Source organism: Acidovorax sp. NN32 (assembly GCF_057597245.1).
On sequence record NZ_CP199679.1, the window covers coordinates 4,554,491 to 4,610,195 of the forward strand.

Below are 55,705 nucleotides of genomic sequence, written 5' to 3' on the forward strand. Positions count from 1 at the left end.
GGAAGCCGTTGTGCCGCTGTGCGCCCACGGGGTGGCCGGGGAACAGGTCCAGCGTGGCAATCACAGGCTTCTTGCCTGCAGCGGCGGCCTTGGCGTACTGGCCGATCAGCTCGCCCGCCTTGTAGTTGTCGGTGGCAAACAGCGCGTCCGTCGCATCCATGGGCTCGGTGGGGCTGTCGAGTGCAATCACCATCACGCCGCGTGCCTGCGCCTTCTTGATGGCGGGCACGATGGCCTTGGCGTCGCTGGGGGTGATGAGGATGGTCTTGGCACCTGCGGCGATCAGGTTCTCCATGGCCGTGACCTGGCCCGCGTTGTCGCCATCGGTCTTGCCTGCGGCCGACACCAGCTTGGCACCCAGCTTCTTGGCCTCGGCCGTGGCGCCCTCTTTCATCTTCACAAAGAAGGGGTTGGTCTCGGTCTTGGTGATGAGGCCGATGACGGGCTCGGATGTCTGCGCCTGGGCCAGGCCACAGGCCAGGGCGCCGGTGAGGGCAAGGGCAGAAAGCGCAAAGGCGGGGGTGCGTTGCATGGTGTTGTCTCCGGGTGTTGGGATGGCAGATTCCTGTCGGCCCCGTGCTGCGCGGCTGGCAGGTGAACCACTCTTGTCGGGTGGATGGGATCGAACTATAGTGGCCGACGAGTTAATAAATCAAGTGGATTTACTTATGGTTTTCCCTATCCAGTCCGCCGACTCTAGCCCCGCCCACACCGCGCCGCCGCTGCGCGTGGCCACGGCGGGCGAGGCCTTGTTTGACCTGATCGAAGAGCCCGATGGCCGCCTAAAACCCTGCGCCGGCGGCGCGGTCTACAACCTCACGCGCGCGCTGGGTTTGCAAGGGGTGGGCACGCTGTACCTCAACCCGCTTTCGGGCGACCTGCTGGGGCGACAACTGGCGCGCGGCCTGCACGATGCTGGCGTGGCCCTGGCAGCGCCCACGCCGGTGCGTGCGCCCAGCGCGCTGGCACTGGCCGCACTGGATGCCGAGGGCAAGGCCAGCTACAGCTTCTACCGCGACGGCGTGGCCGACCGCCAGGTGACGGCCGCCGCGCTGACGGCTGCTTGCGCCGCATTGCCTGAGCTGCAGGTGGTGGCCACGGGCTGCCTGGCGCTGGTGGCAAAGGACGCTGCCATCTACCAGCCCTGGCTGGCAGCGCAGCGCGCAGCAGGCCGCATGGTGGTGGTGGATGCCAACCTGCGCCTGTCGGCCGTGGACGATGCGGAGGCCTACCGCGCCAACGTGATGGCCGCCCTGCAGCACGCCCACCTCATCAAGGTGAGTGACGATGACCTGGAGGCGCTGGCTGTTCCGGGCGCCAACGCATTGGAACGCGCCCACTATTTGCAGCAGCAAACACAGGCGCAATGGCTCGCCCTGACCCTGGGGCCGGAAGGTGCCTGGCTGCTGCAACGCGACGGCCTGGCCGTGCATGCGCGCGAAGAAGCGCCGATCACGGTGGTGGACACCGTGGGCGCAGGCGACTGTTTTCTGGCGGGTTTGATCACCGCCTGGCTGGCAGGGCCTGAGCGTGGGGAGGAAGCGCGGGCCCGTGGTGCGGAGGGCTTGACGGCTCCGGTCACCGAAGCCCGGTTGCGCGCCATGCTGCTCCACGCGCTGGCCAGTGCCGGCCACTGCGTGGAGCGCGCGGGCTGCACGCCGCCGCGTTACGAGGAAGTGCGCGAAAGGCTGGCGTTGCGGCGCTGAGCGACCGCAGCGGGCCGATATCCCTTACTCAGCCGGCTTGGCTGCCGGTTTACGGGCTCGGCTGCGAGGACGGGCAGCGGGTGCCTTGGCGGGTGTGGCGCCTTCTGCCTCGGCGGCGGAGGCCTCGGGAGCGGCAGTAGAGGACTCGGCACTTACCTCCCTCCCTCCAGCACGCGCGCTGCGCGCAAGGGGCGTGGCGGCCTTGCGGGGGCTGGCGCCGGGCTTTGCGCCGTCTCCACTGCGCGCGCGGCTGCGGCGAGGGGTGGCGGCTTCGGGGCCATCGTCCTCGGTGGATGCACCGCCTTCCGGCGTGTCCGCACCCTCTTCCACTTCGGAGCGCATTTCTTGCAGCGGGGTGGAGTCGATCACCGGCTCTGGTGGCGCAGCCTCGGGGGCAACGGACTGGCTGAAGTAGCGGCTGGCCGGACGCTCTGCAGGGATATCGGCCTGTTCGGCCTCAAGGTGTTCGTGGCGCTGCGGGGAGCGCGCGTCTGCCCGGTCCGGGCCCTCACCGCGACGCCCTCGGCTGCGGCCCGATGGGCCCTGCTCTTCGCCGCCGTCCGAACGCAGGTCAGGCGCCGTCGCCACCGCATGGAAGTCGTGCCGTGTGGCGCCGCCCTGGCTGGCGCGCTCGCCCGCGCCCTCTGACCTGGCGGGCGCCGCTGTTGCGCTGGGCTGACCATGGCTGCGGAACACATACGCACCCGATTTTTCATCGCGCCCAAACTCCAGCAGCCCACGCGCCTGCGCTTCCTCCAGCAGGTTGCCAAAGGTGCGGAAGCCATACCGGCCTTCGCTGAAATCGGGCTTGCGACGCTTGATGGCCTCCTTGAGCACCGAGGCCCAGATCTTGCCGGTGTCGCCGCGCTCGGACAGCAGGGCTTCAAACGTTTCGGCCGCCAGCTCCACGCCCTGGGTCCGGCGTGCGTCCTGACCTTCCTTGCGGCTGCGCTCCTCCTCGGGGCTGCGGCGGGGCGCGGGCGGTGGGTTGCTGCCTGGGGCCTGGCGGCGGGCCTGCGCGCGCTGGTTCTCGCGGACCAGGTCGTCGTAAAAGATGAACTCGTCGCAGTTGGCGATGAGCAGGTCCGACGTGGACTGCTTGACGCCCACACCGATCACCTGCTTGTTGTTCTCGCGCAGCTTGGACACCAGCGGCGAGAAGTCCGAGTCGCCGCTGATGATGACGAAGGTGTTGACGTGCGACTTGGTGTAGCAGAGGTCCAGCGCGTCCACCACCAGGCGGATGTCGGCTGAGTTTTTGCCCGACTGGCGCACATGCGGGATTTCGATCAGCTCGAAATTCGCCTCATGCATGGTGGCCTTGAAGCCCTTGTAGCGCTCCCAGTCGCAATAGGCCTTCTTGACCACGATGGAGCCCTTGAGCAGCAGGCGCTCCAGGATGGGCTTGATGTCGAACTTTTCGTACTGCGCATCGCGCACGCCCAGAGCGACGTTTTCAAAGTCGCAGAACAGGGCCATGCTGATGCTGTCGGAGGGGGATGCCATATCGTGTGTGAGTTCCGTTCAATGCTGCGGATCATCACACGGAACGCATTGCACCCTCCGAAGGGAGTGGCCTCAGGTGGGTTTGGCCAAGCCCAGTTTCTCTACCAGCGCCTTCTCGCGCGTGAACGTGTCCTGCGCAAACTTCTTGTACGCCGCCGTGCTCATGTACATCGGCACCATGTCATAGCGCGCCAGGGCCGTGCGATAGCTCTCCTGCTCCATGGCCTGCTTGAAGGCATCGTGCAGGCGCTTGACCACCGCATCGGGCGTGCCCTTGGGTGCACCGATTCCAAAGGGCGAGTTCTGCACCAGGTTCAGCCCCAGCTCCTTGAGCGTGGGCGCATCGGGGAACTTGGCCAGGCGCTCGGCGCCCCAGGTGTTGAGCACGCGCAGCTTGCCGGCCTCGACCTGCGGTGCAAAACCGGTGGAGTCGGCCGCCGCCATGATCTGCCCGCCCAGGATGGACTGCATGAGGTCGGCGCTGCCCTTGTAGGGCACATGGAGCAACTCCAAGCCCAGCTGCTGGGCGATGAGCTCCATGGTCAGGTGCGGGCTGGTCATGGTGCCGGTGGAGCCGTAGCTGAGCTTGCCGGGGTTGGCCTTGGCCCAGGCCACGAAGTGCGTCCAGGTCTTGAGGGGCGAGTCAGCGGGCACCACCAGGCCAAACGCGTAGCCGGTGACGTTGAGCACGTAGCTGATGTCTTTGACCGGGTCCCAGTTGATCTTGGTGGTGTAGGGCAGGCGGAACACGCCCAGCGGAATCTGCGCCACCGTGTAGCCGTCGGCAGGCACGGTTTGCAGCGCCTGCGCAGGCAAGGTGCCGCCCGCGCCGGGCTTGTTTTCGACAATGACGGTCTGCCCGAGGATCTTGCTGGCGTTGTCGGCCAGCGCGCGCATGGTGATGTCGGTGGGGCCGCCCGCCGGGAAGGCGATGATCAGCTTGATGGGTTTGTTGGGAAAGCTCTGGGCCTGCGCCAGGAACGCGGGGGCGGCGAGGCTGGCGGCTCCCCATTGGATGATCTGGCGACGTTGCATGGCGAGGCTCCTCAAAACGAAAGACAAAAGATTCGCTCATTGGACTGCAGCCCCTCGCGCGGGGCATGCAGGAAACCCCCTAGCCTCTGTCACCAAGGCGGCAGCGCGGCTGGGGCAGGATGGTTCCCGCAACGCGCCGGTAGCGCGCAACACCGCAGGCGTTTGTCACACTTTGTACGTGGACAGCAGCAGGCTGGTTTCCGTGTTGGCAATGCCCGGCGTGAGGCGGATGCGGCCCAGCGCCGCATCGAATGCCTCCAGGCTTTCGGCGCGCACCTCGGCCACGATGTCCCAGCGGCCGTTGGTGGTGTGCAGGGTGCCCACCGTGGGCTCACCGCGCAGCGCATGGATGACAGCGGGCGCCGCATTGCCCTCGACCGCGATGCTCATCCACGCACGGATGCGCTGGGGCTCCGAATCGGGCCGCAGCCGCACGGTATAGCCGACGATGACACCGCCCTCCTCCATCTTGTGCAAGCGGTTCTGAACGGTGCCGCGCGATACACGCAGCTTCTGCGCCAGCGTGGCCACGGGGGTGCGTGCGTCGGCGCGCAGGATGCTGAGGATTTCGCGGTCGGTGTCGTCCAGTTTGGTCATGGCAGGCTCTGTAGCTGGCAGTTCGGCAATTTTCTGTGCATTGTGGCCCTGCAAGCTGGCACGGGCATTTCTTCCGCCCGGCGCAACGCGGACAACTTCTCACGCTGAATCTGGATCAAGAAGGCCTGCAGCGCCCATCTAAAAAGCATTAAACGCTATCAAAATCATAGTGCCTGCATCACGACGAATCGGTGGGGTGCGGGGCCTGCACATCCAGCCGCGCATCGCAACCCACGCCCGATGCGATCCAGCGCCGGGCCAGCGCAGACAGTCCGCGCACAGCCCAGGGATGGGACAGGCCGGTGACACCACCGGGGTCGGCCACCATGCCACACCAATAGCGCTGGTCGGCATCGCTCCAGCGCAGGGCCGTGCAGGCCCCCTTGCGGCGCCGTGAAACCAGTATCCCCAGCGGGCAGGGCTCCGCCAGGCAGCACAGCCCACAGCCGTTGCAGGGTGCGCCTTCTGCGGGCTTGGCGGGTGCTGCGGGATGCAACCACACCACGGTGGGGTGAGCAGGCAGTTGTTCGGGCATGGGGGTGCAAAGGGAACATGCGCGAGCGGCAAATGCCCCCGCGCTCCACGGTGCATTGTGCGGCCCTATTACCGCCGCGCGACTGGCTGCACGACCGCAGGCCCCAACAAAAAAGCCCCCGCTGCGATCACAGCGGGGGCCAAACCGGTCGAAGGGACCGGGGAGGGAGACAAGTAAAGAGGGAATGAAACTGCCGCCGGATCAGCAGCCCAGCGGCCGGTTCGGGCGCATGGGCACGATGCCGGTGACGCGCAAGGTGGCGTTCGAGCCATCCGTGGCTGTCAGCGTTTTTCCGCTGAAGCGCACCTGGTCGCTCTCGCGTACGACCGCCGTGTCAGTCGGCTCGCCGCTGGCGTATTCCTTGCCATCAAAGGTCAGGAAGACCTGGTGCAGGCCTGTCGCATCGGGGCGATACCGGATGTCGCCAAAGGCGGTGGCCGAAGAACCCACCTTGTTGGCCCCGTCAAAACGGAAAGCACACAACTCGGGCACCGAGCCGATGGGGTTTTCCTTGTCCACGCCGGTGAGGTTCAACGTGCCGTTGCCGTACACACCGTTAAGACCGTCCACCGTAGCGCTGGTCACGGTCAGCACACCGGGTTCGTTGCTGGGTGTTGGGTCATCGTCATTGCCGCCGCCGCAGGCGACCAGCAGCACAGAAGCAGCCGCGAGGGCAGTACAGGTCTTGAGGAAATGAAAAGCGTTCATGGTGATGGGCGTCCGTAGATGTGGATGGAAGGTGGGGAGCCGATCCCCTGCAACCCATCGTAGGAAGCCCACCCCGCGCAGCGCGTGCGCCATGTTCCGCGTTGTGCGTAGGACATGGGCCGACAGGGGTGTGCGCCAAACCAATGGCTGGCATGGAGCCACCCCGCCTCTGCCGCCCGCACCGCTCACGTATCTCAGCGCGCCAACACCGCCGCCAGCGCCTTTCCAGTATGTGTGCCCGCCGCCACCACGTCCTCAGGTGTTGCTGCAGCCACAATGCGCCCGCCCGCGTTGCCGCCCTCCGGCCCCAGGTCCAGAATCCAGTCGGCCTCAGCGATCACATCCAGGTCGTGCTCGATCACGATCACACTGTGGCCGCCATCCACCAGGCGGTGCAGCACGCGGATGAGCTTGTCCACATCGGCCATGTGCAGGCCTACCGTGGGCTCGTCCAACACATACAACGTGTGCGGCGCCTTCTGGCCCCGACGGCCCACCTCGTCGCGCACCTTGGTCAGCTCGGTCACCAGCTTGATGCGCTGCGCTTCTCCGCCGGAGAGCGTGGGCGACGGCTGCCCCAGCGTGAGGTAGCCCAGGCCCACGTCCTGCAAGAGCTGCAGCGGGTGCGCAATGCTGGGCATGGTGGCGAAGAAGCCCACGGCCTCGTCCACCTCCATCTGCAGTACGTCGCCAATGCTCTTGCCGCGCCAGGTCACGGCCAGCGTTTCGGGGTTGAAGCGCGCGCCGTGGCAGGTCTCGCAGGGTACCTTCACATCGGGCAAGAAGCTCATCTCAATGGTGCGCACGCCCGCGCCTTCGCAGCCGGGGCAGCGACCTTCGCCGGTGTTGAAAGAAAAGCGCCCAGCCGCATAGCCACGTGCCTTGGCCTCCAGCGTCTCGGCAAACAGCTTGCGGATGGTGTCCCAGAAGCCGATGTAGGTGGCGGGGCATGAACGCGGCGTTTTGCCGATCGGCGTCTGGTCCACTTCAAGCACGCGGTCGATGCTCTCGAAGCCCGACAGGCCCGTGCAACCGACCAGCGGCGGCGCCTTGCCTGCATCCATGGCATCGCGCCCAGCCTTGGTACTGCGCTGCTGCACCCAGGCCTGCACATTGGCCAGCAGCACGTCACGCGCCAGGGTCGACTTGCCCGAACCGCTCACGCCCGTCACGGCCACCAGGCGGTGCAGTGGCACGGTGGCCGTCACGTTCTGCAAGTTGTGCAACTGCGCGCCATGCACCGTAAGCCAGCGCATGGCGGCACGTTCCTTGGCCTCGGTCAGCGCGTATGCAGCCAGCGATGCGGCCTGGGCCGCGCGCTTCTTGACGGCAGCGCTCTGTCGGCCGGTAGGCGCCGCAGCTTCGGCACGGGCAAAGGCGGCCGTGGCCTCGGCACTGACCTCGCTGGCCGACATGCTGCGGCGCAGCTGCAGCGGATGCTTCATGGCGTGCAGCAGGTAGCGGCCGGTTTGCGAATCTTCGGCGCCCGTGATGTCGGCCACGCTGCCTTGCGCCACCAGGCGCCCGCCGCGTTTGCCCGCGCTGGGGCCAATGTCGATGATGTGGTCGGCGCGGCGGATGGTGTCTTCGTCGTGCTCCACCACCACCAGCGTGTTGCCCTTGTCACCCAGCTTGTGCAGGGCGTTGAGCAGGATCTGGTTGTCGCGCGCATGCAGGCCAATGGTGGGCTCGTCGAGCACGTAGCACACGCCCTGCAGGTTGCTGCCCAGCTGCGCGGCCAGGCGGATGCGCTGGGCCTCGCCACCGCTGAGCGTGGGCGCGCCCCGGTCGAGCGTGAGGTAGCCCAGGCCCACTTCTTCGAGGAATTCGAGGCGGCTCTGGATCTCGGGCACCAAGTCGCGGGCGATGTCGCCTTCACGCTGGGTCATGCCGCCTTCGATGCGCAGGGTCTCGATCCAGCGGCGCACATCCGTCACCGACAGCGCGGCGATTTCGGTGATGCCCACGCCTGCAAACTTCACAGCGCGGGCTGTGGCGTTCAGACGCGTGCCGTGGCATGTGGGGCAAGCGGTGTCCTGCAAATCTTCCACCTCGGGCTCGGCAAAGGTCTGCTCGCGGCCCTTTTCCTTGTCGTCTTGTACCGAGTCGTCAAACACCTTGCGCTGGTCCTTGGTGAGCTTGACGCCGGTGCCCACGCAATCGGGGCACCAGCCATGCTTGCTGTTGTACGAGAACAGGCGCGGGTCCAGCTCGGCATAGCTGGTGGCGCACACCGGGCAGGCACGCTTGGTCGAAAAGGCTTGCAGATGGCCAATACCGGCCGTGGGCAAGCCGCCCTCCATGGCCGCAGCCAGCGTGTCGATGCTGCTCAGCACATGCACCACGCCCTTGCCGTGCGTGAGCGCGTCGGCCAGCGCCTTGCGGAGCTGGGCTTCGTTCTCGGGCAACACATCCAGGCTGGCAACAGGCAGCTCAATGGTGTGCTCCTTGAAGCGGTCGATGCGCGGGAAGTTGGTGGTGGGCAGGAAGTTGCCATCCACGCGCAGATGCGTAAAGCCGCGCGGGCGCGCCCAGTCGGCCAGCTCGGTGTAGACGCCCTTGCGGTTCATCACCAGCGGCGCGAGCAGTCCGATGTGCTGGCCACGGAACTGCGTGAGCAACTGCGCGGCGATGCTCTCGGGCGTTTGCGGCTGCACGGCTGCGCCGTCTTTGGTGCAGTGCTGGGTGCCCAGCTTGACGTACAGCAGGCGCAGAAAGTGCCACACCTCGGTGGTGGTGCCCACGGTGGACTTGCGACCGCCGCGCGAGAGGCGCTGCTCGATGGCGACAGTGGGCGGGATGCCGTACACGGCATCCACCTCGGGCCGACCGGCTGGCTGCACGATGCTGCGGGCATAGGCGTTGAGCGATTCGAGGTAACGCCGCTGGCCTTCGTTGAACAAAATGTCAAACGCGAGCGTGGACTTGCCCGAGCCGCTCACGCCCGTCACCACGTTGAACTTGCCACGCGGAATGTCCACGCTCAGGTTCTTGAGGTTGTGCTCCTTGGCATTGACGATTTGTATAGCGTTTTTGGCCGCTGGCGCTTGATTCATATGCGCGAGGCGCTCTGATTTTCGTAGCACAGCAGCTTTTTCGTGCACCGAGTGGCCGCCCACGCCCAGCGCCAGTTCGTAGTCGCGCAGCGCCTGCCCGGTGTGTGAGGTGGCATGGGCACGCACGTCCTCGGGCGTGCCCTCGGCCACGATGAGGCCGCCCGCGTAGCCGCCTTCGGGGCCCAGGTCGATGAGCCAGTCGCTGGCGCGGATCACGTCCAGGTTGTGTTCGATGACGATGAGCGAGTGCCCCGCATCGATGAGCTTGCGCAGCGCGCGCATCAACTTGGCAATGTCGTCAAAGTGCAGGCCAGTGGTGGGCTCGTCAAACAAGAACAGCGTGCCTTTGCGGGCGACGGATTGGCGCGATTTGGATGCGCTGCGCGCAGCCTCCGCCAGAAAGCCTGCAAGCTTGAGGCGCTGCGCCTCGCCGCCTGACAAGGTCGGCACGGGCTGGCCCAACGCCACGTATTCGAGCCCTACATCCACGATGGGCTGCAGCGCGCGGATCACATCACGGTCATTGGCAAACAGGTCGGCCGCCTCGGCCACCGTGAGGGCCAGCACATCAGCCACGTTCATCGTGCGCCCACCGCGCTCGATGGTGATCTCCAGGATCTCGGGCCGGTAGCGCTTGCCGTCGCAATCGGGGCAGCGCAAGTACACGTCTGACAGGAACTGCATCTCCACATGCTCGAAGCCCGAGCCGCCACAGGTCGGGCAGCGCCCATCGCCGCTGTTGAAGCTGAACTTGCTGGCCGTGTAGCTGCGCTGCTTCGACAGCGGCGCCACGGCAAACAGTTCGCGGATGCTGTCCCACGCGCCCACGTAGCTCACGGGGTTGGATCGGGCGGTTTTTCCGATGGGGGATTGATCGACAAACACAACATCCGACAAATGGTCGGCGCCCAGCATGCGGTCGTGCGCGCCCGGCGTGTCGGTGGCCTTGCCAAAGTGGCGCAGCAGCGCGGGGGCCAGCACGTCCTGGATCAGGCTCGACTTGCCCGAGCCACTGACGCCGGTCACGGTGACCAGGCGCTGCAGCGGGAACTCCACCGTCACATCCTGCAGGTTGTGCTCGCGCGCGCCTTCGAGGATGAGGCGCGGCGTGGATTCGGTGACCATGCGCTTGAAGCCAAAACCCACGTGCTTGCGCCCACCCAGGTAGGCGCCGGTCAGCGTGTCGGCGTTGCGCAAATCGGCCGTGGTGCCGTCAAACACGATCTGCCCCCCCAGGCGGCCGGGGCCAGGGCCCATGTCGATCATGCGGTCAGCCGCCAGCATCACGGCCGGGTCGTGCTCCACCACCACCAGGGTGTTGCCCGCGTCGCGCAGGCGCAGCATGGCCTCGGTGATGCGGTGCATGTCGCGCGGGTGCAGGCCGATGCTGGGCTCGTCCAGCACGAACAGCGTGTTGACCAGGCTGGTACCCAGCGCCGTGGTGAGGTTGATGCGCTGCACCTCGCCGCCACTCAGTGTGCGGCTTTGCCGGTCGAGCGTGAGGTAGCCAATGCCCACGTCGCACAGGTATCTGAGGCGGGTGGTGATTTCTTCGTGCAGCAGCTTGAGCGCTTGGGCGTCGCCGCCCTTTGCGTCGTCGCCCACCGGTAGCTGCATGCGATCAAAGAACTGGCGCAGTCGGTCGATGGGCAGCAGCATCAGATCGTGCAGGCACAGGCCGGGCAAGGCCTCCAGTTGCTCGCGCGACCATTGCACGCCTTCGGGCATGAAGCGTTTGCCAGGCTCCAGCACCGCATCGGCATCCTCCTTGCGGCCGATGCGCCAGAGCAGGCTTTCGGTCTTGAGCCGCGCACCCGCGCAGGTGGGGCATGGCGTGTAACTGCGGTACTTGGACAAGAGCACGCGGATGTGCATCTTGTAGGCCTTGCTCTCCAGGTACTCAAAAAAGCGCTTGATGCCGTACCACTGCTTGCTCCATTGCCCGTCCTTGTAGCCGGGGGCGCCGCCGATCACCCACTTTTTCTGGTCGTCAGTCAGCTTGTACCAGGGCGTGTCGCGTGGGATGCCCGCTGTTTCGGCATGGCGCATCAGGTCGTCCTGCGCTTCTTTCCACGCGGGGGTCTGGATGGTCTTGATGGCGCCCGCGCGCAGCGTGAGCTTGTCGTTGGGAATGACGAGGCCGTAGTCCACGCCGATCACGCGGCCAAAGCCCCGGCAGCTGTCGCACGCACCCACGGCGGAGTTGAACGAAAAGGCGGACGGAATGGGGTCGCTGTAGCGCAGGTCGCTGTCGGGGCAGTGCAGGCCCGTCGAAAACCTCCACAGCTCTGGTTCGCGCTCGTCCACGAGCCGATAGACATTCAAGCGCCCCGTGCCGCGCTTGAGCGCGACCTCGATGGCCTCGATCACCCGCGCCTTCTCGGCATTGCCCAGACGGAACCGGTCGGCCACCACATCCAGCACCTTGCGCGGGCCGGTGGGCGTGGCCACCTCGCGCTCGGCCTGCACCTTGGTGAAGCCACTGGCGGACAGCCATTGCTCGACCTGCTCGGCCGATGTATTGGCGGGGAGTTCGACCGGGAAGGTCAGCACGATGCGTGGATCACTGGCGGCAGCGCAGCGCGCGGCCAGCTCGGCGTAGATGGTCTCGGGCGAGTCATGGCGCACTGGCTGCGCCGTCTGCTTGTCGAACAACTGGCCTGCGCGCGCGAACAGCAGCTTCAGGTGGTCGTTCAGCTCCGTCATCGTGCCCACGGTGGAGCGGCTGGAGCGCACGGGGTTGGTCTGGTCGATGGCAATGGCCGGCGGCACGCCCTCGACCTTGTCCACGGCAGGCTTGTCCATGCGGTCGAGGAACTGGCGGGCGTAGGCGCTGAAGGTCTCCACGTAGCGGCGCTGGCCCTCGGCATAGAGCGTGTCAAACACCAGGCTGGATTTGCCCGAGCCGCTGGGCCCCGTGACCACCGTGAGTTCGCCGGTGCGGATGTCCAGATCCAGGTTCTTGAGGTTGTGCTGGCGTGCGCCGCGGATACGGATCAGTCCCTGGGTCATGGAGGCAGTCTTTTTCGAGGGTGAGGCGGAACATTCTAGGCACCGCAGTGGCGCCCGTCCGGCCTTGCCGCAATACCCTTTGATTGCGGGTCTGCTGACAAGTCCTGTCACCACATCGGGTTATGCCGGTTCGCAAACAGAGCATATTTGTCTAGAGTAGCCCGACAATCCAAGGAGACGACGATGTACAAATGGACAAAATGGGGAGCCACAGTCGCCCTGGCCGCCGCGCTGTGCGGCGCTGGCCATGCCCAGATCCTGATCGGGCAAACCGCCGGCTTCTCCGGGCAGGTGGCGGCAGGCGTGAAGGAAACCACCGACGGCGCCCTGCTCTATATCGATGCGGTCAATGCCAAGGGCGGCGTCAACGGCCAGAAAATCGAATTGACCTCGCTGGACGACAAGTTCGACCCCAAGCTGGCCGCAGAAAACGCGCGCAAGCTGATCGAAGAAAACAATGTGTCAGCGCTGTTCCTCACACGCGGCACGCCCCACACCGAGGCCATCGTTCCCCTGCTGGAAAAGCACGGCGTGGCACTGGTCGGCCCTTCCACGGGCGCCATGGTGCTGCACCAGCCCGTGCGCAAATACATCTTCAACGTGCGCGCCACCTACCAGCGCGAGGCAGAAAAGGCCATGACCCACCTGGCCTCCATGGGCATTACCCGCATTGCCGTGGTGTATGCCGACGACAGCTTTGGCGCCGATGGCGTGGCGGGGGCACAAAAAGGCCTGGCGGCGGCCAAGCTCACACCCGTGGTGCTGGAGAAGTTTGACCGTGCCAAGCCTGATTTCGCCCCAGTTGCGGCCAAGGTGGCCAAGGCAGACACCCAGGCCGTGCTGATGATCGCCTCCGGCTCTGCCGTGGTCGATGGCAGCAATGCGCTGCGCGCCGCAGGCTCTGCCGCACAGATCGTGACGCTGTCCAACAATGCCTCCGGCGGCTTCATCAAGAGCCTGGGCAACAACGCGCGCGGCGTGATCGTGACCCAGGTGTACCCCAATGAGCGCGCGGTGACCTACGCCATGGTCAAGGAAGCCCAGGAGCTGGCCCGGGCCAAGGGCTTGCAGGAGATCAGCCCCGCCATGCTCGAAGGTTTTGCAGCCGCCAAGGTGCTGGTGGAAGGGCTCAAGCGCGCCGGCCCCAAGCCCAACCGCGACAAGATCCACGCGGCCCTGGAAGGCATCAAGAAATTCGACCTGGGCGGACTGGAGGTGAGCTACGGCCCAGACGACCACACGGGCCTGGACTTTGCCGACCTCTCCATCATCGGTACGGACGGCAGGTTCCGTCGCTAAGAGCCTGTTTACGATCTCGCAGGGGATCGCAAACAGGCTCTAGGAGCCATCTCCCGGATGGCCATAGGTTGCGCAGGCCCGGCTCCGTCCGGGCCTACGTATTTCTACAGTTTATTTGTCACCGTTTGTATCTATATTGACGCCTCCAACAAACAGGCATCTTGGGACAAACATGAGATTGACACACTGGCTTCGCGGGGGCGCTACCCTGGCCGCCATCTTCGCAATGGTGGGCGCAGCCCACGGACAGATTCTCATTGGACAGACGGTGGGCATCACGGGCTCGGCAGCGGCCACGGTGGCCGAATCCATGCAGGGCGCGGCGCTCTACATTGATCACATCAACGCCCGGGGCGGTATCGCGGGGCAGAAGGTGGAGGTCATATCTCTGGACGACAAATTCGACCCCAAGCTGACCCTCGAAAACACCCGCGTTCTGATTGAGGAAAAAGGCGTGATCGGGCTGTTCATGACACGGGGCACGCCCCACACCCAGGGCATCATGCCGCTGCTGGAGCAGCACGGCGTGCCGCTGGTCGGCCCCTCCACCGGCGCCATGGTGCTCCACCAGCCGGTACACAGGTTCATCTTCAACGTGCGCGCGCCCTACCAGCGCGAGGTGGAAAAGGCCATCACCCACCTCAACACCCTGGGCATCAAGCGCATTGGCGTGGTGCATGTGGACGACACCTTTGGCGCAGATGGCCTGGCAGGGGCACAGCTGGGCTTCAAGGCCAACCAGCTGGAAGCCCTCTTTGTCGAGAAATTTGACCGTGCCAAGCCCGACTACAGCGCGATTGCACCGCGTGTGGCGCAAAAGCAGCCCCAGGCCGTGGTCTTCATCGGCACGGGCGCGGCGGTGGTGGACGGCATCAAGGCGTTGCGCGCTGCAGGGGTCACGGGGCAGATCGTGACACTGTCCAACAATGCCTCGGGCGGCTTTGTCAAACTGCTGGGCGACCAGGCCCGGGGGGTTGTGGTCACGCAGGTCTTTCCCTCCGAGCGGTCGGTGAACTACCCGGTGGTCAAGGAAGCCATGGAGCTGGCCCGCGCCAAGAACATTTCCGATCTCACGCCCGCGATGGTGGAGGGCTTCGTCAGCGCCAAGGTGCTGCTGGAAGGCATCAAACGCGCGGGCCCCAAGCCGGACCGCGCCAAACTGCACGCAGGCCTGGAGAGCATCAAGAAGTGGGACCTGGGTGGCGTGGAGCTGAGCTACAGCCCCACGGACCACAGCGGTCTGGTGTTCGCCGACCTTTCCATCATCGGGAGTGACGGGCGCTTCAAGCGATGACACCCTAAGAAACTGAGGCGCTGTGCGGGCTCTTGCCCTGCGCCGCGCCAGGAGCGGTAGGGGCGTGGAGTGTGCGGCCCACCGTGACGCCCCCGCACAAAACAAAAGCCTGCGGCCTTTCGGCTGCAGGCTTTTTTTGATGACTTGGGATGGGACCCGGCGGCTTACTGCGCGCTGGCCGCAGATGCAGGTGCCGACGCAGGCGCCGCTGCGGGTGCACTGGCAGCGGGTTCGGGCGCATGCACGGCATCTGCGCCGTGTTTTTCACCACCCATGTCGGCCTTGTCGCCCGCCGTGATGATCACGTACATCGACAACGCAGCAAACAAGACGAAGCCAACAACAATCTTCCACATATCAATATCTCCTGGGATGGGTTTGTTCAATCAAGGGGCCTGGCTAGGGATGCTGTGCACGATTCGTCGCGCCGTATGCATCTGCGGATCGGGCGGTCTGCCGCGTTGCAAAACCTCGCAATAGCTACGGCTATTGCTGCGTTTTGCGCCTTGCGGCCCATCCCGATCCGCAGCGCACACTTACCGCTCAAATCATGCACAGCATCCCCAGGGTTATGGGTTGTACTGGTGCGCGGACAAGCCCCTTGATGGAACACAGGGCCCGACCCTTGCGGGGCGGGCCCTGTTCACCGGTCAGAACCAATCAGTCGTTGGCGTAGATGTCCACGTCCTTGGTTTCCTTGATGAACAAGCCACCGATCACCACCGTGGCACCGGCAATGATGATGGGGTACCACAGGCCGTTGTACATGTTGCCGGTCTGGGCCACGATGGCGAACGCCGTGGTGGGCAGCAGACCGCCGAACCAGCCGTTACCGATGTGGTACGGCAGGGACATCGACGTGTAGCGGATGCGGGTGGGGAACATTTCGACCAGCATGGCGGCAATAGGGCCGTACACCATGGTCACCAGCAGCACCAGGTAGGTCAGGATCACGGTGACCATGACCTTGTCGATGCGGGCAGGATCTGCCTTGGTGGGGTAGCCCGCAGCCTTCAGTGCATCGGCCACAGCCTTCTTGAACTCGCCATCTTTCTTCTTGGCTTCGTCAGCGGGCAGGCCCTTGCTGGTGTACGAGGCGATGACCGTGTCACCGATCTTGATCGTGGCGGGCGTACCAGCGGCAGCGACGGCGTTGTCATAGCTCACCGAAGCGCCAGCCAGCACCTGCTTGGCGATGTCGCACGAGCTGGTGAACTTGGAAGTGCCGGTGGGATTGAACTGGAACGAGCATTCCTTGGGGTCTGCCGTCACGATCACTTGGTTCTTGGCCTGGGCTTCAGCCAGGGCAGGGTTGGCCGCCTTGGTCAGTGCGCCGAACACAGGGAAGTACGTCAGCGCGGCCAGCAGACAGCCTGCCAGGATGATGGGCTTGCGGCCAATCTTGTCCGACAGCGAACCGAACACGATGAAGAACGGCGTGCCGATCAGCAGCGAGACGGCCACAAAGATGTTGGCGGTGGCGCCATCGACCTTCAGGGCTTGTGTCAGGAAGAACAGCGCATAGAACTGGCCCGAGTACCACACCACGGCCTGGCCGGCGGTCAAGCCTACCAGTGCCAGGATCACGATCTTCAGGTTCTTCCACTGGCCGAAAGACTCGGTCAATGGAGCCTTGGAGGTCTTGCCCTCGGCCTTCATCTTCTGGAAGGCAGGCGATTCATTCATCGACAGGCGGATCCAGACCGAGATGGCCAGCAGCAGGATCGACACGATGAACGGAACACGCCAGCCCCAGTCCGCAAAGGCTTCTTCGCCCAGCATGGTACGGGTGCCAAGAATCACCATCAGCGACAGAAACAGACCCAGCGTGGCCGTGGTCTGGATCCAGGCGGTGTAGGCGCCGCGTTTGCCGTGCGGAGCATGCTCAGCCACATAGGTGGCTGCGCCGCCGTACTCACCACCCAGCGCCAGGCCTTGCAGCAGGCGCAGGATGATCAGGATGACGGGGGCCGCCACACCGATGGAGGCATAGGTCGGCAAGATACCCACGATGAAGGTGGACAGACCCATGATCAGGATGGTGACCAGGAACGTGTACTTGCGGCCGATCATGTCGCCCAGGCGGCCGAAGAAAATCGCGCCGAACGGACGGACGATGAAGCCCGCTGCGAAGGCCAGCAGCGCGAAGATGAACGCCGATCCGGCATCCAGCCCGCTGAAGAACTGCTTGGCGATGATGGCTGCGAGCGAGCCGTACAGGTAAAAGTCGTACCACTCGAAAACGGTGCCGAGCGACGATGCGAAGATGACCTTGCGCTCTTCGGGCGACATCGGCCGCGGTGCGGGATGGATGGTTGCCATGGTGTCTATGTCTCCTGGTGATTTTTAAGACCGCACAGTGGCGGGCAAGGTCATTCTTCGGGAAGGCACTGACTCTGCTCTGACGCCAAACCAACAGAGGCTTGCGTTAAACTGAACCGATACTTACAAAGTGCCTGCCGTCCTTATGAGCGGGCTTTCAAGCGCACTGGAGCGACTGGACCTTGGGCAGGGAAAACCCCGATCAGGGCCTGTGCGCCCATGCAGTCCACCGGACTCCGTGCACACCAAGCGCCTGAGCGTGCGCTGCCAGCCCGCTTGTGGAGACAACCGTCAACTTTTGCAGGGGCCCCATGCACGCGCACACCGTCCTAAAAAAGACAGATCAAGGGATCGAGGCGATCAAGCACCGCGACCGGGCACTCCCTCCCCGTGAACGTACCACCCTGATCCTGGTGGACGGCAGCAAACGGCTGCAGGACCTGGCCCAGGCCTGTGGCAGCCTCGATGAGGCCTTGCGCATTGGCCAGGCGCTGGTCGACCTGGGGCTGGCATCGGTGGTTTCCGGGGCTGTGGCGCCGCCCTCGCCCACGCACGCCACAACGGGTAACACCCCGGCCACCGCAGCCGCACCGGTTCAGGATCTGCGCACCAGCGCCCGGCGCGCCACCAAGGTCCTTGAAGACCTGCTGGGCCCCGCATGCGAGCCCCTGGCCCTGCAGCTTGAAAAGTGCAAGTCGATGGCCGAGCTTCAGGCCAAGATCCTGGAGCTGCGCACCGTGGTGGCCTCCATGCGTTCGGAGAAAAAAGCCGAGGAATTCGTGACCGCCGCACTGGGCCGCTGACCACCCAAAACAAAAGCCCCTCCACTTGCGTGGCGGGGCTTTGTTGTTTGCGGGTTGTCAGGGCGCCCGCGGGCGCCCCGCCCTTTAATGCGCAGCGCTGGCGGCCGAAGTCTTGCCATCCAGGCTGGGGTAGCGCACATGCTCCACCAGTTCCTGGATTTCCTTGCCCGGGGCCTTGGTGAGTAGCGAGACGATGATGATCACCGCAAAGCCCAGCGGCACACCAAACAGGCCCGCCGAGATCGGGGCGATGTCCCACCAGGTGTTGGCTTTGACGATTTCCGGCGTGATGGCGGTGCCATGCGTGAGCTTGTACAGCCATGGCTGGGTAGTCACCATGTAATAGAAGGTGATGCCCAGGCCGGCCAGCATCCCCAGGGATGCGCCCCACTTGTTGGCGCGTTTCCAGAAGATGCCCAGCGTCAGCGCCGGGAAGAACGCCGCCGCCGCAAACGAGAAGGCCGCCGACACCAGGAACAGGATGTCCGCTGGTTTCTGCGCCGCCACGTAGGCTGCTGCCAGGGCCACCAGCAGCAGCAGCAGCTTGGACACCATCACGCGGCGTGCTGTGGAGGCATTGGGGTCCAGCACCTTGTAGTACAGGTCATGCGACAGCGCGTTGGCGATGGTCAGCAGCAGGCCGTCTGCGGTAGACAGCGCCGCTGCCAGCCCACCCGCCGCCACCATGCCCGACACCACGTACGGCAGGCCAGCAATTTCAGGCGTGGCCAGCACGATGATGTCGCCACCGATGGAGATCTCCGCCAGCTGCAGGATGCCGTCGTTGTTGATGTCCACCACCGACAGCAGCGATTTGTCGACCGCCGACCAGCGCGCGATCCACTCCGGAAGGCTGGCGAACGGTGTGTTCACCAGCACGGTGTAGACCTCGTACTTGGCCAGCACTGCCAGCGCAGGCGCCGTGAAGTACAGCAGGAAGATAAAGAACAGCGACCAGCTCACCGATTCCCGCGCCTCGCGCACCGAGGGCACGGTGTAGTAGCGCATGAGGATGTGCGGCAGCGCGGCCGTGCCGATCATCAGGCAGAACACCAGCGCGAGGAAGTTCTTGCGTGCAACGTTCTGCGCGGCCTCATCCTTGCCGGGGAACGGCTCGGCATGGCGGATGGGCGGCGCCGACTTGGCTGCATTCGAGGTGCGCGCCGCCGTGTACGCAGTGCGGGCGTCTGCTTCGTTCTTGGGCACTGCGGCCAGCGCGGCGGCAGCGGCGGCGATGTCGGGAGCGGGCGCATTGGCAGCCTTCAGGTCATCCAGCTTCTTCTGCGCTGCCGCCCGGTCGGCGGTCAGCGAAGCATTCACATCCTTGAGCTTTTCCACAGCCGCATCCGAACGGGCCTTGTAGATTCCACGCACCTCTATTTCTTTGGGGTCCTTGATCAGCTCGGCCTCTTTGGCAGTCACCTTTTCCAGGGTGTAGCCATACACCGCCTGCGGCACAGGCACGCCCGTGTGTTTGACCGACAGCCACACCACGGGCAGCATGTACGCAATGATCAGGATGATGTACTGCGCCACCTGCGTCCAGGTCACGGCACGCATGCCACCGAGGAACGAGCAGACCAGGATACCGGCCAGGCCGGCAAAGATACCGATCTCGAAAGCCAGCCCCGTGAGGCGCGAAGTGATCAGGCCCACACCATAGATCTGTGCCACCACATAGGTGAACGAGCACAGGATGGCGGCCCCCACCCCGATCAGCCGGGGAAGGTTGCCCTCAAACCGCGCCCCCAGAAAGTCGGGAATGGTGAACTGGCCGAACTTGCGCAGGTAAGGGGCGAGGAACAGCGCCACCAGGCAGTAACCGCCCGTCCACCCCAGAATGAACGCCAGCCCACCATAACCTGACAGGTACAAGGTGCCCGCCATGCCAATGAAGGAGGCCGCCGACATCCAGTCCGCCCCTGTGGCCATGCCGTTGTAGATGGCCGGCACGCGGCGCCCGGCCACGTAATACTCCGCCGCGTCGTTGGTGCGGCTCATGATGCCGATACCCGCATACAGCAACACGGTGGCCGCCAGAAAAAGGTAGCCGATCCAGTTCTTGGGCAGGCCCATCTGTTCGAGCACCGCCAGCACCAACACAAAGCCGATGAAGCCACCGGTGTACCAGGTGTAGACCTTGTTCAGGCCCTTCTTGAAGTCGCCTTGCGACTGTCCGTCTCCGCCGAAGAGTCCCATCATTCTTCTCCTTCGGCAACGCCGTATTCGATGTCGAGCTTGTTCATGTGGCGGGCGTAGTACCAGATGATCAGGCAGTACACCACCAGGGCGCCTTGGGCAGCCACCCAGAACGAGAACGGCCAGCCGAAGAAGCTGAACGTGAGGTCGCGGGCGAAAAACACCACGACAAAAGTGACAAAGAACCATATGCCCAATAAAAGGGCCGTTATCTGCAGATTTTTGCGCCAGTATTCCTGGTGCTTGGCCGTCAGTTTCATTGCTTGCTCCTCCATGTCGTTAAAAGAACACTCACTCGGACTTCAGCGCTAAAAATCTGCACGCAAACCGGTCTCCCGCTCCAGTTGCGCGGCCACCTTGGGCTCGAATCCTTTCAAATGCCGTATTACGGCGCGTGCCTCCTCGGGCTGGTGCAGATCGACGTGCACACGCGCCATCTGATACCAGCCAAAGGGGCTCATGGGCTGCAGGCGGGTGTTGCGATCCAGGGCCTGCAAGGCCTCCTGAAGCCGCCCCTGCCGCACCAGCACCAGACCCAGGCCATACCAGGCCCGGTCCATTTTTTCGTCGATCTGCAGGGCCGCCCGGAACCCCTCTTCGGCCAGTGCCAGCAGGTCCAGCTGCTCGGCCACATAGGCATGGTTGAAGTGGGCATTGCACACCTGGGGCTGCAAGGTCAATGCCTGGGCGTAGTACTGCAGAGCCTGTGTCTTGTGGTCGCTGAGCAGCGCGTCGTAGGCGAGGCTGTTGATCGCCAGAACGTCCTGGGGCCAGCGCTCCAGAATCCGCTCAAACACGGCCTTGGCCGCAGCCTTGCGACCCACAAACAGCAAGGCTTTGGCACGCCAGACCAGCGCCTGACGCTCCAGCCGCTGCGACCAGCGGACGGGGGGAAGGGGAAGGCTCTGGGTCACTGGCATGCCTGTGCTCCCAGCTCCAGACAGAGGTCGATCTTGAGCTTGACGACCAGCACCCAGGCCATGAGCAACCAGCTGGCGGTGGCCAGCGGGATGTGCTGGTCCAGCACCTGGCGCGGGCTGACCTTGCGCGTCAGCCACAGGCAGGGCTTGGCGGCCACGTCCAGCATCTGCCAGAACACATTGGTGTGCCGCTTCGCCCCCGCCAACAGTCCCAGCAGAAACCGTCCCACGATGAACATCAGGGACAACTCGATCAGGCTTTTCAGAATGACAACGGTCAGGAGCATGGTGAACTCGATGCCTCGCTGTAAGGAAAAGGAAAGGTGGACGCACTCTGCGCAGGGTGTCTGACCGCTGGCTGACACAGGGCTTATCGCTAACTTACAAATCCCGCAAAAACCCTGCATCTTTTTTTTGCGATGCGATAAATCGGCGGAATCTGAGACGCTCTTGCGGGAAAACACCAAGGGCTCCAAAACCCTTGATCGAGGTCAAGGCGATGCGCATGGAAGGACTTCCCGCGTCGCCGGGCCGGGCATAGACTGCCGCCATGGAAAAGCCGCCCAGTCCGCCACCAGCTGCCAGCGCACAGGCGCCGCTACAGCCATCGCACCACCTGCTGGCCAACTTCCGCCAGGACCTCCGGCAGCACGCCCCTTTTGCCCAGATGCTGGATGCCGAGGTGGATGATTTCCTGTCGCATTGCGAGCAGCAGTATTTCGCCCCCGGCGAGCTGGTGATTGGCCCGGAGAGCGGAACGGTGCAGTCGCTGTATTACGTGCGCCAGGGCGCCGTCACGGGCACCCGGGGGCTGGCCGAGGCGGTGGGCGCTTTCGAGTACGAGGCGGGCGACCTGTTCCCCGTCAGCGCCGCCTGGGCAGGCCGTGCTGTTACGGCCACGTACCGCGCCAACACCGACACCTTTGTGCTGGTGCTGGCCGTAGCCCACATGCACCGGCTGGCCAGCCGCAGCACGGCGTTTGCGCAGTACCTGGGCCAGCGCACGGTGCAGTTCCTCGCGCTTTCGCGCCAGGCACTGCAAGCCGCCTATGCCACCCACGCCGCGGCCGAGCAGTCGCTCGAAACCCCCTTGGGCACACTCATCGGCAAGAAGCTGGTGACCTGCGATGCCAGCACACCGCTGCACACCGCGCTGCAGACCATGCACCAGCAGCGCCTGGGCTCGATGCTGGTGGTGGATGGGGCCCAGCACCCTGTGGGCATCCTCACGCGGTATGACGTGCTGGGCCGCGTGGCGCTGGCCCAGCTGCCGCTGCACACGCCCATTGCGGAGGTCATGGTGCGGCCGGTGCGCACGCTCACCAGTGAACACTCGGCGCAAGACGCAGCCCTGCTGATGTCGCGCCACGGCATCCGCCACGTGCCGATCACCCGCGATGAAGTGGCGATTGGCATGGTGTCAGAGCGCGACCTGTTCGCCATGCAGCGGCAAAGCCTCAAAAGCGTGAGCACCGCGCTGCGCTCGGCCACCGACGTGGAGGCATTGCAGACCTCGGCCCAGGACATCCGCCGCCTGGCACGCAGCCTGCTCGCGCAGGGCGTGCATGCGCGGCAGCTCACATCGATGATCAGCCACCTCAACGATGTGCTGACCGAACGACTGGTGCAGCTCAAGGCCGAAGAATTCGGCATCGATCTGAAATGGTTGTGCTGGCTGTGCCTGGGCTCCGAGGGGCGGGCGGAGCAGACCATTGCCACCGACCAGGACAACGCGTTCATTCTGAACAACGACGTGTCCGACGAGTCGCGCGAAGCGATTCGCCACTTTGCGCATGCCGTCAACCTGGCGCTGGACGCCTGCGGCTACCCGCTGTGCCGGGGCGGCATCATGGCGGGCGAAAGCGCCTGCTGCCTCAAACTCGACGAGTGGCGCGAGCGCTTCGGGCACTGGGTGGCGCAGGGCTCGCCCCAGGACCTGCTCAACGCCTCCATCTACTTTGACTTCCGGCCCCTGTGTGGCGATGTGGCGCTGGCCCAGGCGCTGCGCGCCGACGTGACGCTGGCCGCGCGCAACAGCCCGCGCTTTCTCAAGATGCTGGCCCACAACGCCCTGGGCCGCAGCGTGCCGCTGAACTGGCGCGGCGCCATAGACACCGACGAGCATGGCGCGCTGGACCTGAAGCTGCAGGGCACGGCGCTGTTTGTGGACGCTGCGCGCATCTACAGCCTGGCACTGGGAGTGCACGAGACCAACACGCGGCTGCGCCTGGAGGCCGCTGGTGCGCAGTGGCGCCTGCCCGAGACGGAAACCGGCGCCTGGGTGGGCGGCTTCGAGTTCTTGCAGATCTTGCGCCTGCGGGTGCAGCTGGAGGCCGGAGAGGCTGAAGCCGCTCCACCCAACCGCATTGTGGTGGCCGGGCTCAACGACATCGACCGGCGCATCCTGCGCGAATCCTTTCGCGTGGCGCGGCAGCTCCAACAAAGGCTGCAGTTGGACTACGACCGGTAGCCGCCATGCGCTGGCTGGAGCCGATCCGGCGCGCCCTTGGGCATGCCCCCGCCTACACCGGCAGCCGCTGGGTGATGCTGGACGTGGAGACCAGTGGCCTGGACATGCGCCATGACCGCCTGCTGGCCATTGCAGCCATTGCGCTGCGGGTGGACTGGCAGCGCCGCACGCTGAGTGTGGCGCTGGGCGACAGCTTTGAGGTGGTGGTGCAGCAGGACGAGGCATCGAGCAAGGACAACATCCTGCTGCACGGCATTGGCGCGCAGATGCAGCGCAACGGCATGCCCGCCGCCCAGGCGCTGCAGGCCTTTGAAAACTATGTGCAAGACAGCCCGCTGCTGGCCTTCCACGCGGCCTTTGACCGCAGCATGATCAACCGCCATGCACGCCAGCACCTGGGGCATGGCCTGCCCAACCCCTGGGTGGATGTGGACCACCTGTGCGCCGTCACCCACGAGCAGGTGCGCGCCCGCGCGCTGGACGACTGGATGGCGCACTTCGGCATCCGCTGCGCCGTGCGGCACCAGGCCGCCGCCGACACCCTGGTGGAATGCGACCTGCTGCAGCGCATCTGGCCCCGCGTGGCTGCGCAGTGCAGCAGCTGGGCTGACGTGCAGCGCCTGGCCGCCCAGCACCGGTGGCTGGCCCGCCACCGGGATGGCAGCGGGTGAGGATGGCACGGCGTCGGGCCTCAGAGGCTGAGAGTTTTTTAGCCAAGCCCGAAAGGCGCGCGAAAACGCCGCGGATCTAGGCGCAAAGCACAGCCATAGCTCGGGCTATGGCGAGCATTTGCAACGACGAGCCGGGGCGTTTTCGCGTGCAAGGCGGGCATGGATAAAGAACTCTCAGCCTCTTAGCCCTGCTTGAGGCCTGAAGGAAGCAGCTCGGGCGCAGCCCAGCGTGCCTCGCCTTCAGCCCCGGCAAACCAGTCGTCACCTTCCAGGTAGGCGCGCAGCATGGGCAGGCCATCCAGCCCCCAGAAAACCTTGCCGTCCACCACAAACGCAGGCACGCCAAACACCCCCGCCGCCTGCGCGGCCTCGGTGTTGGCGCGCAGCAGCGCCTTGGGGCCTTCGCTGTGCATGTCCTGCCCCGGGCGGATTTGTTCGGCCAGATCGGCCGCCAGCGTGGCCAGGCGCTCGGCGTCCAGCGCGTCGTGCCCGCCCTGCCACACATGGCGCAGCACGGTACCCGCCACATAGCGGTTGATGCAACCGTCGTCGCTGCAGGCCAGCGCCTGGCGCAGCAAGGGCAGCGGGTTGAACGGGTGGCGTGCTGGCATCTGCAGCGGCGTGCCCTGCGCGTGGCCCAGCCAGGTCACGTGGCGGTAGGTCCAGGCGCGCTTGGGCGCTATGCCCGCGGGCCCCGGGTTGGCGTGCTGCTGCAGCAACGCGCCCAGCAGCACCGGGCGGTATTCGACGCTGTAGCTCAGGTCCACCAGCGCCTCGGGCAGGCGCTCAAAGGCCAGCCAGGCGTAGGGCGAAATGAAGTCGAGGTAGAACGTGATGTGTTTCATGGCTTAGCCTTCTGCGCTTTCTGGCTGCACCGGCACGGCAATGCCCGCCCGGTCCAGCAACTGGCGCCAGATGCCCCGCCGCAGGTGCGAGTCGGCACGCGACCAGATGCGGATCTCGTCGAGGGAGCGAAAGCAGCCCTCGCAGTGGCTGCGGTCGGGCGACATACGGCAGACCGAGATGCAGGGCGAGGGCACGGCCTCGGTGTTTTCAGCATCAAAATGGCCACCAGCGCTTATCTGCAAAGCGCGAACAGCTAGCAATTCAATAGCATTCATGCCGCAGACTCAGGTGCAACCACCTGCACCACATCCACCACGGGTGCACCCGTCAGCCGCTGAAGATCGCTGGGGTGCAGCGCAAACACACCATGCGGATGCCCCGCCGCCGCCCACACCACCTCAAAGCGCAGCAGGTCCTGGTCGATCAGCGTGACGGGCGGCGTGGCGTGTGCCACGGGCGACACACCGCCGATGGAAAAGCCCGTGCGGCTTTTCACGAAGTCGGCATCGGCGCGGCCGATCTTGCCGCCCACGTGGGCCTCCACCTTTTTCTCGTCCACCCGCCGGTCGCCCGAGGTGACCACCAGCACGGCCACATCATCGCTCTTGCGGCGAAAGATGATGCTCTTGGCAATCTGCCCCACGGCAATGCCCAGCGCATCGGCCGCCTGCTGCGCGGTGCGCGCTGCGTCGTCCAGCATCTGCGGCCGGTGGGGGTGGCCCAGGGATTCCAGCGCTGCAGCCACGCGCTGCACACCTTCAGGCAGATTTTTCAGTTCAGCTCCACACATCGTTTCTTACTCCGAAATCACAATCGTCGGGGCTATTTTGATCGCACAGGCGCGACCCCAGCCAGTGCACCCGTGGAACTGGCTTCGCTAGGCCACCGGGTGCGTCCCCCTCCCGCGCAGCGAGAGAGGGGTGAAGACGCGCAGCGTCTCAGGGGGTGCTTCATCCTTACCCTGCACGTTTGGTCAATAGCGCGTTGGCAGCGCGGGAGTTGGGCTTGCGGCCCAGAAAGTCGCTAATGTAGGCACCCGCGTCGATGAGCTTGTCGAGGTCGATGCCCGTCTCGATGCCCATGCCCTGCAGCATGTACACCACGTCTTCCGTCGCCACGTTGCCGGTGGCGCCCTTGGCGTAAGGGCAGCCGCCCAGGCCCGCCACGGAGGACTGGAAGTTCCACACGCCCAGCTCCAGCGCGGCCAGCGTGTTGGACAGCGCCTGCCCGTAGGTGTCATGAAAGTGGCCCGAAACGTCGTCGATGCCGAAGTGCTGCAACGTGGCCTCCAGCGCTTTCTGCACCTTGCGCGGTGTGCCCACGCCGATGGTGTCAGCCACGTCCACACGCTGCACGCCAATGCCCTTGAGCAGGCCCGCGAGGTACGCCACACGCTCAGGGGCAATGTCGCCTTCGTACGGGCAGCCCACGGTGCAGCTCATGGCGCCGCGCACACGGATGCCGGCGGCCAGCGCCGCCTGCACCACGGGGGCAAAACGCTCGATGCTCTCGGCAATGCTGCAGTTGATGTTGCGCTGGCTGAAGGCCTCGCTGGCCGAGCCGAAGACAACGATCTCGTCGGGTTTATCCAGCACGGCAGCCTCAAAGCCCTTGAGGTTGGGCGTGAGCACCGAATACGCGACGCCGCTCTGGCGGGTGATACCGGCCATCACCTCATGGTTGTCGGCCATCTGCGGCACCCACTTGGGACTGACGTAGCTGGTGACTTCGATCTCTTTCAGGCCCGCTTGCTGCAGGCGGTGCACCAGCTCGATCTTGACGGCGGCTGGGACTGGGGTCTTTTCGTTCTGCAGGCCGTCGCGGGGGCCAACGTCGATGAGGCGGACGCGGGAGGGAATGCTCATGGGGCTACCAAGGGTGGATCAAGGAATGCCGCCATTGTCTCGCCACCGCCTCCACAGGGCCACCCCATATCGTGCCAGACCATTCGCCGGACGCGCCATCAGCCCGTACGGGTGCCATCACCCGCCACCTCTTGCCGCAGCAGAGCCACCATGGCCTGCGCCGCCAGCGACAGCGGCCGCCCCCGGAGCGTGATCAGCCCGATGGGCCGGTGCAGCACGGGCGCCTTGAGCGCTCGCGTGACCACCTCGGGCCTGCGCACCACCTGGGCGGCCAGTTCGGGCAGCGCGCTCACGCCCAGCCCCGCAGCCACCATGGCCGCGATGGTGGCCAGGTGTTCCACCTCATAGCGCGGCGCAAAACGGATGCGGTGGGTCAGCAAGGCCTCTTCCGCATACTGCCGCACGCTGGTACCTGCGGGCATGGAGATGTGCGGCAGCTCGGCCACATCCGCCCAGGCAATGGCGCTGCGGCCCCGGGCCAGCGGGTGCGTGCGCCCCATCAGCAGCACAAAGCGGTCGGACACCAGCGGGGTGTAGTCCAGGTCGGCATAGGCGGGGTTGGCAGCCGTGAGGGCAAAGTCCACACGCCCGGCACGCACCATGTCAAACGCTGGGCCCGCCAGGCTGTCGATCAGCTCCATCTGCACGCCCGGGTGCTGCGCGGAGAACCGGGCAAAGGCCCGTGGCACAGCCCCGGCGGCCAGCGACGGCAGCGCCGCCAGCGCAACGCGGCCCACCTGCAGCTGCGCCACCTCCTGCACGCGGCGCACCGTCTCCTCCATCTGGTGGCGCAGGAACCGCGCCTGCTCGGCAAACACCTCGCCCGCCAGCGTGAGCTGCACGGTGCGCGTGGTGCGCTCGAACAGGCGCACATCCAGCATCTCCTCCAGCCGCGCCACCGTGCCCGACACCGCCGACTGCGACAGGTGCATCTGCAAGGCCGTGCGCCGAAAGCTCAGCGTCTCGGCCAGGGAGAGGAACACATCCACCTCGCGGGCGGACCAATTGATCTTCATAACCGATCAGTCTATCGAAAAAGACGTCTGGACCGCGCAATGTGGGGCCCCTAGACTGAATTCAACGCAAGCACACCGCTTGAACAGATTGAGAGCAACAAGGAGACACGATGGAGAACAGTTCGCCGCGCAGCGCGCGCACCGTGGTGGTAGGCGGAGGCACCATGGGGGCCGATGTGGCTGTGGTCCTGGCCCGTGGCGGCGCGCAGGTCACGGTGGTGGACCCCCACGCCGCCCGCCGCGACCACTTGCTGCCGCACATTGCGCAGGAGCTGGCCGCTGCCGGACAGGCCACACACGCCGGCCCGGTGCAGGTGTGCGCCAGCCTGCAGGATGTGGACTGGAGCGGCGTGGTGCTGGTGGTCGAATGCATCACCGAGCAATTGGCGGCCAAGCAAAAGCTGTTTGCCGAGCTGGAAACCGTGGCGCCCCCCAACGCCGTGCTGACCAGCAACAGCTCGGGGTTTCCTATCAGTGCCATCGCCCAGGGGCTGGCCACGGCACAGCGCATGCTGGGCCTGCACTTCTTCATGCCCGCCCACCTTGTGCCGCTGGTGGAGGTAGTGCTGGGCGGGCGCAGCGACCCGGCCCTGGGCACCTGGCTGCACGCCTTCATGCGTGGCTGCGGCAGCGTGCCGGTGCTGGTCAAGAAGGACAAGCCGGGCTTTCTGGCCAACCGCATGCAGCATGCGCTCTCGCGCGAGGCGTTTGCGCTCATCGACGAAGGCATTGCCTCGCCCGAAGACGTGGACGCCGCCGTGCGCTTTGGTTTTGGCTTCCGCTTTCTGGCGGCCGGGCCGGTGCTGCAGCGCGACCACGCGGGCATTGAGGTGCACACCGCCGCCGCAGCCACCATGTACCCCACGCTCTCGAACACCGACATACCCGCCCAGGCCCTGCGCGACAAGGTGGCCCAGGGCCAGCTCGGCATGAAGACCGGCAAGGGCTTTTTCGACTGGCCCGAAGACCGCAAGCAGGCCGAACGCGCGCGCTACGACACGCTGCTGCGCCAGGGCCTGGCCCTGCTTGCCAGCGAGCTGCCCACCATCGATCCCCCCACCGACACGTCACCGACGGACACCCCAACGACCACTGGAGCCCGCGCATGAGTGCATCGCCCGCATCACCCACCATTGCCAGCCAGTGGGTTGACCCGCTGATCGTGACCGTGGCGCCCAACGGCGCCTACAAGCAGCCCGCCGACCACTCCGCCGTGCCCATCACACCGGCCACGCTGGCCACCACGGCCAAGGCCTGCCTGGACGCGGGAGCGGCCATGCTGCACATGCACATCCGCGACGCACAAGGCCGCCACAGCCTGGACGTGGAGGGCTACCGTGAGGCGCAGCGCGTGGTGCGCCAGGCCGTGGGCGACGCGATGGTCATACAGATCACCAGTGAAGCCGCAGGCGTGTACCAGGCCCCCGCGCAGATCGCCATGGTGGAGGCCCTGCAACCCGAGGCCGTGTCCATCGGCCTGCGCGAAGTAGACAAGCCCGAGATCGGCGAAGCCGGACTGCAGCGCTTCTTCACCGGCCTCGCCCAGCGCCGCACCATGGTGCAGGTCATCCTGTACGACGTGGCCGACCTGCGCCGCTGGCAGGCGCTGCGCGCCAGTGGCGTGGTGCCGGATGCACCTTGGCTCCTGCTGTTTGTGCTGGGCCGCTACAGCGCGGGCCAGACCTCCAGCCCGCGCGACCTGCTGCCGTTTCTGAACGCCCATGACGGCAACGAGCCCTGGGCCGTGTGCGCCTTCGGTGCGGCAGAAAACGCCTGCGTGGTCGCCGCCGCCGTGTTTGGCGGCCACGCCCGCGTGGGGTTTGAAAACAACCTGCTGTGCAAGGACGGCAGCGTGGCCCCCGACAACACCGCGCTGGTGCGCCAGGCCGTCGAAGCCGCCGCCGCGCTGGGCCGCCCGCTGGCCACCGCCGCCGACATCCGGCAGCGTTTTGGCGCAGGCTGAGCTGCCCCGCCCCACAGCGCTCCCGATTCATTGACATCAACCCGCAGCAGACGGGTTTTATCCATCCCCACAGGAGACAGACATGCACCACCGCCACCTTTACTCGTCCACGCCTAGCACCGCCCGGCGCACCGTGCTGCACGCAGCCCTTGCCGTGCCCCTGGCCCTGGGCATCGCAGGTCACGCAGCGGCGCAGACGGCCGCCACCGCCTTCCCCAGCAAGACCATCCGCTTTGTGGTGCCCTACCCGCCCGGTGGCCCCACCGACCTGATGGCCCGCATGCTGCAGCCCGAGCTGCAAAGCCGCCTGGGTGTACCTGTGGTGGTGGACAACAAGGGCGGCGCTGGTGGCAACACCGGCAGCGCGGAGGTGGCCAAGCAGGCGCCAGCGGACGGGCACACGCTGCTGCTGGCCGCCAGCGGCCCCATGGCGGTCAACCCCTCGCTGTACGCCAGCATGCCGTTCAACCCGCTGACCGATCTGGCTCCGGTGATCCAGCTGTCGGCATTCCCGCTGGTGCTGGAAGTGCATCCCTCGCTGGGCGTCAAGACGTTTGCCGAGTTCCTGGCCATGGCCAAGGCCGGAAAGCCGGTGCTGAGCTACGCGTCAGCCGGCAACGGCACACCGCAGCACCTGGCGGGCGAGCTGTTCAACACCACCGCGGGCGTGAAGATGGGGCACATCCCCTACCGTGGCGCTGGCCCAGCGCTCAACGACCTGATCGGCGGACAGGTGAACGTGATGTTCGACATCGTCGGTAGCTCCCTGCCCCACATCCAGGCGGGCAAGCTCATCCCGCTGGCCGTCACCTCCAGCGAACGTGCCAAGGTGCTGCCCAATGTGCCCACCATGGCGGAGGCTGGCATTGCGGGCTACCAGATCACCGGCTGGCATGGCATTGCGGTGCGCGCTGGCACCCCGCAAGCCACCGTCGACAAGCTCAACGCCACGGTGAATGCGATCTTCAAGGAACCCGCCTTCCGCGCCAAATGGGAAGCCATTGGCACGCCTGCGGTGGGGGGCACGGCGGCAGATTTCGGGGCGCTCATCAAGGCCGACGCGCAGCGCCTGGGCAAGCTGGTGCGCGATGCCGGCGTGACGGTGGATTGAAAAGGCACACCCTCTGTGCCCGCGCACAGAGGGCTATGCGACAGACCTGGGTCGCAAGCGCAGCAACAGCCAGCCCAGCGCCATGCCAATGGCACTGGACAGCAGCATCACCGTACCGGCCACGATCTTCACGGCGGTGGAGCTGCTGATCTCGGCCTGCGACGGGTCTTGGGCGGAGTAGCGCACCGAGACGGTCTCACCCACCTCGTGGATGGCCTGCTGCTGGCGTGCGACCGAGTCTGTGAACCGGAATCTCCGCCCATCGCCCGCCACAAACTCCACAATGCTTTTCTTGGCAAGCCCCCGGCGGTGAGTCGCGCCCGTCATGATTTCTTCATGCGCAACCACCCGGCCCCTGGCGGTGTGTGTGTCGCCCAGCATGTTCATGCCAGAGGCCAACAACCACGCTGCGCCCAGCGCGGTCAAGGCGCTGGGCACCAGCAGGATCCAGCCCAAAAGACCAAAGAAGCGGCGGAAGGTGGAGGAGCTCATGCCCGCCATTCTCTACGCTGGCGAGCGCGTAGACCGGCGGCCTCAGTAGCCGCGCGCGGGGTTCACGATGCCCGCCACCGTCTCGCCGTGCTCCAGCGCCACCATCTTGCGTGCGATCTGGGCAATGCTCTCGTCGCGCAGCGTGCGCGCCGAGGTGTGGGGCGTGACGGTGATGCGCGGGTGCGTCCAGAACGCATGGCCTGCGGGCAACGGCTCGGTGCGGAACACATCGAGTGTGGCGCCTGCCACATGGCAGCTGTCAATGGCGGCCAGCAGGTCTTCGTCCACCAGGTGCGCGCCGCGCGCCACATTGATCACGTAGGCACCCGGCTGCAGGCGAGCGAGCGTGCCCTTGTTGATGACGTTGGTCGTATCGGGCGTGAGCGGCAGCAGGTTGACCAGGACGCGGCTCGCGGCCAGAAAGTCATTGAATTGATCCGCGCCCGCAAAGCCGCGCACGCCGTCGATGGCCTTGGGGCTGCGGCTCCAGCCGTTGATGGGAAAGTCAAACTGCGCCAGCGCCTTAGCAACCCGCTCGCCCAGAACGCCCAGGCCCATCACACCGATGGGATAGTCGCTGCGCAAACGGGGCTTGCGGTAGCCCCAGCGGCCCTCCGCCATGTCGGCCTCGTAGCCGTCGAACTCGCGGAAGTGGCGGATGACCGCGTGGCACACGTACTCGGCCATCTGCACCGCCATGCCTGCGTCGTCCAGGCGCACCACCAGGGCCTTGGGAGGCAAGCGCAGCTTGAGGAGGGCATCCACCCCCGCGCCAATGTTGAACAGGGCTTTGAGCACTGGCTGTTCGTCCATGAACTGCTGGGGTGGTGCCCAGACCACGGCGTAGTCGGCCTGCGGGGCTCCGGGCTGCCAAACAGAAATCTCAACGCCGGGCAGCGCGGCGGAAAAGCCCTGGAGCCAGGGCTCGGGCTTGGCATCGGTACAGCAAAAGGTGATTTTCATGGGGCCCAAGCGTAGCCGCATTAGGCCCCCTGCGCTGTCACCTGCAGACGACTCGGGACACTACTTGGCTCAGGCCTTGTCGGCGGCTACCAGCTTGAGCAGCTCTGCCCCCTCGGTCACCTGGTCGCCGGGCGCGTACAGCAGCTCCTGCACCACGCCGTCGGCCGGGGCGGCGATGGTGTGCTCCATCTTCATGGCCTCCATCACCGCCAGTGGCTGCCCCTTGGCAACCTTGTCGCCCGCCTTCACGGCAAACGACACCACCTTGCCGGGCATGGGGGCCGTGAGGCGTCCGCCTTCAGCCGCTGCCTCGCCCGCGTGGGCCAGCAGGTCGATGGCGGTGATCTGCGTGGCGCCCAGCGGGGTGAACACATGGTCCACCTCGCCCTGCGCATACACGGCAGCGCGCGTGCGCTGGCCGGCGAACTGCAATTCGATGCCCTGCCCTACAGCGCTGAACACCAACGGCCCGGCCACTGCAGCATCGCCCTCGCCGACGGCCAGATGCAGGCTGCCACCACGCTCGTAGGTCAGCAGCGCCTTGGCGTGCTCGCCGCCAAACTCGAACTCAAACCGGCGCTGCACCACGCCATGGGTGTGGAAACCATCGCGACGGCTGAAGGGGTCCACGCCCTCGCTGGCGCGCTCGCGCAGCAGGGTCTGAGCCACGGCGGCAGCAGCCGCCAGGGGCAAGCCCACGGGCTCCTGGTGGAACAGCACCGCCTGCTCGCGCGGGATCAGCGCGGTGTCCAGCTTGGCGCTGGCAAATGCCTCGGTGCGGGCCACGCGGCGCAAAAACTGCACGTTGGTTGCCAGGCCCACGATGTGGGTCTGGGCCAGCGCCTCATCCAGCCGGGCCAGGGCTTGCGCACGCGTGTCACCGTGCACGATGAGCTTGGCCACCATGGAGTCGTAGAACGGGCTGATCGCATCGCCCTGGCGCACGCCGGAATCCACGCGCACCGAGCCCCGTTCGAAGGTCACGCACTCGGGCAGCGCATACACATTGAGCGCGCCGGTGGCGGGCAGGAAGTTGTTGTCGGGGTTCTCAGCGCAAATGCGCGCCTCGATGGCGTGACCTTGGATACGCAGGTCTTCCTGTTTGAGCGGCAAGGGCTCGCCTGAGGCCACGCGCAGTTGCCACTCCACGAGGTCGAGGCCCGTGATGGCCTCGGTCACGGGGTGCTCCACCTGCAGGCGGGTATTCATCTCCATGAAGTAGAACTTCATCTGCTCGGGCGCGTCGTAGCCGCCGGGCTGCTCGACGATGAATTCCACCGTGCCCGCGCCCACGTAGTTCACCGCCCGTGCTGCGGCCACGGCAGCCTCGCCCATGCGGGCGCGCAGCTCCGGCGTCATGCCGGGGGCGGGCGCTTCTTCCAGCACCTTCTGGTGGCGGCGCTGCACCGAGCAGTCGCGCTCAAACAGGTACACGCAGTTGCCGTGCGTGTCGCCGAACACCTGGATCTCGATGTGGCGGGGGCGCTGCACGTATTTTTCGACCAGCACCGCATCGTCGCCGAAGCTGTTGATGGCCTCGCGCTTGCAGGAGTCGAGCGCCGCCGCAAAATCCTCGGCCTTGTCCACGGCGCGCATGCCCTTGCCACCACCACCCGCGCTGGCCTTGATGAGCACCGGGTAGCCAATGCGGTCCGCCTCGCGTTGCAGCAGTGCCGGGTCCTGGTCCGCACCGTGGTAGCCGGGCACCAGGGGCACCTGGGCCTGCTCCATCAGGCGCTTGGACTCGGCCTTCAGCCCCATGGCATTGATGGCGCTGGCGGGCGGGCCGATGAAGACCAGGCCCGCATCGGCACAAGCCTTGGCAAAGTCTTCGTTCTCGCTCAGGAAACCGTAGCCAGGGTGGATAGCCTGCGCGCCCGTGGCCTTGGCGGCGTCGATGATGCGCTCCCAGCGCAGGTAGCTGTCCTTGGGCGCGCTGCCGCCAATGTGCACTGCCTCGTCGCACACGGCGACATGTTTGGCGTTAGCGTCGGCATCGGAATACACGGCAACGGTTTTCACGCCCAGGCGCTTGGCGGTGGCGGCCACACGGCAAGCGATCTCGCCTCGATTTGCGATGAGTATCTTGTTGAACATTTTTAAGCCACCTTGGCAGAACCAGAAAAGAATGAAGACAAGCGCCGCACCACGGCGCGCAGAAACTTGAACAGCACCACCAGCAGCAGTACGGACACCACCACCATCACGACCAACGCAACACCAAACGCCACCGGGTGCTGCGTGGCCAGCCAGACCACGGCAACGACCAGGCCGTCTTCCAAGAACGACAGGCCCCAGTTGGAAAACGGCTCGGGCGAGGTGTTCACCGCCGCGCGCGTGGTCATCTTGGTGGCCATCGACGTGGCCGAAAGCGAGCCCCCCAGCAGCCCCGCGACCACGGCCATGGTGGCGTTGTCGGCGCCAAACACGCCATAGGCCAAGGCGGCGCCCGCAGGCACGCGAATGAAGGCGTGCACGGCATCCCAGGCGCTGTCCACCCAGGGTACCTTGTCGGCAAAAAACTCCACCATCAGCATGAAGCCGCTGACCATCAGCACCAGCGGGTGCTGCAGCATGGCCAGGCCAGGGGGCAGCGGCATCCAGCCCAGCACCCCCATCATGCCGACCAGGAACACCACGGCATACAACCGAAAGCCGCTGGCCCAGCCCAGCGCTGCGGCCAGCGCCAGCAGGCTGGGCATGTCGAGCTTCGCAGTTGCCGTAGCTGCCGCGTCGCCCACGGCGCGCGCAGTGCCGCCATCCACATGCAGACCCAGCGTGTGGAGCCACTGCACGATGTTGAACCAGAGGGTGTCCATGGCCGTTAAGTAGCGATCAGCTCAGCCAGTTGGGCTTGCGCTTGTTCAGGAACGACTGCACACCTTCCTTGCCTTCGTCGCTGGCGCGGATGTCGGCAATGCCCTGCACGGTGGCGGCGATGAGGCCCGCGTTGATTTCACGCTCGGCCACATCCATCACCAATTTTTTGCACACGCGCACAGCGTTGGGGCTGGCGCTGGTGAGGGCCTTGAGCAGTTCGTCCACCTTGGTGTCGAGCTGGTCAGCGACCACGACCTCGTGCACAAAGCCAATGCGCAAGGCTTCGGCCGCGCCAAAACGCTCGGCCGTGAGGAAGTAGCGGTGCGCAGCGCGTGCGCCCATGGCACGGATCACATACGGGCTGATGGTGGCGGGGATGAGCCCCAGCTTCACTTCGCTGAGGCAAAAGCCCGCCGTGTCCACGGCCACGGCCATGTCGCACGCGGCCACCAGGCCCATGCCGCCTGCATATACATCGCCCTGCACACGTGCCACCGTGGGCTTGGGGCACTCGTAGATCACCCGCAGCATCTCGGCCAACTTTCCCGCGTCAGCGATGTTCTCGTCGCGCGTGTAGTCGGCCATGCGGCGCATCCAGTTGAGGTTGGCACCGGCGCAGAAGGCCGGGCCTTCCGCAGCCAGCACCACGGCGCGCACATCGGCACGCCCCCCCACATCGGTGAAGGCGGCGGTGATCTCGGCAATGACCTCATCGCTGAAGGCGTTGCGGATTTCGGGCTGCGTGAGCGTGATGCGCGCCACGGCGCCGGTTTGGGTGATGGACAGGTTCTGGCTCATGGCGTGGACGGGTTTTGCAGGAAGTAGACAAGGTCCAGCTCGGGGCAAGGCTGGCCCAGCGCAGTCAATGCGGCGGTGATCTGACCCCGGTGGTGCGTGCCGTGGTTGAACACATGCGCCAGCGTGGCCGCAAACGGTAGCGATGCCGCTGTGCCGCGCATGGTGGTGTAGTCGAGCGTGCCGCTCCAGCGGTCCGGCTTGAACGAGGCTATCAGCGGCGCCCAGCGGGCCGCGCCCTCGCGCAGCCGGGCATCCAGCCGCGCACGGTCGCTCTCCAGCTCGGCGTCCAGCGCCACCTTGGGCGAAATGCCGTCGGCAAAGCGCACGAACCACAGATGGTGTTCGCCCACCAGCAGGTGGTTGAGCGTGCCGTGGATGCTGTGGAAGAACAAACCCACATCGCGCCGGTAGTCCTCTTCCGGCAGCGCCCGCACGGCATCGAGCAGGCGCACCGTGGCCCACACGTTGTAGCGTGCCAGCTGGGTGAAATGCGCAACAGCGTCCATGGCGGCTCGCAGCGGGTTACATGCGGAACAGGCCGAACTTGGTGTCTTCGATGGGCGCATTGCGCGTGGCGGCCAGCCCCAGCGCCAGCACACGGCGGGTGTCGGCCGGGTCGATCACGCCGTCGTCCCACAAGCGCGCAGTGGCGTAGTAGGGGTGGCCCTGGTCTTCGTATTGACGGCGGATGGGGGCCTTGAAGGCTTCCTCCTCCTCCATGCTCCACTGGCCGCCCTTGCCTTCGATGCCGTCGCGCTTCACCGTGGCCAGCACGCCTGCGGCCTGCTCGCCGCCCATGACGCTGATGCGCGCGTTGGGCCACATCCACAGGAAGCGCGGCGAGTAGGCACGACCGCACATGCCGTAATTGCCCGCGCCAAAACTGCCGCCGATGATGATGGTGAACTTGGGCACACTGGCCGTGGCCACGGCCGTCACCATCTTGGCGCCGTTGCGCGCGATGCCTTCGTTTTCGTACTTGCGGCCCACCATGAAGCCGGTGATGTTCTGCAGGAACACGAGCGGGATCTTGCGCTGGCAGCACAGCTCGATGAAGTGCGCGCCCTTCAAGGCCGACTCGCTGAACAGAATGCCGTTGTTGGCGATGATGCCGACCATCATCCCCTCGATGCGCGCAAAGCCCGTAACCAGTGTGGTGCCGTAGCGGGCCTTGAACTCGTCGAACTCGCTGCCGTCCACGATGCGGGCGATGATCTCGCGCACATCGAACGGCTTGCGCGTGTCCACGGGGATCACGCCATACAGCTCTTCCGCTGCAAATTTAGGAGCTACTGGCGCTTGATCAGCAGCTGCTTCCGCATTGTTTTTATTCAAATTGCGGATGGCATTGCGTGCCAGCTGCAACGCATGCATGTCGTTCTGCGCCAGGTGGTCGGCCACGCCCGACAGGCGCGTGTGCACGTCGCCGCCGCCCAGGTCTTCGGCCGTGACGACCTCGCCCGTCGCAGCCTTCACCAATGGCGGGCCACCCAAAAAGATGGTTCCCTGGTTCTTGACGATGATGGACTCGTCACTCATGGCCGGCACGTAGGCGCCGCCCGCCGTGCACGATCCCATGACCACGGCGATCTGCGCAATGCCCATGGCGCTCATGTTGGCCTGGTTGAAGAAGATGCGGCCGAAGTGGTCGCGATCAGGAAAAACCTCGTCCTGGTTGGGCAGGTTGGCGCCGCCCGAGTCCACCAGGTAGATGCAGGGCAGGTGGTTCTGCTGGGCCACCTCTTGTGCACGCAGGTGCTTCTTGACGGTGAGGGGGTAGTAGGTGCCGCCCTTCACCGTAGCGTCGTTGCACACGATCATGCAGTCCACACCACTCACGCGGCCAATGCCCGCGATGAGCCCCGCGCTGGGCGCATCGTTGTTGTACATGTTCAGCGCGGCCAGCGGCGCCAGTTCGAGGAACGGCGTTCCCGGGTCCAGCAGCATCTGCACGCGCTCGCGCGGCAGCAGCTTGCCCCGCGCCGTGTGCTTGGCGCGGGCCGCCTCACCGCCGCCCTGGGCGACCTTGTCGAGCTGGGCGCGCAGGTCATCCACCAGCGTGCGCATGGCGGCGGCGTTGGCCAGAAAGTCCGCCGAGCGGGCGTTGAGTTGGGTGTCGAGAATGGTCATACGTTCTTGCTCTCTCAAGCGGTTTTATCTTCAACCAGCCCCAGCTGGTCTTTCATCTCGTCGCGGATCTTGAACTTCTGGATCTTGCCCGTCACCGTCATCGGAAAGCTGGTGACAAAGCGGATGTAGCGCGGCACCTTGTAGTGCGCGATCTGGCCCTTGCAGAAGGCGCGGATGTCGTCCTCGGTGGGCTGGGTGCCGGGCTTGGCAATGATCCAGGCGCAGAGTTCCTCGCCGTATTTCTGGTCGGGCACGCCCACCACCTGCACGTCCTGCACCTGCGGGTGGCGGTACAAAAACTCTTCAATCTCGCGCGGGTAGATGTTCTCGCCGCCACGGATCACCATGTCCTTGATGCGGCCAACGATGTTCACGTAGCCCTCGGCGTCCATGGTGGCGAGGTCACCGGTGTGCATCCAGCCGCCTTCGTCAATCGCCTCGCGGGTCTTGGCCGGGTCGCCCCAGTAGCCGTGCATGACGGAATAGCCTTTGGTGCAGAACTCGCCCCGCTGGCCGATGGGCACCACCGCCCCACTGTCGGGGTCCACGATCTTGATCTCCAGGTGCGGCTGCACCTGGCCCACGGTGGAGACGCGCTTGTCCAGCGGCGTGTCGGTGCTGCTCTGGCAGCTCACGGGGCTGGTCTCGGTCATGCCGTAGGCAATGGTGATTTGGCGAAGGTTCATCTGCTCCACCACACGCTTCATCACCTCGGTGGGGCAGGGCGAACCCGCCATGATGCCGGTGCGCAGGGTGCTGAGGTTGAACTCGGCAAAACGCGGGTGGTCCAGCTCCGCGATGAACATGGTGGGCACGCCGTGCAGGCCGGTGCAGCACTCGTCCTGCACCGCCTGCAGCACGGTCAGCGGGTCAAACCCGTCGTTGGGGTACACGATGGTGGCGCCGTGCGTCAGGCAGGCCAGGTTGCCCAGCACCATGCCGAAGCAGTGGTACAGCGGCACGGGGATGCACAGGCGGTCTTCGGGCGTGAGCTTCATGCACTCGCCAATGAAGAAACCGTTGTTCAGGATGTTGCGGTGCGTGAGCGTGGCGCCCTTGGGGAAGCCGGTGGTGCCGCTGGTGAACTGGATGTTGATGGGGTCGGTGGCCTTCAACGTGGCTGCGATCTGCGCCAGGCGCGGGTCGGCTGCGTTGCCGCGTGCCAGCAGGTCGGTAAAACGCATCAGGCCCGGTTCGTCGGCGCCCTGCCCCGCCTCATCGATCCACACTACGGTGTTCAGGTGGGGCAGCTTCACGGAGCCCAGCTGGCCCGGCAGCTGGTGGTGCCACTCGGGCGCCAGCTCGCGCAGCATGCCCAGGTAGTCGCTGGTCTTGAAGCGGGCCATGGTCACCAGCAGCTTGCAGCCCACCTTGTTGAGCGCGTATTCCACCTCGGACGTGCGGTAGGCCGGGTTAATGTTGACCAGCACCAGGCCCACCTGCGCGGTGGCCAGCTGCATCAGCACCCATTCGGCGTTGTTGTGCGACCAGATGCCCACGCGGTCGCCGGGGGTGAGCCCCATGCCCAGCAGCGCGCTCGCCAGGCGGTGGGCTTCGGTCTGCAGCTGGGCGTAGGTGGTGCGGCGGCCCTGGTGCACGCTGACCAGCGCCTCGCGGTCGGGCTGGCGGGCCACCATATCGGCAAAAAAGGCGCCGATGGTCTGCTCGATCAGGGGAACGTCGGTGGCGCCACGGGCGTGGCTGTCCACCAGCGGTGCGAAGTTCGTTGCGGCTGCACTCGTCACGGGTTTGTCTCCTCGGCTCTGTCATGCGGCCTGCGCCGCAAGAACATGCGGGCGGGCGATCCGTAAGCATAGAAGCCTGAACCCCTGGCGGGTGGACACAATGGTTGCAAATCGTGCCACGGCTGGCACACTCTGTGGCGTGAAGACCACCGCCCCCGCCGACCATCGTCTCCCAACCACTCTATCTGCCCCTGCCGCAACGCCCATCGCCTTTGTGCGTGCCATTGTTCTGGCGTACGAGCAGCGCGGCCTGAGCCCGGAACGCGCCCTGGCCCAGGCACAGATTGCGCCGCAGCTGCTGCCCGACGACAGCGCCCGCATCACCGCCTGGCAGATGGAGCAGATCTCCGACGCCGCCATGCAGGAGCTGGACGACGAAGCCCTGGGCTGGTTCAGTCGCCGCCTGCCCTGGGGCAGCTACGGCATGCTGGCGCGTGCCAGCATCAGCTCGCCCACGCTGCAGGTGGCCCTGGCCCGCTGGTGCCGCCACCACGGCCTGCTGGCGGACGACATTGCGCTGCACCTCACCACTCAGGGCGACACCGCCACCCTGGCCATCACCGAGGCCCGCGACCTGGGTGCGCTGCGCGAGTTCTGCCTGGTCTCCGTATTGCGCAACGCGCACGGCCTGGCCTGCTGGATGGTGGACTCGCGCATCCCCCTCATCGCTGCCGAATTTGCGTTTGACGCACCGCCGCACGCCGATGCGTACGCCGTGCTGTTCCGCGGCCCCGTCACCTTCCACGCGCCACGCACCGCCATCCACTTCGACGCCCGCTACCTGCACCTGCCCCTGCGCCGCGACGAACAGGCCCTGCGCCAGATGCTGCAGCACGCCCTGCCCCTGACGGTGCTGCACTACCGCCGCGACCGCCTGCTGGTGCAGCGCGTGCGCCAGCTGCTGGCCGCGCCCCTGCCCGGCCAGCCGGCCCACGCCCTGCCCCAGCACAGCGCCGAATCGCTGGCCGCGCTGCTGCATGTCTCGCCACGCACGCTGCACCGGCAGTTGAAGGAAGAAGGCGCCACGCTGCAGGGCTTGAAAGACGAGGTTCGCCGCACCCGCGCGGTGGAGCTGCTGCACCGCACACAGCGGCCCATCAAGCAGGTGGCGGAGGCAGCGGGGTTTGAGAACGAGAAGAGTTTTATCCGGGCGTTCCGGGGGTGGACGGGGCAGTCGCCGGCGGAGTTTCGGCGCCAAGCGAGCCCAGCGTGATAGGAAGTGGCCCAATGGCGCGATCTGCACCCTGCATGGCTGCCACGGGGCTGCGTCCGCAGCCAGCCACCACTACACTGACCAGCGCTCCCGCCCGCCCTCTTGCCGCTTGCCGCTTGCCTTCATGCTCCACCTCCACCACTGCATCAGCGCCCGCTCCTTCCGTCCCCTGTGGATGCTCGAAGAGCTGCAACTGCCCTACCAGCTCCACATGCTGCCCTTCCCGCCCCGCGCCAAGGCCCGGTGGTTTCTGGACGAGAACCCGCTGGGCACGGTGCCGCTGCTGGTGCAGGGCGATGTGCGCATGACCGAATCGGCGGCCATGTGCCAGTACCTGGCCGCCACGCACCCCGACGCGGGGCTGGATGTGGCGCCCACACACCCGGCGTATGGCGCGTACCTGAACTGGCTGCACATGAGCGATGCGACGCTGACCTTTCCGCAGACACTGGTGCTGCGCTATGGCCGGTTTGAGACCGCAGAGCGCAAGCTACCGCAGGTGGTGGAGGACTACAGCCGCTGGTTCCTGGCCCGGCTGCGCGCGGTAGAAACCGCGATGACCCACGGCCGCAGCGACTATCTGTGCGCGGGCCGCTTTACGGCTGCGGATGTGGCCGTGGGGTATGCGCTGCTGCTGGCGCAGCACCTGGGGCTAGACGCGCAGTTTGGGCCCGCCACGCAGGCCTATTGGCAGCGGTTGCAACTGCGCCCCGGCTACCAGCGGGCGATGGCCGCACAGACGGAGGCGGCCCAAGACCAGGACGTGCCCACCACCCCGGCCCCCGACACCAAACCGTGATGCGGAGGTGGGGGCTAGTGTGGTGTTGCACGCTATCCGGCCCTTAAAACCGCGTCTTTTCGGCCAGGGCTGCGTTGCAATTCCTCGCGATACCTATTGGTATCGCTGTGGTTTGCGCCTTGCCCTGACCAAAAATCCATCGGTTTTCAATGTGCCGTCAAGCGTGCAACACCACACTAGGGGCTAGCCGGGCTCACGCGGCTACTCGGACTTCGCTGGTGTAGATGCAGGTCCGGGCGTGGGTGAATGTGTCGTCGGAGCCTGCCGCGCCAGCGACTGCACCAGTGCGCGGAACTCCGGCGAGTGGCGCAGCACGCTGCCACCTGCCTCGATGAGGTCTGTGACTTCTTCCGACGTGATGGAGAACGCCGTGGGCACCTGCAGCAGGCGGCGGCGCGCCACGTCGTCGTGGGCATCGCGCAGGTTGACGGAAATGACATGGACCTCGGCACCGGGCGCAAAGGCATCGCTGCTGCCGGTGGGGCCCGCCGCCAGCGACTGGCGCCACTGCTGGGTGATGTCGCGCAAGAACTCCTGCGTCTCGCGCGTGGCGCGGGCGCCGGTGCCAAACAGCAGCGAGTCCACCACCTGGGCCATGTTGGGCACCTTGTCGCTCATGTCGATGTTCTCGGATGGGTCGCGCTCGGCGTTGACGGTGACGAGCACCAGCTTGCGGATGGTGCCGGGGGGGATGCCCACTTCGCTGAAGGTTTCGCGCAGTCCGCCACCGGCCAGGGCCCGGTCGAGCAGGCGCTGCACGCCCAGGTTGTCGGCCAGGCCGCCATCCACCAGGTGGATGTAGGGGCGGCGCTGCGCGTCCAGATAGCTCAACTCATGCGCGCGGTACAGGCGCGCGCGGTAGTCGCCGCCCGCAGCCAGGGAGGCAGCGCGGGACACGGTCTGGTACTGGGGGCACTGGTCGGCGTAGTTCTTGAGGGTGACGGGGCTCAGCAGCAGTGGTACGGCGGACGATGCCGCCACCGCGAACGACAGCGGCACCTTGCGCAGGTCGGAGCAGATCAGCGCGAACTGGTCCCACGTGAATTCAAAGCCAGTGCCCAACGACATGTCGGTGGCGGTGATGAACAGCTGCGGGTGGCGCGGGCGCCGCGCCACATCGCCAAAGGTGCGCCCGCCATACAGCTCGTCCAGCCGCCGCGCGAGTAGGTGCGTGCGGCCGAACCAGGGCGAGGTCAGGTCCACCAGGTTGCCGGGGCGCAGGGCTTGGGTGATGAGGCTGTTCTGGAAGTTCTGGCGCAGAAAGTCCTGCTCGAAGCGGGGCAGCCCCTCGATGCCGTGTGCCGCCAGGTAAGCGGCCACGATGCTGCCGCCCGAGACGCCGCTGATCACATCGGTGGCGTCGAGCAGCGTGGTGGGGCGCCCGTTCCAGTCAAAGCGCGTGGCCTGCATTTCAGTGAGCACGCCAAAGCCGAAGGCCGCCGCCCGCGCACCGCCGCCCGAGAGCGTGACGGCCACCAGGATGGTGGGGTCGCGCTCGGACTTGCGCTCGGGGATGGACTGGTCTTCGGGCTTCAGGGGTTCGTTGATCCAGGGCCGCACCGACGAGCAGCCCGCCAGCAGGGCCAGGGCCGCCACCACGGCGCATTGCCGCATCCACGACTTCATGCGTTGTACCGGCATTGCGCTTCTCCCATGGTTACAGGGCTGTTGGGAATCTTCTTGCCTGTGTCAGCAGCCCAGCAGCGCAGGCAACTCGGCCATGCTGCGAAACACCTGCGCTGCGCCAGCGGCACGCAGGGCCTCGCCATCGTCCAGCGGCGCATAGGCAAACACCGTGGCGCCTGCGGCCACGCCAGCGGTCACGCCCGTCACGGTGTCTTCCACCACGGCACAGCGCCCGGGCGCCACCTGCAGGGCCGCAGCCGCCGCCAGGTAGACGTCGGGGGCGGGCTTGGTGGCGGGCATCTCGTGGCCGCTGAACACCCGCCCGGCAAAGTACGGCGTGAGCCCCACCTTGGCCAGCTGCATTTCGACCTTGTGCCGGTCGGCGCCCGAGGCGCAGGCAATGCGCCCGCCGTGGTGGGCGTGCACCCTTTTGATGGTGCCGTGGATGTGTTCGATGGCGGTGAGGCGCTGGTCCAGCTCGGCATTGCGCCGCGCATAGAAGTCGGCCATCCATGCATCGGTCAGCGGGCGGCCAGTGTGGGCCTCGATGCGGGCGGCCTCGCTGCGCACCGTTTTGCCGATAAAGATGCGCATGCATTCGTCGGCACTCAGGGCCCAGCCCGCTTCGTTGAGCATGTCGCGCAGCACGCCGTTGGTGATGGGTTCGCTGTCGACCAGCACACCATCGCAGTCAAACAAGATTGCTTCAAATTTCATAGCTACTCGCGCTTATTGGTAAAGCGCTGGAGGTCATTTTTATTCAAATTTTCAGGAATGGATATCGCCATCCACATAGAACCAGCGCCCGCCTTCGCGCACGAAGCGGCTGGTCTCGTGCAGGCGCACGGCGCGGCCGCCCACGCGGTGGCGCGCGACGAACTCCACCTCGGCGCGGTCTTCGCCCGTGCTGCGGTGGCTGCGCACTTCCAGCCCCAGCCACTTCGTGCCGGGGTCGAAATCGAGGTCCGCTGGCCGGGTGCTGGGGTGCCAGGTGGCCTGCAGGTAGTCGCCACGTTCGAGGACAAAGGCGGTGTAGCGTGACCGCATGAGGCTCTCGGCGTCGGGCGCGGCTGCGTCGTCCCAGTGGTCAAGGTAGCGGCCGCAGCAGTCCCCATAGGACAAGGCCGCAGCCTTGGCGCTTTTGCCGGGTGCGGCTTGGGTACGGCCGCAGGGGCAGGGGTCGTTATGGTTCATGGACGGGTGCAGGAAGGCACGCAGGCGATGCGCGCGCCCCACCGATGGAAACGGGCGCTGCGCGAGGCGAGTGCACCCGTGGAACTGGCTTTGCCAGGCCACTGGGTGCGTCCCCCTCCCGCGCAGCGAGAGAGAGGGATGGCGCGAAGCGACTCAGGGGGAGCTTCATCTCAGCGCACCAAAGACCTTGCGGGCGATGGCGCTGCCTGCACCGGCCGGATTCTGACGGATGCGGCGCTCTTCCTCGCCGATCATGAAGTACAGGCCGTCGAGCGTCTTGCCGGTGACGTACTGCGCAAGGTTGGCCTCCTCGGGTTTGAGCAGGCCAAAGCTCGCTGCCTTGCCCGCAAAGGCGTTGTACTTCTGGGTCAGGCCGACTTTTTCGGTGGCCTGGTTCACCACGGGCAGGAAGCGTTCGGAGAGCGGCGTGCGCGTCTTGTCGGCAAAAAAGGCGGTGACCGAGGTGCTGCCGCCAGTCAGGATGTTCTTGGCATCGGTCACCGTCATCTTCTGCACGGCGCCCACCAGCAGGTCTTTGCCCATGGGCACGGCGGCTTCGGCGGCGCGGTTGATGGAGGTGACCAGCTCGTCGATGCGCCGCCCCTGGCCCAGCGACTTCATGACCTTGGCGGCGTCGTCCAGGGAGCCCGGCAGGCCGATGCGCACCTGGGGGTTGCCCAGAAACCCGTCAGGCCGCCCCAGCAGGGCGACCGCCGCCTGGGCGCCCTGGCCCAGCGCGGCTTTGAGGCCGCTGGCGGCATCGGCATTGGTAAGGTCACCCAGCGACAGGGCCCAGGCCCGCTGGCCGGTGGCGCACAGCAGGGCAGCCACGAGGCTGGTTTGGTGAAATTGGCGACGTTGCATGGTGCGGTACTTTCGGTGGGGGACGGCAGATGATGCCCACTCGGCCACCACTGCAGTGAGTGGCGCACTGTGCCGGAGCCGTGCGGGGAATTGCCGGGATTTTCGCTCAGCGAATGAGGGGCAAGCCGCACGCCGTAGACTGCCCCCACCCAAGCATCCAACAAGGAACCTTGCAATGTGGCAAATGAGCGTGCCGTGGTGGGAGTTTGTGCTGCGCGGCGTGGTGGTGTACCTGTTCTTGCTGGTGTTCATGCGCCTGTCGGGCAAGCGGCAGACGGGGCAGTACGAGCCGTTTGACCTGATCCTGTTGCTGATCCTGTCGAACGCGGTGCAGAACTCGATGAACGCGGGCGACAACTCGCTGGTGGGCGGGCTGATCTCGGCCAGCACGCTCATGCTGCTGCATGTGGCGCTGGCGCGGTTGGCGTTCCACTTCCCGCGCATCGGGCGCTGGGTGGACGGCAAGGCCCAGGTGCTGATCCACCAGGGCGAACTGAACCAGGCGCTGATGCGCAAGGAGCTGCTGACCCGCGACGACGTGGAGGCCGCACTGCGCGCAGGCGGCTGCCTGCACGCGCACGAAGTGGAACGCGCCACCATCGAGACCAACGGGCAGATCACCGTAGTGCTGCGCCGTCGTGGCGAGGTTGGCTGACCCGCCCCGCGCCCACCCCAACGGTCTGCCCCCTCACCGCCCCTCACAACCCACGCGACTTACACGACCCGATATGACTGCACTGAACGTTCTGGGCACCTTGCTGATGCCCTGCTCCTACGACCCACTGACCGGCTACTACCGCGACGGCTGCTGCAACACCGACGAGCAAGACCACGGCACCCACGTGATCTGCGCACGCATGACACAGGCGTTTCTGGACTTTTCGCTGTCGCGGGGCAACGACCTCATCACCCCCCGGCCCGAGTCCCGCTTTGCAGGGCTGCAGCCCAACAACCGCTGGTGCCTGTGCGTCTTGCGCTGGAAGGAGGCCTACGAGGCGGGTGTGGCGCCTCCCGTGATCCTGGAATGCACACATGCGCGCGCGCTGGAGTTCGTGACGCTGGCGCAATTGCAAAGCACGGCGTTGTCCTAGGCTCAGTTTTGCGTGTAGCAGGTCTTGTTGGGCAGAACGGTGTCCACGTAGCTCTCCACACTGACCGCCGTTGGGAAGGCCGTGGGTATCTGGTCGCCAAAGATGCACAGGCGGCTCCCCTTGCGGGCCCAGACGGCACGCGATGTCAGGCCTGACGGCTGGGTCCACAAGCCCCAGAACGCGGTCAGCGTAGCCGTACTGCCGTTACGGTCGAACGCCACATTGCCCACATCGGTCAGAGGGCCTGCCACCGTGCCAGCGCCCGTGCAGTTGGCGTCAGCATAGGTGGCCACACCGATCTGTCCCGTCACGCGATTGTCCCCCTGGCGGGTGATGCGCCAGAGCGAGCGGCCCCAGGTGCCGGGCCGCACCACTACGCACAGCTCCTGCTTCCAGTCGCCTTCGGGCAAGGCCACCACCGTGCCGCAGCTCACCTCCACCGAGCCCACGTTGGCAGAGATCACGCTGCCGGAGCCATTGCGCACCGTGCAGCTCTGGCCGGAAGGCTGCGTGCGCACGGTGACCGCATAGCGCGTGCCGCCGGCCAGCGCAGTGCCGAACGTGAAGCCGCCGTTGCTGGAGACCGAGAGGTCATCGCCCCCGTTGTTCTGCAGCACCAGCGTGCCACCCGCCAGACCGGTCACTGAACCGCCAACCGTGTAGGTGGCGGCCGCCAGGTTTTCGCAGCGCACCTGCACGTTGCTGACGTTGGCGGTGGCGATGCCCGTGCCCTGGGTCACCGTGCATCGCTGGCCGCTGGGCTGGGTTTTGACGGTGACGGCATAGGCAATGCCACTGTCCAGGCGCGTCACGAAGACGAAGTTGCCGTTGGCATTGATCGTCAGGTCGTCCTTGCCGGTGTTTTGCAGCGTCACCGTCTTGCCAGCGCCCAGGCCCGTGACCGCACCGCCAATGCTGAACGCGCCTGCGGTAGGCGGCGGCGTGCCATTGTTGTCATCGTCACTACCGCCACAACCCACCAGCAAGGCGGCCGCCAAGCCCAGGGGTGCCCAGCGGAAGAGGGGCCGTACGGAGTGCCCAGTGCGCCCAGCACCCGTTGCGCTTGCTTGTCGTGTCATGAACAGAAACCTCTTGATCGTGAATGAAGGGCGGATTCTGTGCAGCACCTCCTGCGGTACGGAACCCTACCCTGGTAGGGTTTGCGCGCCGTCCATCCTGCTCAACACTTGGCAGAATTTGCCCTGCCTCCGCGCTGTCAGCGCGCCTGCGCCGCAAGGCGTAGCCACCCTCTCCCACTGCATGACCCCCACCTCCCCTTACGCGCTCATCCTGGACGACCATCCACTCGTGGCGCACGGCATGGCCGAGTTCCTGCGCGCACGCCTGCCACAGATGGAGGTGGTAGAGGCCGCAGGGGCGGACGATCTTCTGCGCTGGGTGGAAATGCGGGGCACACCGGCCATCGCGCTCATTGACTTCTGGCTGGCGGAAGGCGCTGCCGTGGGCCTGATCGCCCAGGTGCGCAGCCACTGCCCCGGGATGCCCATCGCCGTGATCAGCGGCGACGATGACCCCGCCGTGATGGAGCAGGCCCGGCAGGCAGGCGCACAAGGCTTCATCCACAAACAAGCAGCGCCTGAGACCTTTGGTCTGGCGGTGGAAGCCTTGCTGAGCGGGCTGGTCTGGTTTGAGCCGGGCCTGCAGGGCAGCCAGCCGCCGCGCAGCCGCGATCTGCCGGTGACCCCGGCCGAGCTGGGGTTGTCCACCCGCCAGGGCCAGATCCTCGCGCTGGTGCTGCAGGGGCTGCCCAACAAGCGCATCGCCTTGCAGCTGGACATTGCCGAGAGCACCGTGAAGGAGCACGTGACGGGCATCCTGGAGCGGCTGCGGGTGCGCACGCGGGTCGAGGCCATCACGCTGTTGCGCGGCCGGCGGCTGGAGCTGTCCTGATGCGCCTTGTCCGGGCCGTGGTGCTGGTCGCGGCCTTGTGCCTGCAGACGGCACTGCCCGCAGGGGCGCAGGTACCGAACCCGGACCTGGCAGAGCTGGACCGGCTGCAGACCCTGTCGCAACGCAACAGCGCCGAAGCCGTGCAGGCGCTGCAGGCCGCCGCCACCCGCTTTGCCAACGCGGCCGATGTCGCGACCCGGCGCACCTACCTGGCGGCGCTGACGGACGCAGCCTTCGAGACCGGGCAGGCTGCGGTGGTGACCGAGGGCATAGCGCAACTGAAAGCGCTTGCGGCTGCGCACAGCGATGCCTCGACGCAGGTGCTGGCCACCTGCTTCGAGGCCCGGCAATGGGCCGTGGCGGGCAAGACACGCGCCGGGCTGGACGCCCTGGCGCGCGAAGCGGGCGCGGCGGAGCAGGTGCCCGACCCCTGGGTGCGCTGGCTCTACCACCTGACGCTGGGTGCCCTGCACAGCAGCAACGGCCAGTTCGAAGCGGCGATGACCCACCTGCTGCGCAGCCTGGAACTCTCGCGCACGCTGCCGCGCCAAGCAGCCACATCCGAGCTGCGGTCGCGCACCCACCTGGAGCTGCTGCACTTCGACATGAAGAACCCCGACCGCGCGCTGCAGACCATTCGCGAGACGCTGCCGCTGGCCGAAAAGCTGGGCGCCCAGCAGGCGCTGGGCTGGCTGCACCTGCACCGTGGCAATGTGGAAAACGTGCAGGGCAACCTCGACACCGCCGTGACCGCCTACCGGCAGTCCCTGCAGATCGCCCGCGCCGGCGGGCTCACCGGGCTCCAGGCCACGGCGCTGAACAATCTGGGCGACGTCCTGCTGCAGCGCAAGGCCTATGCCGCGGCCGAGCCCGTGATGCGCGAGGCCCTGGCAGCGTACCGCGACGCGCACGAGCTGAACGGGGCCGCAATGGCGCAGGCCAACCTGGGCTTTGCGCTGATGGGCCAGGGCCGCATTGCGGCTGGCGTGCATGAGGTGGAGGCGGGCATTCGGTTTGTGCATGAAGCAGGCTCCCTGCCCATGGAAGAGCAGCTGCTGGGCGAGCTCTCGCGCATGTACGAGCAAGCCGGCCTGTACCGCGAAGCCGTGGCCACCACGCGCAAGCAGCAGGCGCTGGCCAAGGAGCTGTTCCACACCGAGCGCGACCAGGCCGTGGCCGCGCTGCAGGAGCGCTTTGACAGCGCTGAACGGCTGCGCCAGATCGAGCAGCTGGCGCAGGCCAATCGGGTGCAGGATGCCGAGCTGCGTGTGCGGCGCATGCAGCAGATCGGCCTGGCCGCCACGGTGGCGCTGGCCCTGCTGGCGGCGGGCGCCAGCTTTTGGCAGTACCGTCGCACCCGCACGGCCAACGCGGCCCTGGCGGCAGCCCGGCGGCAGGCCGAAGGCGCACTGGCCGAGAAGAACCTGTTCCTCGCCACCGCCAGCCACGACCTGCGCCAGCCCGTGCATGCCATGTCGCTGATGGTCGAGGCGATCAGCCTGCGCAACAGCGACCCGGTTCTTCGCCCCCTGGTTGCCGACCTGCGCAACAGCATGCAGGCCATGAACCAGCTGTTCAACGCGCTGCTGGACCTGGCCCGCCTGGAATCCGGCCAGCCGCTGGGCACCAAGGGCGTGGTGGACCTGAGCGGGCTGCTCGTGGACGTGGTGCGCCTGTTCCGTGAGCAGGCCAGCCTCGGCGGGCTGGCCCTGCGGCTATGGGTGCCGCGTGGCGGAGCTACCGTGTGGGCAGAACCGGTGCTGCTGCGCCAGGCGCTGGCCAACCTGGTGCAGAACGCGATCCGCTACACGCCCCAAGGCAAGGTGCTGGTGAGCGTGCGGGCGCGCGGCAGCGACTGGCTGGTGGAAGTGCGGGACACCGGCGTCGGCATCACCGTGGCGGACCAGTACCGGGTGTTCAGCCCCTACTACCGAGGGGAGCGGGCGGACCAGATGAACGACGCCGGACACGGCCTGGGGCTGGCCGTGGTGGCGCGCTGCGCCGAACAGATGGGCGCCACCCACGGCCTGGTGTCGCAGGCGGGGCGGGGCTCATGCTTCTGGCTGCGGCTGCCGGCCCACACCGCTGCGGCTACTACGACGGCCGTGCCACCCGACCCGGTGGCCATACACCGCGACGAGACGGCAATGCGCCCGCTGCAAGGCCGCTGCCTGGTACTGGACGACGACCGCCAGGTGATCAAGGCCTGGCGCGCCATGCTGGAGGCCTGGGGCGTGACGGCGGCATACGCCACCACCACGGCCGAGGCGCACGCCCAGCTCGACGACGGGTTCGAGCCGGATGCCATCTTCTGCGACCAGCGGCTGCGCACGGGCGAGAGCGGCTTTGACGTGCTGCGCGCCCTGCTGGCCCGCTGCCCCGCTGCACGCGGCGCCATGGTCAGCGGCGAGCACAACGCGCCCGCCTTGCAGGATGCCGAGGACGAGGGCTACCTGGTGCTGCGCAAGCCGGTGAGCCCCGTGGAGTTGCACGCGGTGCTGGCCCAGTGGCTGGGCCCGCAGAAAAATCAATCAAAACAACCTTCAGCGCTCTACCAATAAGCGCTAGCAGCTATTTTTTTATAGTCTTCAGACGAATCAGGTAGCCATTGCCGCAACAAGGCGTGCAGCTGTCCCGGCGCCACCGGCTTGCGCAGCACCAGGTAGCCCTCTTCTTCCGCCTGGCGCAGCGCGGGCGAATCCCATTCACCGCTGACCATGGCCAGCGCGGCGTCAGGGCACAGTGCCTGCAGGCGCTGGAGCAAGGCGAACCCACTCTCGCCGGAGCGCAAACGCTGGTCGCAGAAGATGGCCTGCGGCGTGAAGCCCTGTTCCAGCCAACCCAGTGCCTCGGCACCATCGGCCGCGCAGCGCACCTGCACGCCCCAGTCCTGCAGCAATTGCTGCCAGCCTGCGGCCACCTGCGGGTCGTCCTCCACCACCAGGCAGCAGCCCTGCAGGCCGCCCTGGCGCGCCACGGTGGCGGGCGTTGGCGCAACGACCACTGCGCTGGACGTGGCAGGCGGCAGCCGCAGCCAGAACCGCGAGCCGCGCCCCAGGCGCGACACCAGGCCCAGAGGCGCATCCATCAGCTCGGCGCAGCGCGCCACCACAGCCAGGCCCAGGCCGTAGCCTGCATCGTCTGCCACGCGCGTCGAGGCACTGCGGGTGAAGGGCGAGAAGATCCGCTCGCGCTCCTCGGCTGCAACGCCGGGGCCGGTGTCCCACACCTCCACCTGCCAGTGCCCGGCGCGGCGGCGCACAGCCAGCAGCACGCCGCCACGCTGCGTGTACCGCAGCGCGTTGTGCACCAGGTTCACCACGCACTGGCGCAGCAGCATCGGGTCGGCCTGCACCCGGGCGCTGGCCGGTGGCGGGCGCAGGCGCAGCACCAGGCCCCGGGTGCGCGCAGATTCCCCCAGCAGCGTGGCGACTTCGCGCAGCAGCGGCGCTAGGGCCACCGCCTGGGGCCTTGCCTGCACGCCCCCCGCTTCGATGCGCGACAGGTCCAGCAGCGCATTGCACATCCATTGCAGCGACTGCACGCCCTGGCGCAGGTTCTGCAGCGTGGCATCCAGCGCCGGGTCCCGGTTGCGCAGCGCGATGGATTCGGCCAGCAGCCCCACGGCATGCACGGGCTGGCGCAGGTCGTGGCTGGCGGTGGCGAGGAACTGGTTCTTCACGGCCAGCGCCTGCTCGGCCTCGCCCTTGGCGGCACGGAACCGCTCCGTCAGGTCCACATTGCTCAGAAAGAACTGATGGCTGATGCTCGCATTGCGAAAGAACACGCCAAACGCCAGATGCATGGGCAACAGGTACGGCCAGTGACCGGGAAACACATAGGGCACCGACAACAGGCTGACCGCGTAGCTGGTGAAAAAGAACCGCTTGAAAACCACCAGCGCCGCCGACTGGTGCGCGGCATGCGCCGACACCACCAGCGTGGAGCCACAGATGAACACCACGCGCAGTTCAAAGGGCGTGTCGGGCCCAGCGGAGGCCGCAGAACTCATCACCAACGCGCCGTACAACGCAGCCAGCGCTTGCACACGAGGCAACCAAACGGCCAGCAGCGTTGCCGCATCGTGGCTGTCGCGCTGCTTCAGGGCCCGCTGCCACAGGCCCCAGACGCCCCACACAGCCCCCACCAGCAACAACGACGCCCCCCACCACAGCGTGATGCCAGGGGGCCACAAGCCCAGCGAATACAGCCAGGCCAAGCCCGGCAGCCCCAGCAGCGGCATGACAGTGCAGCCGTCGCGCACCCGCATGAAGCTGTTGCCCAACAACTGCAGCTGGGCGGCAGGTGCCAGGGTGTCCCAGGAGAGCACGCGTTCGGAGTTCATCGGGCCGATGTTGGCATCTTCCCGTACCAAACACCCCCTACTTTGGGAGGGTTGCGTGTTGACGCCGGCGCGTGGCAGCGCTTGGGGGTACGTCGGGTAGCGACCAGGGCATGGCTGTGTACGCATCTGCCGCGGCCCCACTCACGGCGCAACCGTCACCACCGCACGGAGGCAGCGGTCGCGGCGCCGACAATGGCGCCCAGCAGGCTCAGGCCAGCGCGCGCTGGATGATGATCTTCTGCACGTCGCTCGTGCCTTCGTAGATCTGGCACACACGCACGTCGCGGTAGATGCGCTCCACCGGGAAGTCGTTCACCACGCCGTAGCCGCCCAGCGTCTGGATGGCGGCGCTGCACACGCGCTCGGCCATTTCGCTGGCAAACAGCTTGGCCATGGCGGCTTCCTTCAGGCACGGGCGGCCTGCGTCGCGCAGCGCGGCGGCGTGCCAGATGAGCTGGCGCGCGGCTTCGATCTGCGTGGCGCAGTCGGCCAGGCGGAAGCCCACGGCCTGGTGGTTGAAGATGGCGGTGCCAAAGCTCTCGCGCTCCTTCGAATACGCCAGTGCCGCATCGAACGCGCTGCGCGCCATGCCCACGCTCTGCGCGGCAATGCCGATGCGCCCGCCTTCGAGCGCGCCCAGGGCGATCTTGTAGCCCTCGCCCTCGGCGCCGATGAGGTTCTCGGCCGGGATGCGGCAGTTGTCGAAGTTGATCTGCGCCGTGTCGCTGCTGTGCTGGCCCAGCTTGTCTTCCAGCCGCGCGACCACATAGCCGGGGTTGTTGGTGGGCACGAGGAAGGCGCTCATGCCCTTCTTGCCCGCGCCCTTGTCGGTCACGGCGATGACGATGGCCACATGGCCGTTCTTGCCACTGGTGATGAACTGCTTGACGCCGTTGATCACATATTCGTCGCCCTGCCTTACGGCGGTGGTGCGCAGTGCGGAGGCGTCGGACCCCACATGCGGCTCGGTCAGGCAGAAGGCGCCCAGCATTTCGCCGCGCGCCAGCGGCGTGAGCCAGTCGCGCTTTTGCTGTGCATTGCCATAACGCATGAGGATGGCGTTGACGGGGCAGTTGGTCACGCTGATGGCCGTGCTGGTGCCACCATCACCGGCGGCGATTTCTTCCAGCACCAGCGCCAGGGTCACGTAGTCCAGGTTGGCACCGCCGAACTCTTCGGGCACGCAGATGCCGTAGGCACCCAGTGCAGCCAGGCCCTGGTGCGCCTCTTTGGGGAAGTGGTGTTCCTTGTCCCAGCGCGCGGCGTGGGGCCACAACTGTTCTTGCGCAAAGTCGCGCACCGCGTCGCGGATCATTTCCTGGTCTTGGGTCAGCAGCATGTTGTCTCCTTGGGATCGTTCGGCGCCGGCAGGCTCTGGATGCCCAGGCACCTACCGGCGAGTCAACATGCAATTTTGCCCGCGTCTGCGGGCGCGCCCGCTAAGGGCGGGCGGACTACGTGCTCCTGCGTACCCGGGGGCTAGACCAGCGAGACCTTGCCGCTGGACAGCTCGTACACGCCCCCCACGGCGCGGATGGCGCCGCTGGCCATGCGCCCGGCCAGGAGGGGTTCGGAGGTGGTCAACCGGGCCACATTGAGCCGCACGTTCTGCTCGGTGGCGGCCACCAGCAAGTTGGCGGGCTGGCGGCGCTGCGCCGCCTCGACGGCCGGGCGGATGGCGTTGACCAGCCCCGGCAGATGGCCGGGCAGCTGGGTGCCCTCCTGCACCACCTTGATGGCGGCGGAAACAGCGCCGCAGTTGCTGTGCCCGAGCACGAGAATGAGCGGCACCTGCAGAACCTCGATCGCGTATTCCATGCTGGCCAGCGCATCGTCGTTCAGGAAGTTGCCCGCCAGCCGCACCACGAACAGATCGCCGGGCCCCTGGTCAAACGCCAGCTCGGGCGCAATGCGCGAATCCGCGCAGCTCAGGATGGCCGCAAAGGGCCGCTGCCCGGTGGTGCGCGCCACCCGGCCCACCGAAAAGTCGCGCTGCGTGGAACGGCCCGCCACGTAGCGGGCATTGCCCTGCACCAGCCGCGCAAGCGCTGCGTCGGGGCCGATGCGGTTGTCGGGCAAAGGGGTGTCTGCAGCCAGCACGCGGGCGCTGGAGGCCAGGGCAGCCAAGGCTGCGGCACCGCCCAGAAGGCGGCGGCGGGACGGCGCAAGCGCCGCCGGGGTAGCAAGACAATCACACATTTTTTGGACTCCCGGTTGGGTTGCATGGAGCTGGCCCTCTCTTTAGCCAGCCCGCGCAGGAAGCCGTTTTCAGGCAGCCAGCGCCACGCAATTTTGCGGATCCACTCCACCGGGCGCCAGTCCAAATCTTGCATCGATCCGGCAGCCTGATAGCCGCAAGGCTACCAGTGCGTGGCGCGGCGCCCGTCGTGGTGCAGCAGGCGGCCTTTGTCGGCGGCCGTGACGCCCGCCACGGTGGCGCGCAGGCCGCGCACGCTGTCCTGCACGGTCAGCGCAGCGCCTTCGCCGCCCATGTCCGTCTGCACCCAGCCGGGGTCGATGGTGATGAGGGTGGCGTTCGGGTAGTCGTGTTGGGCGGATGCGATGGCCATGTTCAGCGCCGCCTTGCTGGTGCGGTACAGCCAGGAGCCGCTGTTGGGAACGCTGCCAATCTGCGACATGGACGAGGACAAGAAAGCGAACACGCCCTGCGCGTCGGCCACCAGGGGCGCGACCTGCGGCAGTGTCTGCATGGCGCCCAGCACGTTGGTGTGCATCACGGCATCGAAGTCCTGCTGGGTGGGCGGCGTGAGCGCATTGGG

Annotated in this window: 51 protein-coding genes (2 of these 51 cut by a window edge); 15 read left to right on the top strand and 36 right to left on the bottom strand. The window is 66.4% G+C overall.

Going from position 1 to position 55,705, the window contains the following annotated elements:
* Positions 1-532: the 5' portion of a sugar ABC transporter substrate-binding protein gene (locus tag ACT89O_RS20940; protein ID WP_057270396.1), read on the bottom strand. Its footprint begins 482 nt before the window's first position; only the first 532 of its 1,014 coding nucleotides appear in the window; it begins with the start codon at positions 530-532; its stop codon lies beyond the left edge, outside the window.
* Between the two features lie 136 nt (positions 533-668).
* Between ACT89O_RS20940 and ACT89O_RS20945 the strand changes: the two genes are divergently transcribed.
* The gene (locus ACT89O_RS20945; RefSeq protein WP_487261079.1) at positions 669-1,706 is read left to right on the top strand and encodes a PfkB family carbohydrate kinase; all 1,038 of its coding nucleotides are present in this window, start codon (positions 669-671) and stop codon (positions 1,704-1,706) included.
* Between the two features lie 24 nt (positions 1,707-1,730).
* On the opposite strand, the gene ACT89O_RS20950 is transcribed toward ACT89O_RS20945, so the two are convergent.
* From ACT89O_RS20950 to uvrA, 6 genes are all read right to left on the bottom strand, one after another.
* Positions 1,731-3,212 carry an NYN domain-containing protein gene (locus ACT89O_RS20950; RefSeq protein ID WP_487261080.1) on the bottom strand — a complete coding sequence of 494 codons (1,482 nt, stop codon included), beginning with the start codon at positions 3,210-3,212 and terminating at the stop codon, positions 1,731-1,733.
* 72 nt (positions 3,213-3,284) lie between these two features.
* The gene (locus ACT89O_RS20955) at positions 3,285-4,247 is read right to left on the bottom strand and encodes a Bug family tripartite tricarboxylate transporter substrate binding protein (RefSeq protein ID WP_121508494.1); all 963 of its coding nucleotides are present in this window, start codon (positions 4,245-4,247) and stop codon (positions 3,285-3,287) included.
* 165 nt (positions 4,248-4,412) lie between these two features.
* Positions 4,413-4,844: an Lrp/AsnC family transcriptional regulator gene (locus ACT89O_RS20960; RefSeq protein ID WP_055393104.1), complete on the bottom strand. Its 432-nt coding sequence runs from the start codon at positions 4,842-4,844 to the stop codon at positions 4,413-4,415.
* Positions 4,845-5,022: 178 nt separating this feature from the next.
* A complete protein-coding gene (locus ACT89O_RS20965; protein ID WP_487261081.1) occupies positions 5,023-5,379 on the bottom strand; it encodes a hypothetical protein in 357 nt (118 codons plus the stop codon).
* A 201-nt stretch (positions 5,380-5,580) separates the two neighbouring features.
* Entirely contained in the window at positions 5,581-6,087 is a 507-nt protein-coding gene (locus tag ACT89O_RS20970; RefSeq protein WP_055393055.1) for a hypothetical protein, read from the bottom strand.
* 194 nt (positions 6,088-6,281) lie between these two features.
* Positions 6,282-12,155 (bottom strand): excinuclease ABC subunit UvrA, encoded by a 5,874-nt coding sequence (gene uvrA / locus ACT89O_RS20975; RefSeq protein ID WP_487261082.1) that lies wholly within the window; start codon positions 12,153-12,155, stop codon positions 6,282-6,284.
* A gap of 183 nt (positions 12,156-12,338) precedes the next feature.
* Here uvrA and ACT89O_RS20980 point away from each other — a divergent pair, with 183 nt between their 5' ends.
* Together ACT89O_RS20980 and ACT89O_RS20985 are read left to right on the top strand one after the other, a co-directional pair.
* Positions 12,339-13,454 (top strand): ABC transporter substrate-binding protein, encoded by a 1,116-nt coding sequence (locus ACT89O_RS20980; protein ID WP_487261083.1) that lies wholly within the window; start codon positions 12,339-12,341, stop codon positions 13,452-13,454.
* Between the two features lie 172 nt (positions 13,455-13,626).
* Positions 13,627-14,748, top strand: a complete 1,122-nt coding sequence (locus tag ACT89O_RS20985) for an ABC transporter substrate-binding protein (protein WP_487261084.1) — start codon at positions 13,627-13,629, stop codon at positions 14,746-14,748.
* A gap of 164 nt (positions 14,749-14,912) precedes the next feature.
* Here ACT89O_RS20985 and ACT89O_RS20990 read toward each other — a convergent pair whose 3' ends face one another.
* Both ACT89O_RS20990 and ACT89O_RS20995 read right to left on the bottom strand, forming a co-directional pair.
* Positions 14,913-15,104, bottom strand: a complete 192-nt coding sequence (locus ACT89O_RS20990; RefSeq protein WP_055393051.1) for a hypothetical protein — start codon at positions 15,102-15,104, stop codon at positions 14,913-14,915.
* A gap of 304 nt (positions 15,105-15,408) precedes the next feature.
* A complete protein-coding gene (locus tag ACT89O_RS20995; protein ID WP_228896065.1) occupies positions 15,409-17,070 on the bottom strand; it encodes an MFS transporter in 1,662 nt (553 codons plus the stop codon).
* Positions 17,071-17,381: 311 nt separating this feature from the next.
* Here ACT89O_RS20995 and ACT89O_RS21000 point away from each other — a divergent pair, with 311 nt between their 5' ends.
* A complete protein-coding gene (locus tag ACT89O_RS21000) occupies positions 17,382-17,873 on the top strand; it encodes a hypothetical protein (RefSeq protein ID WP_487261085.1) in 492 nt (163 codons plus the stop codon).
* Positions 17,874-17,957: 84 nt separating this feature from the next.
* Here the strand turns inward: ACT89O_RS21000 and ACT89O_RS21005 are convergent, their stop codons facing one another.
* The 5 genes from ACT89O_RS21005 to ACT89O_RS21025 form a co-directional block, all read right to left on the bottom strand.
* Positions 17,958-20,075, bottom strand: coding sequence for a sodium:solute symporter family protein (locus ACT89O_RS21005; RefSeq protein WP_228896062.1), 2,118 nt, complete (start codon positions 20,073-20,075; stop codon positions 17,958-17,960).
* Entirely contained in the window at positions 20,072-20,332 is a 261-nt protein-coding gene (locus ACT89O_RS21010; protein ID WP_228896060.1) for a DUF4212 domain-containing protein, read from the bottom strand. Before ACT89O_RS21010 ends, ACT89O_RS21005 begins: the two co-directional genes overlap by 4 nt.
* Before the next feature lie 48 nt (positions 20,333-20,380).
* On the bottom strand, positions 20,381-20,992 hold the full coding sequence (locus ACT89O_RS21015) for a tetratricopeptide repeat protein (RefSeq protein WP_487261086.1): 612 nt from the start codon (positions 20,990-20,992) through the stop codon (positions 20,381-20,383).
* Positions 20,983-21,279, bottom strand: a complete 297-nt coding sequence (locus ACT89O_RS21020) for a hypothetical protein (protein WP_228896056.1) — start codon at positions 21,277-21,279, stop codon at positions 20,983-20,985. Before ACT89O_RS21020 ends, ACT89O_RS21015 begins: the two co-directional genes overlap by 10 nt.
* A gap of 94 nt (positions 21,280-21,373) precedes the next feature.
* The gene (locus tag ACT89O_RS21025) at positions 21,374-21,499 is read right to left on the bottom strand and encodes a hypothetical protein (protein WP_487261087.1); all 126 of its coding nucleotides are present in this window, start codon (positions 21,497-21,499) and stop codon (positions 21,374-21,376) included.
* 43 nt (positions 21,500-21,542) lie between these two features.
* On the opposite strand from ACT89O_RS21025, the gene ACT89O_RS21030 reads away from it, so the two are divergent.
* Complete coding sequence (locus ACT89O_RS21030) at positions 21,543-23,462, top strand: DUF294 nucleotidyltransferase-like domain-containing protein (RefSeq protein WP_487261088.1); 1,920 nt, start codon at positions 21,543-21,545, stop codon at positions 23,460-23,462.
* A 5-nt stretch (positions 23,463-23,467) separates the two neighbouring features.
* Positions 23,468-24,133, top strand: coding sequence for a 3'-5' exonuclease (locus ACT89O_RS21035; RefSeq protein WP_487261089.1), 666 nt, complete (start codon positions 23,468-23,470; stop codon positions 24,131-24,133).
* A 182-nt stretch (positions 24,134-24,315) separates the two neighbouring features.
* Here ACT89O_RS21035 and ACT89O_RS21040 read toward each other — a convergent pair whose 3' ends face one another.
* The 5 genes from ACT89O_RS21040 to ACT89O_RS21060 all read right to left on the bottom strand — a co-directional run bounded on the left by ACT89O_RS21040 (position 24,316) and on the right by ACT89O_RS21060 (position 27,860).
* Entirely contained in the window at positions 24,316-24,978 is a 663-nt protein-coding gene (locus ACT89O_RS21040) for a 2-hydroxychromene-2-carboxylate isomerase (protein WP_487261090.1), read from the bottom strand.
* Positions 24,979-24,981: 3 nt separating this feature from the next.
* On the bottom strand, positions 24,982-25,254 hold the full coding sequence (locus tag ACT89O_RS21045; RefSeq protein WP_121421243.1) for a DUF1289 domain-containing protein: 273 nt from the start codon (positions 25,252-25,254) through the stop codon (positions 24,982-24,984).
* The gene (locus tag ACT89O_RS21050; RefSeq protein WP_055393041.1) at positions 25,251-25,769 is read right to left on the bottom strand and encodes a YbaK/EbsC family protein; all 519 of its coding nucleotides are present in this window, start codon (positions 25,767-25,769) and stop codon (positions 25,251-25,253) included. The genes ACT89O_RS21045 and ACT89O_RS21050 overlap by 4 nt, the downstream gene beginning before the upstream one ends.
* 166 nt (positions 25,770-25,935) lie before the next feature.
* Positions 25,936-26,844, bottom strand: a complete 909-nt coding sequence (locus ACT89O_RS21055; RefSeq protein ID WP_487261091.1) for a hydroxymethylglutaryl-CoA lyase — start codon at positions 26,842-26,844, stop codon at positions 25,936-25,938.
* Between the two features lie 98 nt (positions 26,845-26,942).
* On the bottom strand, positions 26,943-27,860 hold the full coding sequence (locus ACT89O_RS21060) for a LysR family transcriptional regulator (protein ID WP_056057862.1): 918 nt from the start codon (positions 27,858-27,860) through the stop codon (positions 26,943-26,945).
* Positions 27,861-27,970: 110 nt separating this feature from the next.
* Here ACT89O_RS21060 and ACT89O_RS21065 point away from each other — a divergent pair, with 110 nt between their 5' ends.
* The 3 genes from ACT89O_RS21065 (at position 27,971) to ACT89O_RS21075 (ending at position 30,934) form a co-directional block, all read left to right on the top strand.
* Positions 27,971-28,969: a 3-hydroxyacyl-CoA dehydrogenase family protein gene (locus ACT89O_RS21065; protein WP_487261092.1), complete on the top strand. Its 999-nt coding sequence runs from the start codon at positions 27,971-27,973 to the stop codon at positions 28,967-28,969.
* On the top strand, positions 28,966-29,823 hold the full coding sequence (locus ACT89O_RS21070) for a beta-keto acid cleavage family enzyme (protein WP_487261093.1): 858 nt from the start codon (positions 28,966-28,968) through the stop codon (positions 29,821-29,823). Before ACT89O_RS21065 ends, ACT89O_RS21070 begins: the two co-directional genes overlap by 4 nt.
* A gap of 82 nt (positions 29,824-29,905) precedes the next feature.
* A complete protein-coding gene (locus ACT89O_RS21075; protein WP_288853174.1) occupies positions 29,906-30,934 on the top strand; it encodes a Bug family tripartite tricarboxylate transporter substrate binding protein in 1,029 nt (342 codons plus the stop codon).
* Positions 30,935-30,967: 33 nt separating this feature from the next.
* Here ACT89O_RS21075 and ACT89O_RS21080 read toward each other — a convergent pair whose 3' ends face one another.
* The 8 genes from ACT89O_RS21080 to ACT89O_RS21115 form a co-directional block, all read right to left on the bottom strand.
* Complete coding sequence (locus tag ACT89O_RS21080; protein WP_121508958.1) at positions 30,968-31,426, bottom strand: DUF3592 domain-containing protein; 459 nt, start codon at positions 31,424-31,426, stop codon at positions 30,968-30,970.
* A gap of 42 nt (positions 31,427-31,468) precedes the next feature.
* Positions 31,469-32,389: a 2-hydroxyacid dehydrogenase gene (locus ACT89O_RS21085; protein ID WP_487261094.1), complete on the bottom strand. Its 921-nt coding sequence runs from the start codon at positions 32,387-32,389 to the stop codon at positions 31,469-31,471.
* A gap of 69 nt (positions 32,390-32,458) precedes the next feature.
* A complete protein-coding gene (locus tag ACT89O_RS21090; RefSeq protein WP_487261095.1) occupies positions 32,459-34,486 on the bottom strand; it encodes an acetyl/propionyl/methylcrotonyl-CoA carboxylase subunit alpha in 2,028 nt (675 codons plus the stop codon).
* Positions 34,487-34,488: 2 nt separating this feature from the next.
* Positions 34,489-35,208, bottom strand: coding sequence for a DUF4126 domain-containing protein (locus ACT89O_RS21095; RefSeq protein WP_218301621.1), 720 nt, complete (start codon positions 35,206-35,208; stop codon positions 34,489-34,491).
* 16 nt (positions 35,209-35,224) lie between these two features.
* Positions 35,225-36,007, bottom strand: coding sequence for an enoyl-CoA hydratase/isomerase family protein (locus ACT89O_RS21100; protein WP_487261096.1), 783 nt, complete (start codon positions 36,005-36,007; stop codon positions 35,225-35,227).
* The gene (locus tag ACT89O_RS21105; protein ID WP_487261097.1) at positions 36,004-36,513 is read right to left on the bottom strand and encodes a DinB family protein; all 510 of its coding nucleotides are present in this window, start codon (positions 36,511-36,513) and stop codon (positions 36,004-36,006) included. The genes ACT89O_RS21100 and ACT89O_RS21105 overlap by 4 nt, the downstream gene beginning before the upstream one ends.
* Before the next feature lie 16 nt (positions 36,514-36,529).
* A complete protein-coding gene (locus tag ACT89O_RS21110) occupies positions 36,530-38,137 on the bottom strand; it encodes a carboxyl transferase domain-containing protein (protein ID WP_487261098.1) in 1,608 nt (535 codons plus the stop codon).
* 14 nt (positions 38,138-38,151) lie between these two features.
* Complete coding sequence (locus tag ACT89O_RS21115; RefSeq protein ID WP_487261099.1) at positions 38,152-39,882, bottom strand: AMP-binding protein; 1,731 nt, start codon at positions 39,880-39,882, stop codon at positions 38,152-38,154.
* A 100-nt stretch (positions 39,883-39,982) separates the two neighbouring features.
* On the opposite strand from ACT89O_RS21115, the gene ACT89O_RS21120 reads away from it, so the two are divergent.
* Positions 39,983-41,095 carry an AraC family transcriptional regulator gene (locus ACT89O_RS21120; protein ID WP_487261100.1) on the top strand — a complete coding sequence of 371 codons (1,113 nt, stop codon included), beginning with the start codon at positions 39,983-39,985 and terminating at the stop codon, positions 41,093-41,095.
* Positions 41,096-41,219: 124 nt separating this feature from the next.
* Positions 41,220-41,894 (top strand): glutathione S-transferase family protein, encoded by a 675-nt coding sequence (locus tag ACT89O_RS21125; RefSeq protein WP_487261101.1) that lies wholly within the window; start codon positions 41,220-41,222, stop codon positions 41,892-41,894.
* Between the two features lie 201 nt (positions 41,895-42,095).
* Here the strand turns inward: ACT89O_RS21125 and ACT89O_RS21130 are convergent, their stop codons facing one another.
* From ACT89O_RS21130 to ACT89O_RS21145, 4 genes are all read right to left on the bottom strand, one after another.
* The gene (locus ACT89O_RS21130; protein ID WP_487261102.1) at positions 42,096-43,535 is read right to left on the bottom strand and encodes a patatin-like phospholipase family protein; all 1,440 of its coding nucleotides are present in this window, start codon (positions 43,533-43,535) and stop codon (positions 42,096-42,098) included.
* A 48-nt stretch (positions 43,536-43,583) separates the two neighbouring features.
* On the bottom strand, positions 43,584-44,237 hold the full coding sequence (locus ACT89O_RS21135) for an HAD family hydrolase (protein ID WP_487261103.1): 654 nt from the start codon (positions 44,235-44,237) through the stop codon (positions 43,584-43,586).
* A gap of 51 nt (positions 44,238-44,288) precedes the next feature.
* Complete coding sequence (locus tag ACT89O_RS21140) at positions 44,289-44,714, bottom strand: YchJ family protein (protein ID WP_487261104.1); 426 nt, start codon at positions 44,712-44,714, stop codon at positions 44,289-44,291.
* 165 nt (positions 44,715-44,879) lie between these two features.
* On the bottom strand, positions 44,880-45,578 hold the full coding sequence (locus ACT89O_RS21145) for a DUF4197 domain-containing protein (protein WP_055393096.1): 699 nt from the start codon (positions 45,576-45,578) through the stop codon (positions 44,880-44,882).
* Between the two features lie 175 nt (positions 45,579-45,753).
* On the opposite strand from ACT89O_RS21145, the gene ACT89O_RS21150 reads away from it, so the two are divergent.
* Positions 45,754-46,233: a DUF421 domain-containing protein gene (locus ACT89O_RS21150; protein WP_121421258.1), complete on the top strand. Its 480-nt coding sequence runs from the start codon at positions 45,754-45,756 to the stop codon at positions 46,231-46,233.
* Between the two features lie 73 nt (positions 46,234-46,306).
* On the top strand, positions 46,307-46,669 hold the full coding sequence (locus ACT89O_RS21155; protein ID WP_055393012.1) for a DUF2237 family protein: 363 nt from the start codon (positions 46,307-46,309) through the stop codon (positions 46,667-46,669).
* A 2-nt stretch (positions 46,670-46,671) separates the two neighbouring features.
* Here ACT89O_RS21155 and ACT89O_RS21160 read toward each other — a convergent pair whose 3' ends face one another.
* A complete protein-coding gene (locus tag ACT89O_RS21160; protein ID WP_487261105.1) occupies positions 46,672-47,748 on the bottom strand; it encodes a hypothetical protein in 1,077 nt (358 codons plus the stop codon).
* 181 nt (positions 47,749-47,929) lie between these two features.
* On the opposite strand from ACT89O_RS21160, the gene ACT89O_RS21165 reads away from it, so the two are divergent.
* Positions 47,930-48,580: a LuxR C-terminal-related transcriptional regulator gene (locus ACT89O_RS21165; RefSeq protein WP_487261106.1), complete on the top strand. Its 651-nt coding sequence runs from the start codon at positions 47,930-47,932 to the stop codon at positions 48,578-48,580.
* Positions 48,580-51,141 (top strand): tetratricopeptide repeat-containing sensor histidine kinase, encoded by a 2,562-nt coding sequence (locus ACT89O_RS21170; RefSeq protein ID WP_487261107.1) that lies wholly within the window; start codon positions 48,580-48,582, stop codon positions 51,139-51,141. Before ACT89O_RS21165 ends, ACT89O_RS21170 begins: the two co-directional genes overlap by 1 nt.
* On the opposite strand, the gene ACT89O_RS21175 is transcribed toward ACT89O_RS21170, so the two are convergent.
* The 4 genes from ACT89O_RS21175 to ACT89O_RS21190 form a co-directional block, all read right to left on the bottom strand.
* A complete protein-coding gene (locus ACT89O_RS21175; RefSeq protein WP_487261108.1) occupies positions 51,132-52,925 on the bottom strand; it encodes an ATP-binding response regulator in 1,794 nt (597 codons plus the stop codon). The two genes, ACT89O_RS21170 and ACT89O_RS21175, sit on opposite strands and share 10 nt — an antisense overlap.
* 208 nt (positions 52,926-53,133) lie before the next feature.
* On the bottom strand, positions 53,134-54,264 hold the full coding sequence (locus tag ACT89O_RS21180) for an acyl-CoA dehydrogenase family protein (protein WP_487261109.1): 1,131 nt from the start codon (positions 54,262-54,264) through the stop codon (positions 53,134-53,136).
* Between the two features lie 140 nt (positions 54,265-54,404).
* The gene (locus ACT89O_RS21185; protein ID WP_218301607.1) at positions 54,405-55,124 is read right to left on the bottom strand and encodes a carbonic anhydrase; all 720 of its coding nucleotides are present in this window, start codon (positions 55,122-55,124) and stop codon (positions 54,405-54,407) included.
* Between the two features lie 161 nt (positions 55,125-55,285).
* A protein-coding gene (locus tag ACT89O_RS21190) for an SDR family oxidoreductase (RefSeq protein ID WP_487261110.1) crosses the window boundary here: on the bottom strand, positions 55,286-55,705 show its 3' portion. It continues 249 nt past the right edge of the window; 420 of the gene's 669 nt are visible here — the last part of the coding sequence; its start codon lies off the right edge, out of view — the gene reads right to left on this strand; the stop codon is at positions 55,286-55,288.

Excerpts from the sequence above, each read along its gene's own strand:
- ACT89O_RS21100 (WP_487261096.1), bottom strand. The coding sequence starts at position 36,007 with ATGAGCCAGAACCTGTCCATCACCCAAACCGGCGCCGTGGCGCGCATC.
- ACT89O_RS21170 (WP_487261107.1), top strand. The coding sequence starts at position 48,580 with ATGCGCCTTGTCCGGGCCGTGGTGCTGGTCGCGGCCTTGTGCCTGCAG.
- ACT89O_RS21025 (WP_487261087.1), bottom strand. The coding sequence starts at position 21,499 with ATGCGCATCGCCTTGACCTCGATCAAGGGTTTTGGAGCCCTTGGTGTT.
- ACT89O_RS20980 (WP_487261083.1), top strand. The coding sequence starts at position 12,339 with ATGTACAAATGGACAAAATGGGGAGCCACAGTCGCCCTGGCCGCCGCG.
- ACT89O_RS21035 (WP_487261089.1), top strand. The coding sequence starts at position 23,468 with ATGCGCTGGCTGGAGCCGATCCGGCGCGCCCTTGGGCATGCCCCCGCC.
- ACT89O_RS21130 (WP_487261102.1), bottom strand. The coding sequence starts at position 43,535 with ATGCCGGTACAACGCATGAAGTCGTGGATGCGGCAATGCGCCGTGGTG.
- ACT89O_RS21010 (WP_228896060.1), bottom strand. The coding sequence starts at position 20,332 with ATGAAACTGACGGCCAAGCACCAGGAATACTGGCGCAAAAATCTGCAG.
- ACT89O_RS21160 (WP_487261105.1), bottom strand. The coding sequence starts at position 47,748 with ATGACACGACAAGCAAGCGCAACGGGTGCTGGGCGCACTGGGCACTCC.
- ACT89O_RS21070 (WP_487261093.1), top strand. The coding sequence starts at position 28,966 with ATGAGTGCATCGCCCGCATCACCCACCATTGCCAGCCAGTGGGTTGAC.
- ACT89O_RS21120 (WP_487261100.1), top strand. The coding sequence starts at position 39,983 with ATGGTTGCAAATCGTGCCACGGCTGGCACACTCTGTGGCGTGAAGACC.
- ACT89O_RS21085 (WP_487261094.1), bottom strand. The coding sequence starts at position 32,389 with ATGAAAATCACCTTTTGCTGTACCGATGCCAAGCCCGAGCCCTGGCTC.
- ACT89O_RS21055 (WP_487261091.1), bottom strand. The coding sequence starts at position 26,844 with ATGAGCATTCCCTCCCGCGTCCGCCTCATCGACGTTGGCCCCCGCGAC.
- ACT89O_RS21150 (WP_121421258.1), top strand. The coding sequence starts at position 45,754 with ATGTGGCAAATGAGCGTGCCGTGGTGGGAGTTTGTGCTGCGCGGCGTG.
- ACT89O_RS20955 (WP_121508494.1), bottom strand. The coding sequence starts at position 4,247 with ATGCAACGTCGCCAGATCATCCAATGGGGAGCCGCCAGCCTCGCCGCC.
- ACT89O_RS20945 (WP_487261079.1), top strand. The coding sequence starts at position 669 with ATGGTTTTCCCTATCCAGTCCGCCGACTCTAGCCCCGCCCACACCGCG.
- ACT89O_RS21105 (WP_487261097.1), bottom strand. The coding sequence starts at position 36,513 with ATGGACGCTGTTGCGCATTTCACCCAGCTGGCACGCTACAACGTGTGG.
- ACT89O_RS20990 (WP_055393051.1), bottom strand. The coding sequence starts at position 15,104 with ATGTGGAAGATTGTTGTTGGCTTCGTCTTGTTTGCTGCGTTGTCGATG.
- ACT89O_RS21075 (WP_288853174.1), top strand. The coding sequence starts at position 29,906 with ATGCACCACCGCCACCTTTACTCGTCCACGCCTAGCACCGCCCGGCGC.
- ACT89O_RS20985 (WP_487261084.1), top strand. The coding sequence starts at position 13,627 with ATGAGATTGACACACTGGCTTCGCGGGGGCGCTACCCTGGCCGCCATC.
- ACT89O_RS21020 (WP_228896056.1), bottom strand. The coding sequence starts at position 21,279 with ATGCTCCTGACCGTTGTCATTCTGAAAAGCCTGATCGAGTTGTCCCTG.
- ACT89O_RS20970 (WP_055393055.1), bottom strand. The coding sequence starts at position 6,087 with ATGAACGCTTTTCATTTCCTCAAGACCTGTACTGCCCTCGCGGCTGCT.
- ACT89O_RS20960 (WP_055393104.1), bottom strand. The coding sequence starts at position 4,844 with ATGACCAAACTGGACGACACCGACCGCGAAATCCTCAGCATCCTGCGC.
- ACT89O_RS21165 (WP_487261106.1), top strand. The coding sequence starts at position 47,930 with ATGACCCCCACCTCCCCTTACGCGCTCATCCTGGACGACCATCCACTC.
- ACT89O_RS21015 (WP_487261086.1), bottom strand. The coding sequence starts at position 20,992 with ATGCCAGTGACCCAGAGCCTTCCCCTTCCCCCCGTCCGCTGGTCGCAG.
- ACT89O_RS21000 (WP_487261085.1), top strand. The coding sequence starts at position 17,382 with ATGCACGCGCACACCGTCCTAAAAAAGACAGATCAAGGGATCGAGGCG.
- ACT89O_RS21135 (WP_487261103.1), bottom strand. The coding sequence starts at position 44,237 with ATGAAATTTGAAGCAATCTTGTTTGACTGCGATGGTGTGCTGGTCGAC.
- ACT89O_RS21030 (WP_487261088.1), top strand. The coding sequence starts at position 21,543 with ATGGAAAAGCCGCCCAGTCCGCCACCAGCTGCCAGCGCACAGGCGCCG.
- ACT89O_RS21005 (WP_228896062.1), bottom strand. The coding sequence starts at position 20,075 with ATGATGGGACTCTTCGGCGGAGACGGACAGTCGCAAGGCGACTTCAAG.
- ACT89O_RS21155 (WP_055393012.1), top strand. The coding sequence starts at position 46,307 with ATGACTGCACTGAACGTTCTGGGCACCTTGCTGATGCCCTGCTCCTAC.
- uvrA (WP_487261082.1), bottom strand. The coding sequence starts at position 12,155 with ATGACCCAGGGACTGATCCGTATCCGCGGCGCACGCCAGCACAACCTC.
- ACT89O_RS21080 (WP_121508958.1), bottom strand. The coding sequence starts at position 31,426 with ATGAGCTCCTCCACCTTCCGCCGCTTCTTTGGTCTTTTGGGCTGGATC.
- ACT89O_RS21040 (WP_487261090.1), bottom strand. The coding sequence starts at position 24,978 with ATGAAACACATCACGTTCTACCTCGACTTCATTTCGCCCTACGCCTGG.
- ACT89O_RS21110 (WP_487261098.1), bottom strand. The coding sequence starts at position 38,137 with ATGACCATTCTCGACACCCAACTCAACGCCCGCTCGGCGGACTTTCTG.
- ACT89O_RS20995 (WP_228896065.1), bottom strand. The coding sequence starts at position 17,070 with ATGGCAACCATCCATCCCGCACCGCGGCCGATGTCGCCCGAAGAGCGC.
- ACT89O_RS21090 (WP_487261095.1), bottom strand. The coding sequence starts at position 34,486 with ATGTTCAACAAGATACTCATCGCAAATCGAGGCGAGATCGCTTGCCGT.
- ACT89O_RS21140 (WP_487261104.1), bottom strand. The coding sequence starts at position 44,714 with ATGAACCATAACGACCCCTGCCCCTGCGGCCGTACCCAAGCCGCACCC.
- ACT89O_RS21060 (WP_056057862.1), bottom strand. The coding sequence starts at position 27,860 with ATGAAGATCAATTGGTCCGCCCGCGAGGTGGATGTGTTCCTCTCCCTG.
- ACT89O_RS21180 (WP_487261109.1), bottom strand. The coding sequence starts at position 54,264 with ATGCTGCTGACCCAAGACCAGGAAATGATCCGCGACGCGGTGCGCGAC.
- ACT89O_RS21095 (WP_218301621.1), bottom strand. The coding sequence starts at position 35,208 with ATGGACACCCTCTGGTTCAACATCGTGCAGTGGCTCCACACGCTGGGT.
- ACT89O_RS21145 (WP_055393096.1), bottom strand. The coding sequence starts at position 45,578 with ATGCAACGTCGCCAATTTCACCAAACCAGCCTCGTGGCTGCCCTGCTG.
- ACT89O_RS21065 (WP_487261092.1), top strand. The coding sequence starts at position 27,971 with ATGGAGAACAGTTCGCCGCGCAGCGCGCGCACCGTGGTGGTAGGCGGA.
- ACT89O_RS21125 (WP_487261101.1), top strand. The coding sequence starts at position 41,220 with ATGCTCCACCTCCACCACTGCATCAGCGCCCGCTCCTTCCGTCCCCTG.
- ACT89O_RS21175 (WP_487261108.1), bottom strand. The coding sequence starts at position 52,925 with ATGAACTCCGAACGCGTGCTCTCCTGGGACACCCTGGCACCTGCCGCC.
- ACT89O_RS21185 (WP_218301607.1), bottom strand. The coding sequence starts at position 55,124 with ATGTGTGATTGTCTTGCTACCCCGGCGGCGCTTGCGCCGTCCCGCCGC.
- ACT89O_RS21050 (WP_055393041.1), bottom strand. The coding sequence starts at position 25,769 with ATGTGTGGAGCTGAACTGAAAAATCTGCCTGAAGGTGTGCAGCGCGTG.
- ACT89O_RS21045 (WP_121421243.1), bottom strand. The coding sequence starts at position 25,254 with ATGAATGCTATTGAATTGCTAGCTGTTCGCGCTTTGCAGATAAGCGCT.
- ACT89O_RS20950 (WP_487261080.1), bottom strand. The coding sequence starts at position 3,212 with ATGGCATCCCCCTCCGACAGCATCAGCATGGCCCTGTTCTGCGACTTT.
- ACT89O_RS20965 (WP_487261081.1), bottom strand. The coding sequence starts at position 5,379 with ATGCCCGAACAACTGCCTGCTCACCCCACCGTGGTGTGGTTGCATCCC.